Source organism: Streptomyces sp. NPDC086989, assembly GCF_044745505.1.
Classification (GTDB): domain Bacteria; phylum Actinomycetota; class Actinomycetes; order Streptomycetales; family Streptomycetaceae; genus Streptomyces.
On record NZ_JBIVAL010000009.1, the window covers coordinates 1 to 42158 of the forward strand.

41 protein-coding genes and 1 pseudogene are annotated in these 42158 nt (G+C 72.2%); 18 read left to right on the forward strand and 24 right to left on the reverse strand.

Annotation, left to right across the window (positions count from 1 at the left end):
* The 4 genes and pseudogenes from ACIPK4_RS22385 to ACIPK4_RS22400 all read left to right on the forward strand — a co-directional run.
* Window positions 1–196: pseudogene (locus ACIPK4_RS22385) on the forward strand (sulfate ABC transporter substrate-binding protein); the annotation flags it as partial.
* A gap of 77 nt (window positions 197–273) precedes the next feature.
* A complete protein-coding gene (locus tag ACIPK4_RS22390; RefSeq protein WP_402315218.1) occupies window positions 274–900 on the forward strand; it encodes a hypothetical protein in 627 nt (208 codons plus the stop codon).
* Between the two features lie 86 nt (window positions 901–986).
* A complete protein-coding gene (locus ACIPK4_RS22395; protein WP_402315220.1) occupies window positions 987–2315 on the forward strand; it encodes a hypothetical protein in 1329 nt (442 codons plus the stop codon).
* Window positions 2312–2986, forward strand: a complete 675-nt coding sequence (locus ACIPK4_RS22400) for a hypothetical protein (protein WP_402315222.1) — start codon at window positions 2312–2314, stop codon at window positions 2984–2986. The genes ACIPK4_RS22395 and ACIPK4_RS22400 overlap by 4 nt, the downstream gene beginning before the upstream one ends.
* Before the next feature lie 127 nt (window positions 2987–3113).
* On the opposite strand, the gene ACIPK4_RS22405 is transcribed toward ACIPK4_RS22400, so the two are convergent.
* From ACIPK4_RS22405 to ACIPK4_RS22435, 7 genes are all read right to left on the reverse strand, one after another.
* Entirely contained in the window at window positions 3114–4661 is a 1548-nt protein-coding gene (locus tag ACIPK4_RS22405) for an AMP-binding protein (RefSeq protein WP_402315223.1), read from the reverse strand.
* 195 nt (window positions 4662–4856) lie between these two features.
* Window positions 4857–5606, reverse strand: a complete 750-nt coding sequence (locus ACIPK4_RS22410) for a restriction endonuclease (protein ID WP_402315225.1) — start codon at window positions 5604–5606, stop codon at window positions 4857–4859.
* Window positions 5607–5787: 181 nt separating this feature from the next.
* Window positions 5788–6702, reverse strand: a complete 915-nt coding sequence (locus ACIPK4_RS22415) for a helix-turn-helix domain-containing protein (protein ID WP_402315227.1) — start codon at window positions 6700–6702, stop codon at window positions 5788–5790.
* 196 nt (window positions 6703–6898) lie between these two features.
* The gene (locus ACIPK4_RS22420) at window positions 6899–7246 is read right to left on the reverse strand and encodes a hypothetical protein (protein ID WP_402315229.1); all 348 of its coding nucleotides are present in this window, start codon (window positions 7244–7246) and stop codon (window positions 6899–6901) included.
* A gap of 51 nt (window positions 7247–7297) precedes the next feature.
* Window positions 7298–7552 carry a hypothetical protein gene (locus ACIPK4_RS22425; RefSeq protein ID WP_402315231.1) on the reverse strand — a complete coding sequence of 85 codons (255 nt, stop codon included), beginning with the start codon at window positions 7550–7552 and terminating at the stop codon, window positions 7298–7300.
* A 372-nt stretch (window positions 7553–7924) separates the two neighbouring features.
* The gene (locus ACIPK4_RS22430; RefSeq protein ID WP_402315233.1) at window positions 7925–8860 is read right to left on the reverse strand and encodes a DUF2637 domain-containing protein; all 936 of its coding nucleotides are present in this window, start codon (window positions 8858–8860) and stop codon (window positions 7925–7927) included.
* Window positions 8853–9137, reverse strand: a complete 285-nt coding sequence (locus tag ACIPK4_RS22435; RefSeq protein WP_402315234.1) for a hypothetical protein — start codon at window positions 9135–9137, stop codon at window positions 8853–8855. Before ACIPK4_RS22435 ends, ACIPK4_RS22430 begins: the two co-directional genes overlap by 8 nt.
* Before the next feature lie 533 nt (window positions 9138–9670).
* Here ACIPK4_RS22435 and ACIPK4_RS22440 point away from each other — a divergent pair.
* From ACIPK4_RS22440 to ACIPK4_RS22460, 5 genes are all read left to right on the forward strand, one after another.
* Window positions 9671–9961 carry a hypothetical protein gene (locus tag ACIPK4_RS22440; RefSeq protein ID WP_402315236.1) on the forward strand — a complete coding sequence of 97 codons (291 nt, stop codon included), beginning with the start codon at window positions 9671–9673 and terminating at the stop codon, window positions 9959–9961.
* Window positions 9962–10029: 68 nt separating this feature from the next.
* Window positions 10030–10794: a TetR/AcrR family transcriptional regulator C-terminal domain-containing protein gene (locus tag ACIPK4_RS22445; RefSeq protein ID WP_402315238.1), complete on the forward strand. Its 765-nt coding sequence runs from the start codon at window positions 10030–10032 to the stop codon at window positions 10792–10794.
* Window positions 10795–10940: 146 nt separating this feature from the next.
* Window positions 10941–11255, forward strand: a complete 315-nt coding sequence (locus ACIPK4_RS22450) for a hypothetical protein (protein WP_402315239.1) — start codon at window positions 10941–10943, stop codon at window positions 11253–11255.
* Between the two features lie 14 nt (window positions 11256–11269).
* The gene (locus ACIPK4_RS22455) at window positions 11270–12343 is read left to right on the forward strand and encodes a M14 family metallopeptidase (RefSeq protein ID WP_402315241.1); all 1074 of its coding nucleotides are present in this window, start codon (window positions 11270–11272) and stop codon (window positions 12341–12343) included.
* A gap of 77 nt (window positions 12344–12420) precedes the next feature.
* Window positions 12421–13419 carry an endonuclease/exonuclease/phosphatase family protein gene (locus ACIPK4_RS22460; RefSeq protein WP_402315243.1) on the forward strand — a complete coding sequence of 333 codons (999 nt, stop codon included), beginning with the start codon at window positions 12421–12423 and terminating at the stop codon, window positions 13417–13419.
* 43 nt (window positions 13420–13462) lie between these two features.
* Here ACIPK4_RS22460 and ACIPK4_RS22465 read toward each other — a convergent pair whose 3' ends face one another.
* A complete protein-coding gene (locus ACIPK4_RS22465) occupies window positions 13463–13969 on the reverse strand; it encodes a hypothetical protein (RefSeq protein ID WP_402315244.1) in 507 nt (168 codons plus the stop codon).
* 84 nt (window positions 13970–14053) lie between these two features.
* On the opposite strand from ACIPK4_RS22465, the gene ACIPK4_RS22470 reads away from it, so the two are divergent.
* Window positions 14054–14539 carry a DUF2809 domain-containing protein gene (locus tag ACIPK4_RS22470; RefSeq protein ID WP_402315246.1) on the forward strand — a complete coding sequence of 162 codons (486 nt, stop codon included), beginning with the start codon at window positions 14054–14056 and terminating at the stop codon, window positions 14537–14539.
* A gap of 24 nt (window positions 14540–14563) precedes the next feature.
* On the opposite strand, the gene ACIPK4_RS22475 is transcribed toward ACIPK4_RS22470, so the two are convergent.
* Window positions 14564–15202, reverse strand: coding sequence for a TetR/AcrR family transcriptional regulator (locus ACIPK4_RS22475; RefSeq protein WP_402315247.1), 639 nt, complete (start codon window positions 15200–15202; stop codon window positions 14564–14566).
* A gap of 148 nt (window positions 15203–15350) precedes the next feature.
* Between ACIPK4_RS22475 and ACIPK4_RS22480 the strand changes: the two genes are divergently transcribed.
* Together ACIPK4_RS22480 and ACIPK4_RS22485 are read left to right on the forward strand one after the other, a co-directional pair.
* Entirely contained in the window at window positions 15351–15995 is a 645-nt protein-coding gene (locus tag ACIPK4_RS22480; protein WP_402315248.1) for a DsbA family oxidoreductase, read from the forward strand.
* Window positions 15996–16067: 72 nt separating this feature from the next.
* Window positions 16068–17003: an NADP-dependent oxidoreductase gene (locus ACIPK4_RS22485; protein WP_402315250.1), complete on the forward strand. Its 936-nt coding sequence runs from the start codon at window positions 16068–16070 to the stop codon at window positions 17001–17003.
* A gap of 127 nt (window positions 17004–17130) precedes the next feature.
* Here ACIPK4_RS22485 and ACIPK4_RS22490 read toward each other — a convergent pair whose 3' ends face one another.
* The 3 genes from ACIPK4_RS22490 to ACIPK4_RS22500 form a co-directional block, all read right to left on the reverse strand.
* A complete protein-coding gene (locus ACIPK4_RS22490; RefSeq protein ID WP_402315252.1) occupies window positions 17131–17394 on the reverse strand; it encodes a helix-turn-helix domain-containing protein in 264 nt (87 codons plus the stop codon).
* Window positions 17394–17885: a DUF2975 domain-containing protein gene (locus tag ACIPK4_RS22495; RefSeq protein ID WP_402315253.1), complete on the reverse strand. Its 492-nt coding sequence runs from the start codon at window positions 17883–17885 to the stop codon at window positions 17394–17396. Before ACIPK4_RS22495 ends, ACIPK4_RS22490 begins: the two co-directional genes overlap by 1 nt.
* A gap of 109 nt (window positions 17886–17994) precedes the next feature.
* Window positions 17995–20412 carry an Orn/Lys/Arg decarboxylase N-terminal domain-containing protein gene (locus ACIPK4_RS22500; RefSeq protein ID WP_402315255.1) on the reverse strand — a complete coding sequence of 806 codons (2418 nt, stop codon included), beginning with the start codon at window positions 20410–20412 and terminating at the stop codon, window positions 17995–17997.
* A 228-nt stretch (window positions 20413–20640) separates the two neighbouring features.
* On the opposite strand from ACIPK4_RS22500, the gene ACIPK4_RS22505 reads away from it, so the two are divergent.
* Complete coding sequence (locus ACIPK4_RS22505; protein ID WP_402315257.1) at window positions 20641–21186, forward strand: hypothetical protein; 546 nt, start codon at window positions 20641–20643, stop codon at window positions 21184–21186.
* A gap of 28 nt (window positions 21187–21214) precedes the next feature.
* On the opposite strand, the gene ACIPK4_RS22510 is transcribed toward ACIPK4_RS22505, so the two are convergent.
* On the reverse strand, window positions 21215–22003 hold the full coding sequence (locus tag ACIPK4_RS22510) for an amidohydrolase family protein (RefSeq protein WP_402315259.1): 789 nt from the start codon (window positions 22001–22003) through the stop codon (window positions 21215–21217).
* Between the two features lie 61 nt (window positions 22004–22064).
* On the opposite strand from ACIPK4_RS22510, the gene ACIPK4_RS22515 reads away from it, so the two are divergent.
* A complete protein-coding gene (locus ACIPK4_RS22515; protein WP_402315261.1) occupies window positions 22065–22421 on the forward strand; it encodes a MerR family transcriptional regulator in 357 nt (118 codons plus the stop codon).
* 256 nt (window positions 22422–22677) lie between these two features.
* On the opposite strand, the gene ACIPK4_RS22520 is transcribed toward ACIPK4_RS22515, so the two are convergent.
* Genes ACIPK4_RS22520 through ACIPK4_RS22545 form a run of 6 tightly spaced genes read right to left on the reverse strand, consistent with a single transcriptional unit; the run spans window position 22678 to window position 31877 of the window.
* Window positions 22678–23391, reverse strand: a complete 714-nt coding sequence (locus ACIPK4_RS22520) for a formyltransferase family protein (protein WP_402315263.1) — start codon at window positions 23389–23391, stop codon at window positions 22678–22680.
* On the reverse strand, window positions 23388–26798 hold the full coding sequence (locus tag ACIPK4_RS22525; RefSeq protein WP_402315265.1) for an amino acid adenylation domain-containing protein: 3411 nt from the start codon (window positions 26796–26798) through the stop codon (window positions 23388–23390). Before ACIPK4_RS22525 ends, ACIPK4_RS22520 begins: the two co-directional genes overlap by 4 nt.
* Window positions 26795–27946 (reverse strand): NAD-dependent epimerase/dehydratase family protein, encoded by a 1152-nt coding sequence (locus tag ACIPK4_RS22530; protein WP_402315267.1) that lies wholly within the window; start codon window positions 27944–27946, stop codon window positions 26795–26797. The genes ACIPK4_RS22525 and ACIPK4_RS22530 overlap by 4 nt, the downstream gene beginning before the upstream one ends.
* Window positions 27943–29862, reverse strand: a complete 1920-nt coding sequence (locus ACIPK4_RS22535) for a fatty acid CoA ligase family protein (protein ID WP_402315269.1) — start codon at window positions 29860–29862, stop codon at window positions 27943–27945. The genes ACIPK4_RS22530 and ACIPK4_RS22535 overlap by 4 nt, the downstream gene beginning before the upstream one ends.
* 5 nt (window positions 29863–29867) lie before the next feature.
* On the reverse strand, window positions 29868–30815 hold the full coding sequence (locus tag ACIPK4_RS22540) for a hypothetical protein (protein WP_402315270.1): 948 nt from the start codon (window positions 30813–30815) through the stop codon (window positions 29868–29870).
* A gap of 3 nt (window positions 30816–30818) precedes the next feature.
* A complete protein-coding gene (locus ACIPK4_RS22545; protein WP_402315272.1) occupies window positions 30819–31877 on the reverse strand; it encodes a 3-oxoacyl-ACP synthase III family protein in 1059 nt (352 codons plus the stop codon).
* A 556-nt stretch (window positions 31878–32433) separates the two neighbouring features.
* On the opposite strand from ACIPK4_RS22545, the gene ACIPK4_RS22550 reads away from it, so the two are divergent.
* The 3 genes from ACIPK4_RS22550 (at window position 32434) to ACIPK4_RS22560 (ending at window position 34436) form a co-directional block, all read left to right on the forward strand.
* Window positions 32434–32772 carry a hypothetical protein gene (locus ACIPK4_RS22550; RefSeq protein WP_402315274.1) on the forward strand — a complete coding sequence of 113 codons (339 nt, stop codon included), beginning with the start codon at window positions 32434–32436 and terminating at the stop codon, window positions 32770–32772.
* Window positions 32773–33266: 494 nt separating this feature from the next.
* On the forward strand, window positions 33267–33827 hold the full coding sequence (locus tag ACIPK4_RS22555; RefSeq protein WP_402315276.1) for an SUKH-4 family immunity protein: 561 nt from the start codon (window positions 33267–33269) through the stop codon (window positions 33825–33827).
* 72 nt (window positions 33828–33899) lie between these two features.
* Window positions 33900–34436: an NUDIX hydrolase family protein gene (locus tag ACIPK4_RS22560; RefSeq protein ID WP_402315278.1), complete on the forward strand. Its 537-nt coding sequence runs from the start codon at window positions 33900–33902 to the stop codon at window positions 34434–34436.
* Between the two features lie 93 nt (window positions 34437–34529).
* Here ACIPK4_RS22560 and ACIPK4_RS22565 read toward each other — a convergent pair whose 3' ends face one another.
* The 3 genes from ACIPK4_RS22565 to ACIPK4_RS22575 form a co-directional block, all read right to left on the reverse strand.
* A complete protein-coding gene (locus ACIPK4_RS22565) occupies window positions 34530–35870 on the reverse strand; it encodes a phosphatase PAP2 family protein (protein WP_402315280.1) in 1341 nt (446 codons plus the stop codon).
* 448 nt (window positions 35871–36318) lie between these two features.
* Window positions 36319–36480, reverse strand: coding sequence for a hypothetical protein (locus tag ACIPK4_RS22570; protein WP_054221111.1), 162 nt, complete (start codon window positions 36478–36480; stop codon window positions 36319–36321).
* A gap of 230 nt (window positions 36481–36710) precedes the next feature.
* Entirely contained in the window at window positions 36711–37079 is a 369-nt protein-coding gene (locus tag ACIPK4_RS22575) for a hypothetical protein (protein ID WP_402315281.1), read from the reverse strand.
* A gap of 316 nt (window positions 37080–37395) precedes the next feature.
* On the opposite strand from ACIPK4_RS22575, the gene ACIPK4_RS22580 reads away from it, so the two are divergent.
* Window positions 37396–39738 carry a collagenase gene (locus ACIPK4_RS22580; RefSeq protein WP_402315283.1) on the forward strand — a complete coding sequence of 781 codons (2343 nt, stop codon included), beginning with the start codon at window positions 37396–37398 and terminating at the stop codon, window positions 39736–39738.
* A 64-nt stretch (window positions 39739–39802) separates the two neighbouring features.
* Here the strand turns inward: ACIPK4_RS22580 and ACIPK4_RS22585 are convergent, their stop codons facing one another.
* Together ACIPK4_RS22585 and ACIPK4_RS22590 are read right to left on the reverse strand one after the other, a co-directional pair.
* Window positions 39803–40786, reverse strand: coding sequence for a hypothetical protein (locus tag ACIPK4_RS22585; protein ID WP_402315285.1), 984 nt, complete (start codon window positions 40784–40786; stop codon window positions 39803–39805).
* On the reverse strand, window positions 40783–41976 hold the full coding sequence (locus ACIPK4_RS22590) for an MFS transporter (RefSeq protein WP_402315287.1): 1194 nt from the start codon (window positions 41974–41976) through the stop codon (window positions 40783–40785). The genes ACIPK4_RS22585 and ACIPK4_RS22590 overlap by 4 nt, the downstream gene beginning before the upstream one ends.
* Between the last annotated feature and the right edge of the window lie 182 nt (window positions 41977–42158).

Sequence of the window (42158 nt, forward strand, 5' to 3'; positions counted from 1 at the left end):
CCCCGCCTGGAAGAGCATCCTCGTCACCGACGACCCCCTCGCCACCACCCTGAAGACCGAATCCGACTGGGCGGTCAAGGCCAAGCTCATCGAACAGCCCGACCTCACCGGCATCTACGACCTCACCCTCCTCAACAAGGTCCTCAAGGCAGCCGGCAAGCCCGAAGTCACCGACGCCGGCCTCGGCGCCAAGTAAGCCCGTACGGCGCCCGGGTGGGCACCCACCCGGGCGCGGGCTTCACCCGGCGGCAGGCCCGAACTAGTCTGTAGATCATGGCCATGCGACCTGACGAGTTCTACGACCACGCCCTCACCGCCGCGGACGGGGAGCGCCGGCTCCCCCTCGCGCGCATGACGGGCTGGGACATCAGCCCGTTCGAACCGGACGGCCTGCGCGTCGCGTCGCTGCGTCCACCGGTCCTGCCCGAACCTCCGCGACACGGCGAGGACCCATCGGACTGCCAGGAGTGCCGCGAACGAGACAACGGGATCTGGCTGAACGACAGTTGGCGACTCTCCCGGATCACGGGAGTCGGTGTGCCGCTGGTGCTCATGCTGCATCCGCGTGACCACTACGACATGGCCGACCTGCCCGATGAACTGGCGGCCGAGCTGGGCGTCCTGTCCACACACATCGTCCGCCACGTGCAGGCCCTGCCCCACATCTCGCGAGCCCACGTCTACCGCATCGGAGACGGCGGCGCACACCTGCACATCTGGTTCTTCGCCCGACCCGAAGGACAGGCCCAGCTGTACGGGTCGTGGCTGCCCGTCTGGGACGACCTGTTGCCGGAATACCCGGCGGACGTTGCGCAGGCGGACGCAGAGACGGTGGCGGACGCATTGGTCGCCTCCCTCGGGGGCCGGCGCCCGGCCGCCGGTGAATCGCCGCACGTCTGATCCGTCCGCCGGCGGGCGGGGTGCATCGGGCGGCGCAGGCGGGTCGGCGGTGGCCGGGGGACAATGGAGGCAGCTCACGGAGGGCCATGCTTCCCTTTGCCCCATGGGCGGTCCGCTCGCTGATCGCGGTGCTGTTGAGCACGGCGTTCGCGTGGGGCGCGCCCCCTTCCGCCCCTGCTGCGACCTCGCCGGTCCGGGCCGCGGTGGCGCGGTCCCTCACGCTCGATCCGTCGCAGGGCCCGCCGGGCAGCAGGGTGGGGGTCCACGGCCACGGGTTCTTCCGTTGTACGACCGACGGCCTGCCGGCCGAGATCGACATCACCGGGAACGGCGGAGACAGCCTCGGCGTCGTCACGGCCGACGCGGACGGCGAGTTCGCGACCGACGTCACGGTTCCGTCCGGTGCGACCGCGGGCGGCTACGGCGTCACCGCGCTCTGCAGGGCCAACTCCAAGGTCAGGGCGACCGCCGACTTCCAGGTGGTGCCCGCTCCCGTGCCCACGGCCCTGGCCCTGGACCCGGCCGAGGGTGCCGTGGGGGCCTCGGTCGCCGTGACCGGATCCGGGTTCGACGGCTGTACCGCGGACGAGGGCCGGGCCGGTACGGTCGCACTGACGTGGGACGGCAGCCCGCTCCCCGGCGTCACGCCGGCGGAGGTCACGGTGGACGGCGGCTCGTTCACGGCCCGGTTCGCCGTTCCCTCCGACGCGGACGCCTCGGACCACACGGTCACCGCAACCTGCGTCGGGCACGAGCAGGTTTCCGCCGGGCAGCGGTTCACGGTGACCGATGCCCCCGAGCCGCAGCCGGAGGTGACGCTCGATCCCCCCGCGCTGGCGCCGGGCGGCACCGTGGCCGTGTCCGGTTCGGGCTTCGACTGCCCCGAGGTGGCCCTGACATGGGAGGGGAAGCAGTGGACGACGGTGGCTCCCGCAGCGGACGGCACCTTCCACACCGCCTTCGACGTGGCGCCCGACACGGCCGAGGCCGCGTACACCGTACGGGCCGCATGCACCGACGACACGGGGGTGGGTGCCGAGGCGGCGTTCACGGTGACCGGCGGTGCTCCGGTCCCGCCCACGCCCACGCCCACGCCTCCCACGCCGACGCCTCCGGCTCCGCCCACGCCGACCCCGACGCCGGTCCCCACCGACGGCCCGGTCCCCGTCGGTCTGGTCGTCGGTTCGAGCCTGCTCGGAGCGGCCCTGCTCGCCCTCGCCGGATCCGCGTTCCTCAGCCACCGCCACCGCCACCGCGGTCCGCGGTGGGTCGACGACCACCTCGGTTCCCGGCTGCGCCCGGCCCCCGCGGTGACGGAGGTGGCCGAGCCTTCCGAGACCGGCCCGCCGACCCGCTCCGTACGGCTGGAACCACACCCGGACCCGGGTGACCAGACCCTGGAGGAGGACCCATGACCACGGCCCCTGTCGCCGAGCCACTCACCGTCCGGGACCTGCTGCTCGGTCCCGGGGAGCGGGCCGCCGAAGCACTAGCCGACGCGCTGCAGGCCCATGATGCGGTGACGGGCCTCCTCCCGGGCGTGCACGGCCTGACCAGCGCAGCCGACCGGGCCGTGGGGCGTGAGCTGGCGACCGTCGTCAACGGCTTCCTCGACCTCGACCTCGTCTCCCTGGTGGCTTCCGGCTGGACCAAGTACAAGGCCCTCAAGGAGGCGGCGCGGCGCACGCGCGGGTCCCCCGGCAGCGAGGAGGTCGTCGCCCTGGCCACCCACACCATCAGCTCCGCGCACCACCCGTCGGTGGACCTCCTCGTGGACGGGGCCCGGGCCGCCACCGTGGACGTGCACCTCACCGTGCTCTTCCGGATCAGCGCGCTCGTCGGGGTCGTCCGCGACGGCCTGCTCGTCGCCGCCCACAGCGGGCACTGCACGGTGGAGGCCGGGCTCGCGGTACGGGATGCCGTGGTGGCCTCGCGCGAGGGGCGGCTGGACCTCCCCGCCATGCTGCGCCTGCGCGAGCCGATCGATCTGCTGCCCCTCGGGCCGCCGATGCCGCACGGGCCGCCTCCCCCGCCGCCCGGCCCACCCCAACCGCCGCTGCCGCCGGTCCGGTGGGGCCGCGGATAGGCATCGGGAAGACGGTCTCAGGCGCCGGCCACAGCCGGCCGGATCTGCGGCTCGCGCTCGCCGTCGCCGACGAGTTCGCAGGACTGCAGCACACCGACCGCCGCCGTGCGGCCCGGCTGGACGACCGTTACGGGCGCGGGGTCGGGGCCATGGCGGCGGCCCTGGCGCGCAGCAGCTTCTTGTCCGGCTTGCCCACGTCGGTCAGGGGCAGCGCGTCCACGAACTCGATGCTGGCGGGCTCGTACATGGCCCCCTTCCTGTCCCGCACCATGGCGCGCAGTTCGTCCTCGCCGACCTCGGCGTCCGGCGTGCGGACGACGACCGCGTGGACCCGCTCCATGAGGCTGGCGTCGGGGACTCCCAGCACTGCGCTCTGCAGGACCTGCGGGTGCGAGTTGAGCACGTCTTCCAGTTCCACCGTGTACACGTGGCCTCCCACGACCACGATCATGTCCTTCAGCCGGTCCACGATCGTGACGTAGCCGTCCGTGTCGACGAAGCCGATGTCACCGGTGTGCAGCCAGCCGTCCCGCAGTACCTCCGCGGTGAGCTCGGGCTGCTTCCAGTAGCCCTTCATCACCTGCGGGGACCGTACGCAGATCTCGCCGTGCTCGCCTGCGGGCAGGTGCCGTCCGTCGGAGTCGCGGACGGAGACCTCGACGCCGTCCATGATCTTCCCGGCGGTCCGCAGCAGCTCAGGACGTCGCGGATCGTGGTCCTGGGGGGAGAGCACGCTGATACCGCCCGCTTCGTTCTGTCCGTAGAACTGGTTCAGTACGGGGCCGAAGCGCCGGACCGCCGCCGCGAGGCGGGCCGGGGAGGACGCGCAGCCCCCGTAGGTGAGCATGCGCAGGGTGGAGGTGTCGGCGCGGTCGATCCCCGGGTGGTCCATCAACTGGTAGAGGAGCGGCGGCAGCAGGAACGTGTGGGTGATGCGCTCGCGCTCGATCGCGTCGAGCACGGCGCCGGGTTCGAACTCGTCCAGCAGGACGACGGTGCCGCCGCGGTGCAGCGTGGTGTCCGCCATGATGCCCGCCGCGTGGGCGAGGGTGGTGCACACGAGGGCCCTGGCCTGCCCCTGCTCCCACCAGTCCGGCCCGACCGACACCCACTGCTCGAACGTGGTGCAGATGGCCTTGGGATGACCGGTGGTCCCCCCGGTGTGACGGATGGTGCAGATGTCCTCCGGTTGTGCCTCGCCCGCGAAGACCTCCGTGGACTGCCCGGCGGCGAGCTGCACCAGGTCCGGATCCCGGCCCGCACCCCCGCCGAGGAGCAGCACCTGTTCCAAGGGCACCCGCTGGGCCAGATCGGCGGCGCGTTCGCGGTAGGCGGGGTCGACTATCAGCGCGCGGGTCTCGACGTCGCGGAGGATGTCGGCGTGGACATCGGCCGAAAGGCCGCCGTAGAGGTGGTTCACGGCGCAGCCGAGCAGCCCGGCGGCGTAGCGCGCCGCGATCGTCTCGGGAAGGTTGCCGGCCAGGAGGGTGACGGTCTGGCCGCGCTTCACACCCCGCGCCTGCAGCGCCCGGGCCATGCCGTGGGCGAGGCCGCGTAACTCGCCCGCGCTCACCCGCCGGGCCCCGTGTACCAGGGCCTCACGGCCCGGTTCCCTCCCCAGGGCGTCAAGGATCTCCTCCACGTGGCTGTGGAAGTGTTCGGTGGTGTCGTGCATGCCGGTCCCTATTGGTTGACTTGAGCAACTAGCAGGAGGGTAGCGATCGGTGATCCACACGCTCAAACCGAACGCCGACTTCCGGCCAGCCCGCGCGCTCGTCCGCCGCTCCCGCCGGCCGTCCAGTGGGGCGCCACCCGGCCGGCCAACCACCGCTCGGAGGCCGGTACGGCTGTCAGACCGCCGTCGTGAAGGTCATGACGATGCGCCCCGGGTCGGGGCGGACGGGCTCGGTGCGGGCCGACGCGCGCTCTCCTCCCACGGCGCAGGCACCTCCTGCTCGGTCCACGCGGCCAGGGCCTCGCCGTCGACGCAGAGGATCCCGCAGGTTTCGGCGTACTCGGCCGCGGGCGCCGTGAGGGAACCGGTCGTGACGAGGACCGCGACATCGGCCCCGTGGACGGCGAAGCAGGTGCCGCCGAACCGCTGGAGGTCCTGGGAGCCGACCCGGTTGTCCTCGGAGTAGTGCTTGCACTGGAGCACCACCCGCCGCCCGTCCGCCGTCGTCGCCAGGACGTCGGCGCCCAGGTCGCCCGCGCCCCCGACCACCTCCACCGAGGTGCATCCGTCCCGTGCGCACAGGGCGGCCACCGTGTGCTCGAAGCCGTCCGCGTCGACCGCGGCGTGGTCGAGGGCCTCACTCCCCACATCGGGGACGCCCGGCGAGGGCGCTGCACGGCCGGCCGGCGGCACCGCAGGACGCGGTGGCCGGGCGCGGAGCCGGCCGGGAGCGATGCTCCACTTCGCCAGTACCCCGCCGAGCAGCAAGACGGCCAGAGCGGCGATCGGCGGCAGCGGAAGCCCGGCCCAGCTCGCCGGAGCGGCCTTCACGAAGGCCGTCAGGCCGCCGATGCCGATGCCCAACAGCCCGACGGCCAGCACCACGTCGCGCCCCAGCCCGGTGCCCCGCACGGACGCGGGCGCTTCCTCGTCAGGTGTGGTCATACGAGGTTCCCTCCCCCTGTGCGCGCCAAGGCCCGCGACCCGCGTCGGATCGGGAACTCGGCGGACGCCGAACACTGTTCGACGCCCGTATCGCCGCGATCCCGGGTCTCAAACCGCCTCATCGCAGGAGGGCCGGTCGCGGCGGGTTCGGCCCGCTTCCGCCCGGCGGTCGCACCCCCGCTCAGACTCCCGCCATGGAAGCCGCTCGCTCCGCGGGCGGTCTGACACGGGAGGGCGGAGCGGCCCGGGTGTACGTCTTGATCATGTCTTCGATCACGTACCGGGAGTCGATGGGGTTCAGGGCTTGTGCCTGGAGGTGGTCGTACATGATGTGGTAGATGCGCCGGTCGGCGTTTTTCTCCACGTAAAGATCGCCGGTGAAACGCTCCAGATAGACGACACCCGCATCGCCGTCGGGGAACGTCAGGGTGGAGAACTGTCCCGTGACCCCCGGGTGTGCTCCGGCGCTGTGGGGAAGGACCTGCACGGTGATGTGCGGCTGGGCACCGAGGGCGTTCAGGTGCTCCAGCTGTTCACGCATGACCTCTCGGTTGCCGATGATGCGGTGCAGTACGGATTCGTCCAGGATCGTCCATAAGCGGAGTGGGCGGGCGGGGTGATGTGCGCGGTGCTGACGCCTCAGCCGCACGTCGAGGCGGACCGCGGCCTGTTCCACCGGCGGGCAGGGGATCGATTCCGCGATGATCGCGGCCGCGTAGGCCCTGGTCTGCAGCAGACCGGGGACCACCAGCGGCTCGTAGGAGTGGATGGCGGCCGCCTCCGTCTCCAGCCCGATGTACACGCCGTAGGGGACGTCCCCGCAGGCCACCCACCACCCCTGACGGGCCGACTCCTTCGCCATGCGCATCAGCGAATCGACGACCCCCGGTTCGCTGACTCCGTAGAGCCGGCACAGATCGCGCACGTCACGCGGATTGATCGGGCGCCGCCCCGTCTCGATGAGACTGATCTTGGGTTGCGACACGAGCAGGTGCTTCGCCACCTGCATGGAGGTCATTCCCGCCGCCCGCCGAAGGCTGCGGAGCTCCGCGCCGAGGCGGCGCCTTCTGACCGTGGGACTTCCGTTCGCCGACACCGGCGGTGCACCTCCAGCTCAAGGACCTCTCGCAGGCCCCCCTCGCCCCACGGCCGACTCCGGCAAACGCATTCTGCATACCCGCTCCGGCAGCCGACGCATTCGCACGAGGAGCACCACCTGTTCGGACTAACACGGCGCGGCGACGGAGGCGTTGTACGGCAGGCTGTGCTGTGCGGCGTGTGCCGGGCCCCGGTCAGTGGGCGCCGCAGATCCAGCGTCGGATCGCCGCGTTCGTGGCGTCGTCGATCATGGAGAGCACTTCGATGGCGTGGAGGTCGCCGGCGTGCGGCGGTACGCCGGCCGCGGTGAGGCACGCCTGGAGCTCGAGTCGTCTGCGGTCCTCGGGACTCGGGACGCCCGGAGCCGGGTCGCGCGGGGGGCGGTCGCCCGGAGGGCTGTCACCCGCGGGCGGAGGGGCTTGCGGGCAACCGGAGCTCGGCTGCCCGGTGTCCGCCCAGCCCCGTATGCCCGGGAACCGGTAGGGGTCGAACGTCCTTCTGGGGACCTTCGGGTCGTGGGGGGAAGGCTGCCGCTCATGCATTCAAGAACCTCCGCGGGTCGGTCACTTGTGGCGACCAGGTCGGCCGGTGGGCTATCCGTTCTGCAGGACGTCCGCGCCGGCTGCGACGATCTCGGCGAGTCGGTTCGCGACGTCGGTGCTGCAGCCTCCGAGCCGGACCAGACCACGGCAGCCCACCGGCCCGTCGTTGCTGAGTGAGGGAAGGACCAGGCCTGCGAGGGCCAGTGCGGCCCGGAGTTTGACGACGGCCTCCTCACCGGCTTGGTACGCGGCGTCCTGGAGCCGCTCGTACCGGATGCGCTCGGCGCGGTCGAGGTCGTGAAGCATGCTGATGTCCTCTCGGAGACGGGGGGTCCCCGCCCGCGCTCGGCGTCGGGGCAGGGTTCCACGTGGGCAGGGTTGCTCGTGCAGGGGTCCCGGTGCACGATGGCCGGCCTGGGATGGGCGCGCCGGTTCGGCCGACTTTGTGCCGGTTGGGCGCGGTTCGGACCTCGACGGCCTGACCTCGGCCGTCCGCTGCGGCAGACCCGTAGGGCTGAGACCGGGCACCGCCCGTGACCTATCGGTTTGGATCTTCGTTCCTGAGATGAAAGTGATCACGCTCCCGGGAACCGGGGAAGGAGCCAGTTGTCCGACACCTCAAAGACGTCCGGCTGCCGGGCGCCGCGTTCCTGTGGCGCCGGTCTGCGCGGGGCCCTCTTACGCCCCGTAGCGAATTCTGTAGCCGGGAGCGGAATGCCCGCCGGCTTTGTGGTCCGGCATGAGGTAGTTGGGAACGGGCGTGACCGGGGTGCTCGGTGCGGGGGTGGGCCGCAGCGGCGGGGTGTTCCGGTTGCGGTGGCGCGGGACGGGATGGCGGGGTGGTCGGGTGAGCGTGATCTGGCGGACGAGTTGCTGGAAGCAGGCCAGTGCCGCGACGGGTGGAAGGGTGGCTGCCGCCTGCGCGGCGAACGTCCTGGGTGCCTGAGCCACACACAACAGGGTGGCGAGGGTGGAGAACAGGAGAACGATGGCCCAGGAGTGGACGGCCCGGCGTTGGTGTAGGGCGGCCCGGAGAATGGACAGGGAGGCGACCACCCAGGGCCCGTAGATCAACAGGGGCCACCAGCTCACGACGTCGTGCGTGGTGTGGGGCCCGGCGCTGTGGCGCAGGGCGTCGGCGACGGCCAGACCGCTGAAGAGGCTCACCACGGCGGCGATGACCGCGACCAGCAAGGCGGAGAAGAGGCTGCCCGTTCGGAAGAGGGTCAGCATCGCCTCCTTGGGCGGAACCCGGCGGTGTCCGTGGGGGGTCTCCGAGCGCGGCCCCTCGTGGGTGTTCCGGTGCAGGCCCGTGGCGCTGCCGGCGACATGGACCGTCTTGCCGCCGTCCTCTGGGATCCAGTCGAACGGATCCGCCTGGGCAGGGGTTCCGGCTTCCTGGAGGAGCTGGGCCAGCTCTTCCGCCGGATCCCAGGCACAGTTCACTTCGCGCTGCCCGAAGAGCTGTTGCCCCAGAAGCGGCTGACCGACGAGTGGTGGCTGCCCGTCCTGGACTGCCTGTTGCCCGGGATCCGCCCCCGGCCCCGGCCAGAAGCCGGGGACGTCCGGCTGCATGGGAAAACCGCTGACGTCGTGATGGCCGTACTCATACATGGGAGTTCCGCCCGGATCGCTCGTCGACGGACGGCTCGGCCGGAGCCGCTCCCTGGAACCGCCGGGTGAAGTCGTACTCGATCGCGCTCATCGCGTCGAGGAAATCCTCGAAGACCGTGGACGAGTAGTGCAGGTCGATGTCCCGCCCCTCGTGGCACAGCACACCGTTTTCGTCGACCGCCCACGGCGTCGAGGCCGGCGTGTAGGTCCAGTTCCCCAACCTTGCGGCCCCGGCGCGGGCGCTGCCGCCCTCGTCCTTCATGCCCTGCGAAAACATTGCCGAGTTGTTTGCTGTTGTCATAGTCCAACCAACGCTTCGGGCGCCGGGGAGGGTGTGCTCCAAGCAGGTGAGGGTGGCGGATCGGGCACGGGTTGACCGGTGTCTTTTATCGGTTCTGCACATGCGCAGAACACATCGGGTCCGCCGCCCCACACTGCGCGAGCTGCAGTTCCGTCCGGGACGGCCGGTGGCGCCGTAGCGATCTGGTGCACCTCGGGATCCTCCGCCTGCTGTGTGTGCCCTCCCACCCGGCCGGCCGACAACGCGCACTCGCCCGGTCGCGCGGCGCTCACGCTCCGGCGCGCGCCCCCATCCGGCGGAGGGGCGCACATGACTGCAATCGGCTGACGCTGCGCAACTCGTCATATGCCGCTGCGTTATGTCGTGGTGTCGCCGGAGGTCCGGCCACAGACCCCTCACCTCATCCCGGGAAAGGAACCGTTGTGCCGAACGCCCTTATGTGGATCGTGCTGGCCTGCGCCGTATTGGGTACCGCAATCACCGCTTGGACGTCATCGGGGGTGGGGGGCATGCACCACATGGACAGCCGGGAGCTGCAACGCGCGGAGCTCTTCAAGGACGTCCTGTCCCGCCATGTGGAAGCGATGCACCCCGGGCGTGGGGGCGCGGCCGTGGCCCCGAGGGAGACGGCCGTCATCCCGGTCGGCGGGCCGGCCTGTGCGGCGTGCGCCCTCGTCCGGCACGAGTCGGCGGCGTCCCCCGTCGCCTCGCCGGCTGCCATGACCGCGGCGGGCCCCCTGGCGGAGAGCGCGTTCGAGGGGGGCGCGGATGTCCACTATCAGGATGCATACGCTGTTTAGTGCAATAATGGATTACTTTACTAAGTATCCGTACGCCCGCAGGGCGGCATCCGTCGGCAGGTCGGAATATGGACGAGCCGGGCACCAGGGAGAAGCGCGAACGGCTGAACCGCCCGCGGGTGCTCGCCGCGGCCGTCGCCCTCGTGGACCGGGAGGGGCTCGCGGCGCTGACCATGCGCCGGCTGGCCACCGACCTGGGCGTCGAGCCCATGGCGATCTACCGGTACACCGCCAGCAAGGAAGCCCTGCTCGACGGCCTGGTCGAGGCCTTCTTCACCGAGGTCAACCAGCGGCTGCGGGCCACGGCCGACCCCTGCGGCGGCCCTTCCGGCCCTGCCCCCGCCGCCTCCCGCGACTCCTGTGGCATTCCCGCCTGGCGCGCCGAGCTGCGCCGGATCGCCCGCGCCTTCGCGGCGTCCGTGCACGCCCACCGCGAGCTCCTGCCCGTCGTGGCCACCCGCCCGCTCGCCGTACCGGTGGCCCGGAGACCGGCGCCGGCCCTCGAACTGACCGAGCACATCCTGGCCGTACTCGCGCGGGCGGGATTCGACGACGCCACCGCGCTCACGGTCTACCGCGCCTTCGTGGCCTGGAACCTCGGCTGCCTGCTGGTGGACAAGCGCCAGGTGGTCGACGATCCGCAGGAACCGGACTTCCTGCTGCGCCTGGGCCTGCACCGGCTGCCCGCCGCCGAGTACCCCCGCCTGCGCGCGCTGGTCCCGCAGCTCGCCGAGTACGACGACGAGCAGGAGCTGATCGCCGGCCTCGACAGCCTCCTGAGCGGGATGCCCGAGCCGCCTCTTGACTCGTTCTATGAGGGGAGCGCACGCTGAGGATACGAGGTACACATCGGACGTAAGCGTACACAGCCCATCCGGAATGCGTCCTCGCCGCTCGTCCGCCCGTCGTGAACGCGCCGTCCCGCGGCCGGGCCGGCGTGGCCGGTCCGAGGCCCGGCGGCGCCCGAGAGGGGCCCGTCATGTCCAGCGAGTACACCGTCCTGCGTGTCCGTGTCACGGCCGAGGACGCGGAAACCCTGCGCGACCTGTTGCGCGACCACCGTCCCGACATCGGCGGCCGCGTCCGCCAGAACGCGGACGGCAGCCTGACCTTCGATGCCTACGTGTCACCCGAACAGCGCGAGGCCCTGGCCCGCGACCGCGTGTCGCTCGAAACCGTCGAGGACGCCACCGCCACCGGACGGGCCCGCCAGGCCGAGGTGGGCGAAGGCGACCGGTTCGCCCCCGAGGACGCGGTTCCGCAGGGGCTCGCACTCAAGGTGCGGGACATCTAGGAGGTAGGGCCGCCATGCCGTACCTGAACACCACCGAGGTCGAATCCGGCGTGACCAGCCTGGCCGCCGCGTTCCCGACGGCCGATCTCATCGAACTGCCCGAGCCGACCTTCGAAGGCCGGACCTGCCACGCCCTGCGCATCGGCACGCACCACCAGCAGCCGAAGCCCGCCGTCGTCCTGGTCGGAGGCGTGCACGCCCGCGAATGGGGCAGCTGCGAGATCCTGGTCAACCTCGCCGCCGACCTGCTGCACGCACACGCCGGCGGTACGGGACTCGCCTACGGCGGTACGAGCTTCACCTCCGCCCAGGTGCGCACGATCCTGGAGGAACTCGACGTCGTCGTCTTCCCGCTCGCCAACCCGGACGGCCGGCACTACAGCCAGACCGTCGACCCGATGTGGCGGCGCAACCGCAATCCGGCACAGTCCGGTGGCGATCCGGCCGCGGTCGGCGTCGACCTCAACCGCAACTACGACCACCTCTTCGACTTCCGGACCGCCTTCCATCCGCTGGCCCCGGTCCACGTCTCGGACGACCCCGCGGACATCAACCAGGTCTACCAGGGACCCGAGCCCTTCTCGGAGGTGGAGACCCGCAACGTCCGGCGGTTGCTGGACCACTTCGTCCGCACCCACTGGTTCATCGACGTGCACAGCTACACCCAGAAGATGCTGTTCGTATGGGGCGACGACCAGAACCAGTCCGTCGACCCGGCCAAGAACTTCCGCAACCCCCTCTTCGACGGCAAACGCGGGCTGAAGGACGGCCTGGTCTACGCCGAGTTCATCGACGAGGACGACGCCGACGACTCCGCGGTCCTCGCCGCACGGTTCTGCGAGGCCCTGAAGGGCGTACGCGGCACCGAATACACCCCCCAGTCGGCGTTCGACCTGTACCCGACGTGCGGTACCAGCGACGACTACGCCTACGCCCGCCACATCCTCTCGGGCCGGGACGAGGAGAAGATCCTCGCCTTCACGGTCGAATGGGGAATGGCCTTCCAACCGCCGTGGACGGAGATGAAGAAGATCGTCCTCGATGTCGACGCCGGTCTCGTGGAGTTCTGCCTGGCCGCTGCCACCTAGCCGACGACGTGCCTGTCTCCCGCGGTGTGACTGCCCACAGACCCGAACCGCTTCCTCCACACGTCCTGGGAGCACCCATGACACAGATCCGGATTTCCACGTTCAACCTGGAAAACTTCGACGAGACCGCGCCGGGCACGCGCCCGACCCTGGCCGAGCGCATCACGCTGATGAAACCGCAGATCAAGCGACTGCGCGCTGACATCGCCTGCTTCCAGGAAGTCCACGGCCAAGAGCGCCCCGGGCAACCGCGTGCACTGCTGGCCCTCGAGGAACTGCTCGACGGGACCAACCTCGACGGGGCCGTGCTGGTCAGCACGAAACCCGACGACGACGCCGTCTTCGATTTCCGCAACCTGGTCATCGCCACCCACCTGCCGGTCATCAAGCACGAACAGCTGAAGAACGACCTCGTCGCCGAGCCCCGCTACCAGCGGCTCACCGCGATACCCCCCGACCCGCAGCCGATCCCCATCGGAGTCGAACGTCCGATCCTGCACGCTCAGATCGACATCGACCACGCGGCACCCGGCAGCCTGCTGCACGTCATCACCGTGCACCTGAAGTCGAAGATCCCCAGCGAGATCCCCGGTCAGGTGATCGACCCGAAGAAGGGCAACTGGCGCAGCGCCGACGCCTGGGCCGAGGGCAGCTTCCTGTCGTCCATGAAGCGCATGAGCCAGGCCCTGGAAGTACGGCGCCTCGTAGACCAGATCCTCAAGGACGACCCCGACGCGCGGATCGTGGTCACCGGTGACTTCAACGCCGAGCCGGAGGAGGTTCCGGTCCTGGCGATCTGCGGCAACGTCGAAGACACCAACAACGGCGATCTCGCCCCGCACGTCCTCGTTCCCATCGAACGCACCGTCCCGGGCGACGCCCGCTACACCCTCTTCCACCACGGCCAGGGCCAGATGCTCGACCACATGCTCGTCACCCGCAACATCCTGGCCCACTACCGCGGCTCGGAGATCCACAACGAGATCCTCCACGACGACTCGCTCGCCTTCGCCACCGACGACAAATTCCCGGAGTCCGACCACGCCCCTGTCGTCGCCACGTTCGAATTCGACTGAGCCGCCCGGCCGGAGTGGACGGCCGCGGGTCCTGAACCGGGGATCACATCGCCCGGACGGGTGCCCAGAGGCTGATGCTCCACACGTCCCCGTGCCCTGCGTGGTAGCCCCTCTCGTCGTCCTCGTCGTCCACGACGAGGACGGAGACGCACGACGCCTCGGCCCGGTACTCGACGAAGCCGCCCTGATCGGTGACGGTGAACTCCGGGGCGGGAGGGACCTCCGACAGCGCCTCCCGTACGTCCGCCCAGGCGGTGTACCGGGTGAACTCGACGCCCGTGCCTGCGGCCCAGGGCGCCGCGGACTCGGGGGCGTTCGCGAGGCGGTGGAGCTCGATGGAGCCGCCGGACATCACCCACTCCTCCCCCGGATTGAAGTAGAGCTCGACGAACCCGTAGTCGCGGCGCAGGGAGAGGCCGTCCTCGCCGACGACATCGACGCAGCGGTGCTGCAGGACACGGTCGGCCTCACCGAGGGTGGAGCCGATGCCGATGCCGTGGTGCAGGCGCCCGGTCTTGATGAAGGAGGCGAGGAATTCGAGGCCCGTCACGGCGAGTTCTCCTGTTCGTCGAAAGGCCTCCGTCTCCGGGGGACGGTTCTGAGAGGTGCCCGGTCGTGATTATCGTATGGCCCTGTGACCCTCCCGCTCGGAACCCTTGAGCGTGCCGCCGTCGACCCGGCTCGCACCCGTCTGACAGCAGCGGCCGCTGCGGCGGTCACCGTCGGACTGGGCCTGGGGCTCAGGGCCTTGGCGACCGGGAGCGTGGCCAAGTACGGCGGCGACGCGCTGTACACCGTCCTGCTGCTCGCCCTGGTCGTGTCGGTGGCTCCACGAATCACGCCCTTCAGGGCCGCCGGAAGCGCGCTGGCCGCCAGCTGCCTCGTCGAGTTCCTCCAGCTGACCCCGGTGCCGGCGGAGCTCTCCCGGCACAGCACCGTCGCCCGCCTCGTCCTCGGTTCGACCTTCAACCCGCCCGACCTGTTCTGGTACGCGGTCGGCGGCGCGTCCGGTTGGCTCGTGCACACCGCACTGAGGAGCGCCGGCCCAGGCCGTCCCCACGTACGCCGAGGCCGGCCGAGCAAGCCGTGGGGGCAGCGCCGCCACGGCTCCGGGCGGTGACGGACCCGCTCCGCCGGGCCCCGCTTACGGCGCCGTTGCGGCCATGACCGGGCCGTCGCCGGGTGCCCCGGCGGTGTCGGACGGGCGCTGCAAGAGGGCGAAGGTGGAGTCCAGGCAGTCGGCGGCGCGGGCCGGGTCGGGGTCCACCTTGCGCATGATCTGCAGGCCCTGCACCAGGTTGAGCAGTAGCCGAGCGCCTTGCTGCGGGGTGACGGCAGGAGCGAGCTCCCCGTCCCGCGCGGCCCGCTCCAGCTGCGCGGTGAAGGCCTCTTCGGCGTAACGGAGGTTCCGCCGGGCCAGCTGGGCGACCTCCTCGTCGTGCGGCAGCAGCTCCGCGATGCTGTTGACGCTGAAGCACCCGGCGTTGCCGGAGGCCGCGTCGGCGGCGAGGAGCCGGCCCAGGACGTCGCGCAGCTGGGGCAGCGCCGGCCGCCTGTCGTCGAGCGCGGTGCCGAGCAGCCGGGTCTGGTGGTCCAGGTAGCGGCCGAGGGCCCGGATGAACAGCTGGTGCTTGTCCCCGAACGCCGCATAGATCGATCCGCGGCCCAGCCCGAGCTCCTCCACGAGGTCGCTCATCGCGGTCGCCTCGTAGCCCTTGCGCCAGAACAGGATCATCGCCCGGTCCAGGACCGCTTCTTCGTCGAACGTGCGTGGTCTCGCCATGCACCCCACGGTAGCGAAGGTCAGCGGCCGGGGCAGCACGTATTTGACCGCTCGTTCCAGAATCGGCTACGTTATGGAACGAGCGGTCCGGAACTTCCGGAGCGGAGCCGCACCCACCCGTGGGACAGACCCGTCAGGAGCGAGCGTCGTGAAGGTCGAGATCTATTCGGACCTGGTGTGTCCGTGGTGCTACATCGGCAAGCGCCGCTTCGAGAAGGCCCTGGCCGCCTTCCCGGACGCGGCGGGCGTCGACGTCGTGTACCGGCCGTTCCAGCTCAACCCCGCGGCGCCCGAGGCGCCGGAGCCGTCCGCCGACGTCTACGAGCGCAAGTTCGGCCGCCCCGCCGCGACCATCTTCGGCCCGCTGACCGGCGCTGCGGCTGCCGAAGGGCTCACGTTCCGGATGGACGACGCCCTGGCCACCAACACGTTCCAGGCGCACCGCCTGCTCTGGTTCGCCCGGCGGCACGGACGTCAGGCCGAGGTGAAGGAACGCCTGTTGGCGCATTACTTCACCGACGGCGGGAACCTCGGCGACCGCGAGGCCCTCGCGAGGCTCGCCGAGGCGGCCGGCCTCGACCGCGCCGACGCCCTGGCCTTCCTCGCCTCCTCCGAGGGAGTCGGCGAAGTCCACGCCGAGCTCGGCGAAGCCGCCGCGCTCGGCGTCACGGCGGTCCCCACCTTCGTGATCGACGGCACGTTCGTACTCCAGGGCGCCCAGAGCCCCGAGGTCCTGCTCGACGCCCTGGAGAGGGCCGCAGCGGCCGGGCGCAGCTCCGCCGCCACCGCCTGATCCCCCTCCCCCTCCCCCAGCCCCACCCTCACCCTCACCCTCACCCCGACAGACTTGATCAAGGAGATCGCCATGAAGGCAGCAGTCATCGACACATACGGCCAGGTCCGCGACGTCGTCCGGGTCACCGACGTGCCCGTCCCCGCCGTCGGCCCCGGCGATGTGCTCATCGAGGTCCGCGCAGCCGGGGTCAATCCGGTGGACCACCTGATCGTCAAGGGCTTCCTGAGCGCCGGGGAACCGACCGGACCGCTGGTCATCGGCAACGAGCTCGCCGGCGTGGTGACCGAGGTCGGCGGCGAGGTCACCCGCTTCGCGGTGGGCGACGAGGTGTTCTCCCGCGTCGATCCCCGCGTGGGCGGCGCCTTCGCCGAGTACGTCGCCGTGGACCAGTCCCTGGTCGCCGCCAAGCCGTCCGGCCTGACGTTCGAGGAGGCCGCCTCGCTGCCCCTGGTCGCGCTCACCGCCCTCCAGGCCCTGACCGAGCAGGCCGACGTACGGGCCGGGACGCGCGTGCTCATCCACGGCGCCGCCGGTGGCGTGGGCTCCGCCGCCGTCCAGATCGCCAAGCAGCTCGGCGCCGAGGTCGTCGCCACCGCCGGCGGGGCGAGCGTGGAGCTGGTCCGCGAGCTCGGCGCCGACCGGGTGATCGACTACCGGACCGAGAAGTTCGACGAGATCGTCTCCGACGTCGACGTCGTCCTCGACACCATCGGCGGCGAGACCCAGGAGCGGTCCTTCGGCGTGCTCAAGCCCGGCGGCACGCTGGTCTCGATCGTGCCCGTGGCGGACGCCGAGGCCAGGCAGGCCCAGTGGAACGTCCGGGCCCGCAGCTTCTTCATGCGCCCGCACGGCGAGCAGCTGGCCCACCTCGCCGGCCTGGTGGAGGCCGGGCGGCTCCGGCCGATCGTCGAGACGGTCTTCCCCCTCGACGAGGCCTCCGAGGCCCTGCAGAAGGTCGAGCGGGGCGGCGCCCGCGGCAAGACCGTCATCGGTGTCCGCGCCTGACCGCATCCCCGCTCCAGGAGGCCGCCGCCCACCCCACGGCGACGGCCCCCGCGTTCCCCTGCGCGCCCGACGACGAACCCTCGCCCTTCCGAGATGGAAGGACGGGGGTTCGCGGCGGCGCGCCATGTCACGGGGCGGTGCCGGGCGATGCCACTTCGGCGCCGAGCAGGTCGTCCGCCGCGGCGTCCTCGGCCTCCCAGCGCAGCAGGTCGCCCGGCTGGCATTCGAGGACCTCGCAGAGCGCGGCGAGCGTGGCGAAGCGCACCGCCTTGGCCCGGCCGTTCTTGAGCACCGCCAGGTTGGCGGGCGTGATGCCCACGCGGTCCGCCAGCTCACCCACGGACATCTTCCGCCGCGCCAGCATCACGTCGATGTCGACGGCGATCGGCATCAGATCACCTCGTCCAGCTCGGCCTGCATCTGCGACGCCTCCACGTCTCGCGCGACGGCCTGGGCCAGCAGCATCCGCAGCACGAGCACGATGAGCGCGACCCCCAGGACGGCCAGGCCGATCCCGCCCATGATGACGGTGACGCCCGGGTCCTCCCGCTGGCCCGGCGCATTGAGGGCCGTGACCGTGAACCACAGGAGGGCCACCGCCACGATCGCGCCGATGACCGCGTCCACGTACCGGAAGGCGGCATGGGAGAACACGGTCCCGCGTCGCACCATCGCCACCAGCCGCCATACGGAGACCAGGGCGACCTGCGCCGACACCATGCCCAGCACGACGATCACCCGGAACGCGGTCAGCGGAAGCGACCCGTCCTCCGGGTCGGCGCCCGACGCCAACGTCCACACCATCAACGCCTGTACGGCCACGGTGCCGGCGAGCACCACCACGAGCACGGCGCGCAGCGCCCCCACTGTCAACTTCCCCACGACCCATCCTCCCATCGACTTACGATTGGAATCTATCGAAAATCGATAGACGAAACAAGGGCTGGGGTGGGTGGCGCCGCGGCCTGTCCGCGCACGGACCGGAGAGGTGTCAGCGGCCGGCCGGCTCCTCCGGCCGGCGCAGGCACTCGATGAGGTAGTCGCCCGTCTCGGAGTCGATCGTCACGCCATGGGCCTCGCTGTGGAAACCAGGGAAGGCCCGGTCGAACGCCTCCAGGGCGCGCAGGTAGCGCAGCAGCGGCCCATCGGTGGCGCCCGTGGACTCGCCGGGCATGAGGACCGGGATGCCCGGCGGGGTGACGGTCACCATGGCGGCCGCCACCCGCCCGGCCGCGTCGGCCAGCCGCAGCCGCTCGGTACCGCCCCGGATCAGCTGCCGGTAGCAGTGCTGGGGCGGGTGCACGGGCAGCGGGAGCTGCTGGAAGGCGGTGTCGAGAGAGCTGATGAAGTCGGCCCGGGTGAGGTGCTCGTGCATCTGCAGGCACAGGGCGCGCAGGCTCGTGCGGGCGTAGCGACGCGGGAACTGCTCCACCAGCTCCGGCAGGACGCCGTCGAGCGGGGCGTCGGAGTCGTAGAGGTTCTTGAAGTCCATCAGGGCGTCCATGAGGGTGCCCCACTTGCCCTTGGTGATGCCCATGGAGAAGAGGACGAGCGTGCTGTAGCTGTCGGTCTTCTCGACGACGATGCCGCGGGTGGCGAGGTAGGCGGTCAGCACGCGCGCCGGGATGCCCCACTCCTGGGTGGCGCCGGTGGCCGTCACACCGGGGCAGGTCAGCGTCACCTTGACCGGATCGAGCAGACAGTGGCCGTCGGCGAGGTCGCGGAACCCGTGCCACGGCGCGCCCGGTGCGAGCTGCCAGCAGCCGGGGTCGCGGGCGAGCAGGGCGGTGGGGGCCTCCGCGAAGGGCATCGTGGCCCCGGTGGCGGGGTCGGTGACGGTGTCGGGCTGCCATGCGCCGAAGAACCAGTCGGGCCTGTCCCCGGCGGCGGCGATGCGACGGCCGGTGCGTACGACGGCCTGCCGGAACCGGATGGCCTCGGTCACCGCCTCGTCGATCAGCCACTGCCCCTGCGCCCCGTCCATCATCGCGGTCGCGACGTCGAGTGAGGCGATCGCCGGATAGAGCGGCGAGGTGGTGCCGTGCATCATGAACGCCTCGTTGAACCGTTCGTGCTCGACGGGCGCCCGCGGCGCGGGCCGGACGTGGACCATCGCGCACTGCGACAGCGCGGCCAGCAGTTTGTGCGTCGACTGGGTGGCGAAGACCGTGGGCCGGTCCGGCCCCTCGAAGGTGTCCGGGCCGACGGCCATGCCGTAGCGGCCGGCGTAGAGGGGGTGGAAACGGGCGTACGCGAACCACGCCTCGTCGAAGTGCAGCCGCGGGGTGCTGGGCGCGAGGGCTTGGGCTGCGGCGACGGTGTCGTAACACAGGCCGTCGTACGTCGAGTTCGTCACGACCGCGTACTGCGGGTCGGCGGAGACCGCCCCCGGCGTCAGCGGGTTCGCGGCGATCCGGGCGGCCACCCCGGACGGGGCGATCTCGGCGGGTGGGAGGGGGCCGGCGAGCCCGTAGCCGTTGCGGGTGGGGACGAGGTAGACGGGACGGGCGCCGGAGATCACCAGGCCGTGCAGCACCGACTTGTGGCAGTTGCGGTCGACGAGCGCGATCTCGTCCGCGGTGACGCTGTAGTGGCCCACCATCCGGTCGGCGGTGGAGTCGCCGTGCAGGACGAAGTACGTGCGCTCGGCTCCGAAGACGCGGGCGGCGTTGCGCTCGGCCTCTCCGATGGGGCCGTTGTGTTCGAACAGGGAGCCCAGCTCGCCGACGGAGATGGACAGGTCGCTGCGGAAGAGGCGCTCGCCGTAGTAGTCGAAGAAGGCCCGGCCGGCCGGGGACTTGAGGAAGGCCACGCCGCCGGAGTGCGCAGGGGTGTGCCAGGAGTACTCGTGCGCGTCGTCGAAGCGGCGCAGGGCCCGGAAGAAGGGCGGCAGGATTTCCTTGTGGTAGGTGCGGGCGGCGGTGGCCACACGGCCCGCGATGAAGGCGGGGGTGTCCTCCAGCGGCCAGATGTAACCGACGACGGCCTCGGACACCCACAGGGGCAGCCGGTCGAGGTCGTGCTCGGAGTCATCGGTCATGACGAGGAAGACGGGCAGGTCCTTGAACCGGCGCCGGATGTGCGCGAGGACGTCGGCGCCGCCGGCAGCGCTCCGGTCGTCGCCCGCCTCACCCGCCCGAGCGGCGGCTTCGCCGGAGCCGTCGTCCGCTCCCGTGCCCCGGGATCCGCCGCCGCGGACGCGTCCGGCCGGCAGGTCCCAGGCAACCACCGCCGCCGCGATGCCCACCTCGGTCTGCAGGGTGGCCCGGGCGTCCCGGGCGTCGGCCGCCCAGCGCAGCTCCAGGCCGTGCCTCTCCAACTCCTTTCCGATGCGGCGCAGTTGTTCCGCGCTCACGCCTCCGCCGAGCGGGTTCTCCCGCAGTGCCAGCATGACCGTTCCGTTCGCCATCGCCGTCCGTCCGCCTTACGTCGTCACCGGGCCGACCGCTCACGGCTGCCGGTGTCAGATGGTGTGCGCGGGCCAGTGTGGTCCGGCGGGGCCCCTGGGCGGGGATCTTTCACAGCGGGTTCACCCGCAGGTGGAGCACCCGGCCCGGGATCTCCGCGAGCCGTGCGCCGGCGCCGGCCGGCGTCCGCGCCGTGCCGGGCCCGGCGTCGTACCCGGTACTGTCGGCTCGTGCACGATCAGCGAAACCACGGCCAGGGCGTCGACGGCGGGGCCGGAGGGGGCGACGCGGTGGTGTTCGTGTGCGGGGCGTGCGGCGTGCCGCTGACGGGGCCGCTCACCAGGCTGCCCGCGGTTCCCGAGGCTCCGCACTACGCGTGGTGGGAGGCCGATGAGCCGGGACCGTCCCCGGCGACCGTGCCGGCGGGCTGCTATGCGATCGAGACGGAACCGTACGGTGCGCCGCTGGTCGTCGCCGACGTGCCCGGGCCGGTCATGCCGCGCCACGGAGAGCACTCGGACGTGGAGGGGAGGCCATTGGTTTCGCAGGGGCCACGGGGCAACATCGTCATCAATCCGGACGACGCCCGCGGCCTGCGGCTGCGGCACGCGTCGCCCGCCTGCTGCGGGGCGACCCCGGACGGCGGAATGAACCAGCTGTGCGCCTGCGGGACCCTCGTCGCGACCCTGTGTTCCGACTGCTGCCTGCCGTACGAGCTCCATCTCTCCGCCGACCGCGTCCGCGCCGTGCGCCCTGCGGACCGGCCGGCCCCGTAGGCCCGGCGGCTCCCCTCCCGGTGAGCGGTCAGCCGCCGGTCAGGAGGCGGGCCGCGTTGCTGCCGAGGACCAGGTCGCGGACCGCCGGATCGGTGACGGCGGCCTCGACCGTGTGCCGCGCGGCGACCACGTCTCCGTAGGGGGTGTTCGACCCGAACAGACACCGCTCGGGCAGCTCGCGGACCGCGGCGCGCACGGCGAACACCTGCAGGGCGCTGGAGAGGTCGATGTGGAGGTTCGGCGTGTCCAGGGCCAGATCGACCAGCTCCGGCCAGTTGAATCCGCCGAGTGCACCGACGACGACCGGGACCGTGCGGTAGCGCGCGGCCAGCGAGGCGTACGTCCGCAGATCGTCGGCGGTGTTCGGCGCGAAGCCGTGGAGCAGTACCGGCACTCCGCCGTGGTCGGCGCTGACGGCGAGCGCGGGCTCAATGAGGTGCGCCCGGCCGGGAGCGGGGGTCAGTTCGCCGATGCCGACGAAGCCGGGGCGGGCGAGCAGGTCGTCCAGCCGGGCCCGCGTCCGGTCGGCGGGCGTGTCCAGGCGTACGGGCGCCAGCGCGACGCTCTCGCCCGGATGGGCCTCGACGGCATCGCGGAGTTCGTCCACCGCGGCCTCGAACTCGTCCTCGTGACCGGCCTCACCGCCGACTACCGCGAGCAGCCGGGCGAACTCCGCCCGCAGCCCGTCGAGGGTCGTCGGCGCTTCGGGATGGATGCGGGTCGACTGCAGAACCGTACGGCCGACACCGGCCTGCCGTGCTCGGGCCAACTGGGCCGGAACGTCGACCGTGACGTGCGCGTGAAAGTCGATGATCATGGGTGCACGCTAGACTTTGACACCGGTGTCAAGGTCAAGTCCGGGCGCGAGGGGGATGGTTGTGCGGGTCAGCGAGCTCGCTGAGCGGACCGGGGCCAGCACTCGGGTGCTGCGGTACTACGACGCGAACGGGCTCCTGCCCTCCCAGCGCCTGGCGAACGGCTACCGCGACTTCCCCGGGCAGGCGGTCGAACGGGTCCGCCGCATCAGACTGCTGCTCGGGATCGGACTGAACCTCGAGGACGTCGCGCAGCTGCTCCCCTGCTTCGCCGAGGACGGCAACCTCACCCCGTGCGACCGGGCCCGGGATCGGCTCCTCGGCCAGATCGCGGACATCGACGCCCGGGTGTCGGCCCTGCTGGAGACCCGGCGGATGCTGGTCGACGAAGTGCGGCGGTGGGATCGGGCCCCGCACTGAGCGGGCGTGGCGGTGTCACCGCAGCGCTCGCCTCCCGAGGCCGGTCCTGCTCCCTTCCGGGTGAAAAGTTCGGGGAGAGGCCGCCGCACCGGGGGAGCACGACGCGGGTGTGCGGGCCCGTGAAGGTCGAAGTCCGCGTGCACGCCCGCGCTGACGGCGCCGCCTGGAGCGGCTGGTCTCCCGCGTCCACGAAGCAGTGCCAGACCTGAACGCGGCCCCCGCTCCCCCGGCGCGACTCGTCCCCGCCCTGAGACCGTCAGGACGAGTGGGGCGGTCGTGGTGGCGGGTGCACCGGCGGCCGTAATGCCCGGGCGAGCTCCTGGGCGTGGCCGGTGAAGGGGCCCAGGTCGGTGGCCCGGGCGTAGGCGGGGTGGTCACGGTGGGCCGCGAGCCGCTCCAGGGCCCGCAGACCGTAATAGGCGGACGGGCCCGCCCCCGCACCGGGCGCGGGGGCGGCCGTACCGGCGGCGACGGACGGGAGGATCTGCTCGAACAGCGTCTGGCAGGCGCGGATGCCACGGAGCATGACCTGGTGGTGGCGGTCCTCGGGGCCGAGGGGGAAGCGGAGTTCGGCCAGGACGGGGCCGGTGTCGATGCCGGCGTCGACCTCGTGTGCGGTGGCACCGTACTCGGTGTCGCCGTGCAGCAGGGCGAACAGGACGGCCACGGACGGCAGGCCGCGGTGCCGGGGCAGCAGCCCGTTGTGGATGTTGATGATGCGCAGGTCCCCCGTCCGCAGCAGTGGCTCCCGGAAGATCTGCCGGTTGTTGAGCGACCAGACGATGCCGTCGGTGCCGGCTCGGGCCAGCGTTGCGGCGTGCGCGTTGATGTCCGCCGCCGCGAGGTGGGGCGCGTCGGCGGCAGCGGCGTCGAGTGGATCGGCGGAGCAGACCAGGTCGACCGGGTGACCACGGGTGGCGGCGTGGGTGACGGCGCGGCGCAGCAGGGCTCCTTCTCCGACGAAGATCACGCGGTGGCCTCCTCGCGGACGAGGGTCAGGTGGGCGCAGACCTGTGCGAGCGTCAGGTCCCGCACCATGCAGTCCAGGCGGCCCGTGAACCGCCGGGCCTGGTGGGGGGTCAGCAGGTCCGAGGAGACGGCGGTGAGCATCTCGACGAGGGCCAGGGAGTCTCCGCCGAGGGCGTGGAAGTCGGAGTCCGCCGACAGCCGTGCGCCGTCGACGCCGAGGATCTCCGCCCAGTGGTGCCGGACGCGCGCCTCCAGAGTGGCGGGCGCGGATTCGTGCGGGGCGGGTGCGCCCGGCACGGCGCGGGCGAAGGGGTCGGGGAGGGCGTCGAGATCGGTCTTCCCGCTGACGGTGCTCGGCAACGCGTCGACCACGACGACGTGTGCGGGGACGAGGTGGGGAGGGAGCGTGCGGGCGAGACCGGCCCGCAGGGCGTCGGCCAGGTCTGCGGCCCCGCCGGGGTGGTCGGGGTGCGGCACGGCGTACGCGCACAACACGGCCGACGTCGAGTGCGGGCGACGGCGGGGCACGACGAGGGCCCGGTGGACGGCGGTGTGGGCCTCCAGGGCGGCGACCACTTCGGCGGGTTCGACGCGGTGTCCGGCGATCTTGACCTGGTCGTCGATGCGCCCGGCGAACTCGATCGCGCCGTCGGCCAGTCGGCGGCCGAGGTCCCCGGTGCGATAGGCGCGGATACCGTCGGGGCCGGTGGTGAAGGGGGAGGGCCGGCCGTCGGAGGGGCCGTCGGCCTCGCCGAGGTAGCCGCGGGCCACCTGGACCCCGCGTACGACGATCTCACCGGTGCGGCCCGTGTCCCCCGGGCTGCTGCCGATGATCTCGCCGTCGTCCCCGACGAGGTCCACCCGGGCGTACGGTCCGGGGAGGCCGATCGGGACGGTTGCGCCGCTCTCGGTGCCGTCCACGGTGTGGGCGAGCACGGCGACGGTCGCCTCGGTGGGCCCGTACGCGTTGACGACCCGGCATCCGGCCCCGAACGCGGTGCGCGCGGACCGTACGGCGGCGGGGGTGAGGGGCTCCCCTCCCAGCAGCAGGGTGGTCAGCGAACGTGCGGGCTGACTGGCCGCGGGCCCGAGGAGGGCGAGGTGGGAGGGGGTGAGCGCGAGGGTGTCCGCCCGGTGTTCGGTGACGAGCTCGCGCAGCGCGGCGGGCGAGGGCGTGCCGGGCGCGAGCACGGTCGTACCGCCGGCCAGCAGCGGCAGGAAGAGCGGGAAGCAGGAGATGTCGAAGGCGTAGGAGGAGGCGAAGCCGAAGCGGGTGCGCTCGGTGACGCGGACGATGTCGGTCATCCACCGGACGAAGCCCATGAGGCTGCGGTGCTCGATCTGCACGCCCTTGGGGCGGCCCGTGGAACCGGAGGTGTGGATCACGTAGGCGAGGTCCGAGGGGGTGGGCCGCATGGCCGCCGAGGTGGTGGGTCCGGCGGGACCGGCCGCGTCGGCGTCCGCGGCACCCGCTGCATCCGCGTCGGCCACGCCGGCGGCGTCGGCCGCGTCGGCCGCGTGGGAACCGTCGAGGAGGTCGTCGACGGCCAGCAGGATCGCCCCGGACACGAAGGGGGCGAGCTCGTCGGCCAGGTGCCGTCGGGTCAGGCACAGCGCGGCGGCGCAGCCCTGGAGGATCTCCCCGATCCGCGCGCCGGGATGGGCCGGGTCGAGCGGCACGTAGGCGGCGCCCGCCTTGAGGACGCCCCACAGGGCGCACACTCCGGCGGGCGTGCGGTCGACGACCAGTGCGACCAGGTCCCCGCGTCCGATGCCACGCCGCCCGAGCGCGGCCGCGACCGCTTCGGAGCGCCGGTCGAGTTCGGCGTACGTGACCACGCCCTCGGGCCCGTCGAGGGCGGGTGCACCGGGGGTGCGGGCGGCCCGGGCCCGGAAGACGTCCACGACGGTGGGCTCGGGGGCGGCCGGTTCCGGCTGCGGTTCGGGCTCCGGTTCGCGTGCCGGTTCTGGTTCCTGCTGCGGTTCTGGTTCTGGGTCCCGTTCCGGTTGCGGTTGGGGTTCCGGCTGCGGTTGCGCGGGTGTCGGGGCGGGGCGCCGGGCCTCGACGTCCAGCCGGTCCCGGTGGACCGCCGCCGGGTCGGCGAGGGCGGCCAGTGTCCTGTCCAGCAGGTCCGCTGCACGGGCGGCGAGGTCCGGGCCGGCGCCGCGGACGCCGAGCGTGATCTCGGTCGTCCTTGCGGTCTCGGCGGCGACGAACGAGAGCGGCACCAGCGGGGCGTGCACCGGCAGCGCGAACGCCGCGGACGCCGTGAAACCACCGCCGGAGAACTCGTCGAGGTCCAGGCGGCCCAGGTGCGAGACCACCGCCGAGGCGAGGTGCCGGTCGGTGCGGAGCGTCAGGGCCTGGGCGGTACGCAGCACGCCGGCGGTCACGGCCGACGGCAGCCGCGACAGGTTCGTCTCGAACCCGGCGGCGAGCTCCCGGCCCTCGGCGAGGGCGGTCAGGAGGTGGGAGTGCGCGGCCGTCCAGTCGGCCCCGGGGCGCAGGTCCAGGAACAGCGGCAGGCTCAGGTTGCCCGTCGCCGCGATCCCGGGGCGGTGGCGGCGCAGGTCGACCGGGACCATGACGCGGGTGTCGAGCCGCGCGGCGTCCGTCAGCGCCTGGGCGAGGCGGGCGGTGAGCGCGGCATGGCGCCCGGGCAGGGAGCGGCGCAGCCACAGCGTCCGGGCCGGGGCGCCGCCGCCCGCCGTTCCGAGCGGGGAACGCCGGGCGGGCCCCGGCGTGGGACGCGGACCGGTGCGGCCCAGTCGGCGCAGCAGCTCGGCGTCGGTGTCCGCGTCGAGCGCGGGTTGGGGGGCCTCGCCCCTCAGCGCGCGGAAGACTTCCCGCACCCAGGTCAGGGCGCCGTGACCGTCCATCACGGCGTGCGAGGCGCTGAACACGACGGTGGTCGGTGTCCCGTCCGCGCCCGAGCCGGAGCCGGCTCCGGGCACGACGAGTACCTCGCAGCCGGGCGGCTCCGCTCCCTGCAAGGACCTGGTGGACCTGGTGGACCGGATGGGCCGGGTGGGCCGGGTGGACCGGATGGGACGGGTGGGCCGGGTGGACCGGATGGGACGGGTGGGCTCGGGCAGCACGATCGTCCCGTGCACCGCGTCGGCGGGTGCGCCGGCACGCGGTTCGGCGTACCGCACCCGCGGCGGCGGCCCTTCGGCGCTCCACATCGAGCCGGCGCGCACGAGCGAGGACCCCGGGCATGCCGTGGCGGCCCGTGCCAGCGCTGCCTGGAAGCGTCCGCGGTCGGGTGTGCCCTCCCCCTCGACGACGATGCGCAGGGCCATGGCTCCGCGCGCGTCCCCGGCGGCGAGGTAGAGGCGCTCCGTGGGGGAGACCGGCCGCCGGTAGGGCGCGGCGACGACCGCGTCTGCGGCCTGACGGAATGTCATGACGGGGAGTTCCCTTGTCCGGTGGGGTCGGGTGCGGTGCGCGTCGCGGGTGGGCGGGCCGCCGCGGGGGAGGCGGTGGAGGCCGCCGAAGGGGCGGTCCAGGCCGTGACGCCGCCCTGCGCCGTCACCCACTCGTGCAGCGCCCGCAGTCCTTCCACCTGGCTGCGCGGAGCCGTGTAGCCGAGGTCGTACCGGGCGGCGGTGGCGTCGTACGTTGCCGAACGGGTCAGCAGCGCCAGCATGTAGCGGCTCATCGGCGGCCCCGACTCGGGGCCTCGGCCCCTGCTCGCGCCCGTGGCCCGGCGGCGCAGGTGCCAGCCCGTCTCGACCGACGCGGCGATGGCGCGGCCGAGGCCGAGCGGAATGCGCGGGGCGGGCGGGCGGCAGCCGAACAGGGCGCCCACCTTGGCCAGGAAGGGCCACAGGTCGGTCTCCTCGCGGTCCACGACGAAGTAGGCCCGGCCGCCGACCCGCCCGGCGGGGGCTTCCGCGGCGCGCAGGCAGGCGTCCACCGCGTTGTCGACGTGGCACAGCGACACCAGGACCCGCTTGCCGCCCGACAGGTCGGGCAGCCGGCCGCGGCGCATGGCGTCGACCGTGCGCGGCAGGAAGCCGGCGCGGTCACGCGGCCCCCAGATGGCGCGCGGGCGCACCGCACAGGTGGTGAACTCCGGTCCGTCGGCCGCCCGTACGTACTGTTCGGCGATCGCCTTCGTCTCGCAGTAGTGGTTGAACCACCGCTGTGGGTACGGGGTGCTCTCGTCGATGCCGAGGCGGTCGCCCTCCCGCACCCGCATCAGCGCGCTCGGGCTGGAGACAAACACGAACCGCCGCGTCCCAGCCGACCGCGCGGCCGCCAGCAGCCGCAGCGTGCCGGTGACGTTGGCCGCCTCGAACTGAGCGCGGCTGCCGTGGTCGACGGCCCGTGCCGCGCTGTGCAGCACCGCTTCGCAGCCTTCCGCCGCACGGCCCAGTGAGCCGCCGTCGGTGAGATCGCCGGTGACGACCTCGACGCCGGGCAGGGAGCGCAGCCGTACGGCATCGCTGCCGGGCCGTACGAGGGCGCGGACCTGATGGCCTTGGCGCAGAGCGCCGTCGACCAGGTGCCCGCCCAGGAATCCGGACGCGCCGGTGACCAGGATCTTCACAGCGTCCGCCCCCGGGTGCCGGGCCTCGGACGGGAGAACAGCGGGGCGGGCCGGTTCTGTCGACGCTCGGCCCAGCGGGCCAGCTCCTCGCGGCCGATCTTGGCGTTGTGCCGGATGTCCACGGGGAAGCCGGGGTGGCGTACGAACTCCCGGAGACCGGTCGTCGCGGCGTGCGCGTCGGCCATCGCGCGCAGCTCTGCCACCAGCCGCCGCCACCCGCTGTCGTCGAGGGCCGCGCCCTGCGCCGCGGTCTCGACCTCCACGCAGACGACGGGCCGTTGTGCGCCGGGCCGCCCGATGCCGACCAGGGCGGTGCGCCGGACCAGGGGATGGGCGTTGAAGACTCCCTCGCAGCGCACGGTGTGGAGGTCCCGGAACTCGGTGCGCACGCGCTGCGCGGCGCGGCCGCAGAACCACAGCCGTCCTTCGTCGTCGAGGCGGCCGAGGTCACCGGTGCGGTGCCACAGGCGCGGGGCTTCGCCCCCGGGTCGATCCTCGGTCGCCTTGTGCAGGGCGTCGCAGTGCGGTGCGTTGTGGTAGCGCCCGCTGACGGAGTCACCCTGGACCAGGATCTCGCCGATGTGCCCGGCCGGCAGGGTGCGGGCGGGGTCCAGGCGGGCGAGCGGCCCGTCGGTGACGGGGGCGATGGTCACACGGGTGCCGGGGACGGGCCGGCCGACGCACGTCCCCTCGCCCGCCGCGGACCGGGCCGCGGTACCGCCGCGTACGCGGCCGGAGTCGCCGTCGCCGTCGCGGTCGCGGTCGCGGTCGCGGTCGCGGTCGCCGAGGATTTCGGCCGCCTCGATGGAGGTGATCGGCAGCACCTCCGTGGCGCCGTACGTCACGTGGATCCGCGCCTTCTCGTCGAGTACCCGGCGCAGCGTGGCGACGACCGCATCGGGTACCGGGGCCCCGCCGGACACCACGCAGCGCAGGTCGGGCAGCGGGTGTCTGCCCCGGGCGGCGCCGGTGAGGTGCCCGGCCAGGTTCCGCAGCAGGGCGGGCGAGGCGAACACGGTGGTGACGCGGAACCTTTCCAGCGCGTCCACGAGCAGCACCGGGTCCGCCTGCGCGACCCGGGCGGGAGCCAGGGGCGCGAGCACGAGGGTGGAGCCGTAGACCAGGTCGAGCACCCCGTAGAAGGGTTGCGTGATCAGCGAGACGTCGTCGCGGGTGCGGCCGTGGACGGCCTCTATCTGGCGGGCGATGGACAGGGCCATCCGATGGGTGTACTCGACTCCCTTGGCCGGGCCCGTACTTCCGGTGGTGAAGCCGATCATCAGCAGGTCGTCACCGTCCGTCGGTGCCGTCCCGTCCGGGCACGAGGTACTCGCGGCTCCGGTTCCGCGCCCGGCTGCGGGCGCGGCGCGCAGTGCGGCCAGGGTGTGACCGCGGCCGAGGCGGCGGCGCCCCAGGGTGATGGGAACCCGCACTCCGGCGAAGGTACGGCGGCCCAGGACGCGCACGAGCTGGGCGAGGGGCGGCCCGATGAACGCCTCGGCTCCCACGGCCCGGTAGCAGTCCAGCATGCGCCGCACCCCCATGCCGGGATCCACGACGACGGGCACGGCCCCGACCCGGAACAGCGCGAAGACGAGCGCGAACAGCTCCGGTCCGGGCGGGGCCATCAGCACCGTCTTGGTGCCCCGGGTGATCCCGGCGTACTCGAATCCGCGGGCCAGTTGCTCGACCGTCGCCTGCAACTGCCCGTAGGTGACCGTGCCGTACGCGGAGCCGCGGCCGAGGGGGTGGATCACGGCCGGCTTGTCGGGAAAGGCACGGGCGTTGCGCTCCAGCCACCCGGGCACGCTGCCCGTGGCGCCGCCGGTCTCGTGTCCCCCGGGCAGCTCCGCGGGCTGGCCGCTCGGCTCCTCCCCCGTGTCGTTCCGTCCGGTGGCCGGGCTCGTACGACGCACCGCGCTCACCATCCCTCGGGCCGGTAGGCGGCACATGCCGCGCTGGGTCCGGCGCCGGCGGACACGAACAGGAACCGGTCGTAGTCGTCGCGGCGTGCGCCGTCCATCGCCCGGAGGTAGCCGAGGACGGGCGCGGCGGTGTGCGGCTCTCCCCCGGCCCCGGACCTGACCCCGGGAGCGTCCCCGGTCCAGGTCCCGGCCCGGGCCCCGGTGCCGGCCGTGCTCGCGGCAGTGCCGGCGGACGGGCCGATCACCAGGGTCCGTTCGAGGTCGAGGCCGAACTCCTGCGCGTACTCGGTGACGGCGCGCGCCGCCAGCTCGGTCAGCCGCGCCCGGTGGCCCGGTTCGCGCCTGACGGTGATCGTGGTCCGCCCGCGGGTGCCCATGGTGCCGGTGTCGAGGTAGCCCTCCACGTCGGTGGGCCGGTCTGCCGTGTAGTGGCGCACCGGCCCGAATCCGGCTCCGGGTTCGGCGCTGCGCTCCAGCAGGAAGGCACCGGCCAGGTCCGCGTACGGGTAGCCGGTGTCGCGGTCCGCGTCACCGGCCGGGTGGACGTCGGCCGCCGTGATCAGCAGGCGCTCGGTGCTTCCCGTCTCCAGCAGCGCCTGCCCCACCTGGACCGCGTTGAGTACGCCGCAGGCTCCGTTCATCAGGTCGAACGAGAATCCCGCCGCCGGCTCGGGGTCGGCGATGTAGTCGAGGTTGATGCCGATCTCCTTCTGCACCAGGGCCGCCATGGCAGGTTCGAAGGTGTTGTGCTCGCGGTAGACGCCGACGTTGACGAGCACGCCGACCGACGAGGCCGGCACTCCCGCACGGGCCAGGCAGGCTCGGGCGGCCCGGCCGGCGAGGTGCACGGCGGATGCCGGTGCCCGGGTGGGGCTTTGCGGCGCGGTGGCGGGGGCGGCCGAGGCGGGGACAGCGGTTTCGGCGGCGGTGATGATCATGCCCATGACTCACACCCCCACGTTCGTGAGGGTCGCGGACAGGGCACCGGTGACCACGCCGGAGGCCGCCGGCACCAGCAGGAACGTGGCCCCGCGGCGGGCGGTCCCCGCCCGGAGGTGTTCGCGCAGCGTCAGGAAGTGCGAGGTCGTGGCGGTGTTTCCGTAGCGTTCCACCACGGAGAGGGAGGTGGGCATGGGGGTGGCGAACTCGTCCTCGGCCATCGCGTTGGCGTAGTCGATGAAACGGGTGCCGACCTGATGCTGGATCACGTAGTCGAACCCCTCCCCGGCGAACGACCGCCCGCCCTTGGCCAGCAGGTCTCCGTGGAAGCGCGGCCACAGCCTGAGCCGGTCGCGGTTGTGCATCTTCTTGTTGTCCGTGTAGAGGGCGATGCCCCGGGTGCGGTCGCTCGGCATGCCCATGCACAGGTGGGAGTACTCGGAGCAGGTCATCAGCTCGACGTAGTGGATGCGGTCCCCCGGATCGGTGGACACGTCCATGACGACCGCGGCGGCCGAGTCCCCGACGGAGAGCGAGGCGAACTGCGGGTCGTAGGAATCCGTCATCTCCCGTGCGGCGGTCTGCGCGACGCGGGTGGCCTGCTCGCCGCTGACGACCAGACCGCGCCGCACCGCACCGGAGCGGATCATCCGGTCGAGCAGCCAGACCCCCGTCATCATTCCGGCGCAGGCGTTGGAGACGTCGAAATGGATGGCGGAGCGGGCGCCCAGCTCACTCGCCAGCATGGCGGCGAAGGACGGCTCGAACGTGAAGCGATCGCCCTGTGTGAAGCGGGTGATCGAGGCGGAGATGACGATGTCGAGGTCGGCGGCCTGGTAGCGGGAGGACGCCAGCGCGTCCCGGGCGGCGGCCAGGGCCATCCCGAACGAGTCCTCGCCGGCGGCCGGATCGGGGTCGCACACCCGCCGCTCGGCGATCCCGGTGATCTTCTCGATGTCCGCGTCGCCCAGCCCCGGGACCAGGGCGGCGAGTTGGGGGGTGGTCTGGACTGTTGCGGGAAGCCGGGTGCCTAAGGAGGCTATTCGGCTGTATGCGGTCGTGCTCATGTGTGTCGTTCTCCGTGGCGATCCGCCCGGTGGGCATGGGGGTGCCGGGGCGGTGGATGACAGAGGGGCGCAGGGTGCGTCCGGGAATGACGGACAGCGAAGTTACCGTAACGTACGGATATCTCACCGGACGCCCAGAGCTCCCCATATGCGGAAGATACGGTCGGATACCGGCCACCCGACCCCGCTGCGACACCGGGTCGCGGCAAGGCCTGCGCGCCTCCCCACACGACGCACGCGCTCGAAAACCTGTCCGGAAGCATTTGGTCCGCTCACGCGGCCAAGGCCGCGGTTTGGAGACCTCCGCCCGGCGGGCCATCCAGGCTTCGGCCGCGGCGCGGTCGAGCCGAGGTTGCGCCGGTGGCGATGACCGCCCCGGCGGCAGGAACGGCCACGGCGGCCTCCGGCCAGCCGATGGCCGGATCGCCGCTCAGGCCGACACCGCAAGAAGCAAGGCGAGGGAAAGTGCTTCTGCGGATGCGGCGTTCGGAGGCTGCGCCTTCCCCGTGGAGCACGGCCTGGCCTTCACCCGGTTCGCCCCGTTGACGGCGCCACCGTGACCGTCGTCGTCCGGATCGTGGAGGTCACCTGGCCCGCCTGCGTCGACGCCGCACGCTTCCACGCGCCGGCGGACGCCGACCTGATGGTGCTCCACATCCCGGGCCACGAGGCGCCGGGCGTCGCACAGGCGCCCATACCGGACTGCTGGGTCGCGCCCCTCCCGACCGCGTCCCCGGCACGACGGTGGAACACCTCGCCACCGAGGCCCGCGAGCATCTGCCGGCCGCCGGAGCCGACCGGCCGGGGCACCCGCGCTGCCGCACCGGGCGCCCGGTGCGGCAGGGGCGACGGGACGTCGTGGCGGCCGCCGAAGGTGCCGAGCTGCTCGTCCTAGCGCGGGACGGCGGCCGCACCCCCGTGGGGCCGCACAGCCTCGGACGCGCCGGCCGGTTGATCGTCGACCACACCCCGTGTCCCGTCCTGCTGGTCCGGCCGAGACCGCGCCCGCCGCCACCACCGCTCGCCGCACCACCACTCACCACACGGACAGCTCTGGGCCGGACGCCCCCAGTCCCTCGCCGTTCAGCGCCCCATCGACCCCACCGCCCCGCGCAGGTCCGTCAGGAAGGCCGTGGCCGCCGGGGACGGGGTGGTGCCGTGTTGCGGTGGCGGCGTAGACCTTGCGGTGGGGCGGGTCCGCCGGGTCCACCGGGACCAGGGCGATGGCCGCCCGGGCGGCCCCGGCTGCGAGCGCCGGCAGGACCGTGACGCCGAGGCCCGCCGCGACGAACCCCAGCCTGGCCGGCAGCCCTTAGGATCCGGACGATATCGAGGGTGAGCCGTACGTGCACCGGAGTTCGTGCACGGATATGCAAGGGGTGGTGACCGATGCTGGTCCAGGTTGACTGGGGCGTGATCACGGCGGGGGCGGTACCGGGCGATCTGCTGAGATTCCGGCCCGAGACGGCGGCCCGGATATGGCCCGACGGAGACGGCGCGCGTTTCGCGACGGAAATCGGGATCCCGCATTCAGGAGGGCTCTTCCGGATTCTGGAGGAGCTGGTGGACCGGGATCCGGAAAATCCGGACAGGGCCTTTGCCGAAGGGCTGGATCCCGAGCCGGTGGACACCCCGCACGGCAGATTGCAGCCGCTGGGGAAACTCTTTCAGGGGGACGTGTTCGTCCGCCTCGGCGACGGGACGATCTGGGTCTGCGACCCGGATTCGGAGATCGAGTACGAGCTGATCCACCGGGACGTCTCCTCGCTCAGCTACCTCGTCTACAAGTTCGCCGTGGAGAAGCCCGGTCCCGAGGAGCGCCCGGACCCCTACGACTGGGCCGCCGTCGAGGAGATCGTCCGTGAGGGCATGTCCCGGTGGGACCCTCTGCCGTTCGAGAGCGGTGCGCAGTTCTGGGAGTCGTTCCTCGACTCCTACCCCATGCTGTGACGGCGCAGCCGACGAACGTGACGGAAGACGTGTGATCTGGGCTGCGGCCCCGCCGGACCGTATGATCAAGCGATGTCTGACATGACCGAAACTACGCCCGGCTGGCTGACCAGTGATGAGCTGGACATGGCGCGGGCACGGATGCCAATCCTGTACGTCGAGGCGGTCCCCGTACGCGTGGACGACACCGGCGAAGTCACCAGCATCGGGCTGCTCCTGCGGATCGGGACGGACGGAACGATCAGCCGCACCCTGGTGTCCGGCCGTGTCATGCACCATGAACGGGTCCGTGACGCGCTGCTGCGCCACTTGGAGAAGGACCTGGGCCCGGTGGCCCTGCCCCGCGTCCCCACCTCGCTGCAGCCCTTCACGGTCGCCGAGTACTTCCCGACGGCGGGCGTCACCGCCTACCACGATCCGCGCCAGCACGCGGTGTCGCTCGCCTACGTCGTGCCGGTGACGGGTGACTGCCGTCCCCGGCAGGACGCCTTGGACCTCGTCTGGTTCAGCCCCCAGGAAGCGGCTTCGCCGGCCGTGCAGAACGAGATGCCCGGCGGCCACGCGGTGCTGCTGAAGCAGGCCCTCGCGCATGTGGGACACACGTACTGAAGTCGTAGCCCACCCGGTCCGCCGAAAACACCGTGCGGGCATGCCGAGAGGTTCGGCATGCCCGCACGGTGCGTGGCCGGTGCGCCCGACCGGTCACACCAGTTCGGGCTCCCGTTCGCGGCGGGGACGCGGCAGCTCCACCGGCGCGGCGGTCCGCTCCCACTGCCTGGTGGTCCGTACGTAGCCGTAGACCACCGAGGCCACCGACAGGATCAGCAGCGGCCCGAAGACCCACGGGTACGTGGCCATCTCCACCGACAGGTAGCGGTACGACGTCAAGAGCGCGGCGAAGACCACGGCGCCGTGGACGACCAGCCGGATTCCCGGCCGGTCCCAGCCGCGGTCGTACGCGCGCAGCGCCGTCTCGATCGTGACGGTGAACACGATCCCGGCGATGATGTCCGCGCCGTAGTGGTAGCCGAAGCCCAGCGTGGCGCCGAGCGTGGCGATGAGCCAGAGCACGCCGGCGATGCGCAGGGCCCACGGGCCCTTGCGGGAATGGATGAAGATCGCGGTGGCCCACGCGGTGTGCAGGCTGGGCATGCAATTGCGCGGGGTGACCTCGTCGAAGAGCATCGGCTGCGGGGTGCCGACCTGCGTCGGCGTGTGCGGCCACAGGTCGGCCACGGCCCAGTGGCCCCCGTCGCCACCGAAGGCGAAGATCGGTCCCACGACCGGGAAGAGCATGTAGATGCCCGGCCCGAGCAGCCCGATGGCCAGGAAGGTGCGCACCAGGTGGTGCCTCGGGAAGCGGCGCTCGGCCGCCACGTTGCGCAGCTGGTAGAGCGCGACGACGACCGCCATCACGGCGAGCTGGATGTAGACGAACTCGAGGACCCGGAAGCCGACCGTGCCGGTGGCCTCGACGATCCGGCCCGCCACCCATGACGGGTTGCCGAGCGCGTGGTCCGCGGTCGCCACGTACTGGTCGAGCACCATCGGGCGCGTCTTCGACGTGATCAGCAGCCAGGTGTAGCCGGTCTTGCGACCGGCCACCAGCAGCAGGGCCAGACTGACGCCTTTCAGGAGCAGGGCACGGTCCCGGCCGGTGCGGCGCGTGACGGCGATGACGGCACAGGCCAAGGTCACCAGCAGCGCGCCGTTGCCGTACATCATCTCGGCGCCGACGGCCCACCGCACGAGCCAGAAGACGAGGTCGATGCCGATCGCGGCGCCGACGGCGATGAACCGCTGCCGCCAGCCGAGTACCACCATCACCAGCGCCATGCCGGCGTACAGCACCGTCCCCGAGCGCGGCGCGAAGACCACCTCGCGCGCCTGGTCGGTGATCGGTCCGGGTACGCCGTAGCGGCGGGCGGCGATCTCCAGTGCGACGAGGAACCCGAGGGCCAGCACACTGGTCGCAACCCACAGCACGACCCGTGGTTGACGCCACGCGGCGGGCTTGTCGCCGCCGCCTATCCTTGAGATCACTCGCGATGCCCTAGATGCCACTTCTTCAACCGATATTCATATTTACGCTCGATCAGTATGAGAACGAACATGGTAGATGAGCGGGCGCGCGCCGTCGGCCGCGGGTACCTCCCCGGACGGTCGGGGTCCGGGGCGCTCCGTTGCGGGGGCCGTGCGATGCCTCCGCAGCGGCACGCCCCGGGGCGCGGGCGACCGCGGAGACGCGACCGGGCCGGGGCCGGGGCCGGGGCCGGGGCATAGAACCGGTAGCGCGTCCGGCCCGCGCGAAACGGCTCGCCGGAATTCCCGAGGACGGGAAATCGGGGCCGCCCCGTATTCCTTTGGACGAGCCGTTCGTCGCGCCCCCGATATCCGTCTCCACCCGCTCACGGACCGTGGACGCATGAAGGGCCGGCCACCCGTCGCGGGCGGCCGGCCCTTCCTGTGCGGCGCGCCTCAGGGCCGCCGTCTACCAGCGATACCAGCGTCCGCCACCGGTTTTCGGTCGCGCCACGAAACCGAGCAGCCATAGGACCAGGATCGCAATGGCAACCCACCACAGGATTTTCAGCGCGAAACCCGCACCGGCGAGAAGCACGATCAGCAGAAGAACGAGCAGCAGGGGAACCATGACGACCAACCTCCGAGGAGTCGAATGCCCTCGTCGAATGCCCTCGACTTCGCGGACTACACGCCCGACTCTTCGGAAGATCCCGGCGCCCGGAGTGGCCCGGCTCGCGGTGTGACGGCCCCGTCACCCGTTGCACGGCCGCAGCCACTCGGCCCCGCGGGTGCGCGGAAGGAAGGCGAGCCCGGCAGGGGTGCCGGGCACTGAAGCCGGGCCCCCGTTCCCGACCGGCGTCAGGAGACGCGCTTGAGGGTCCAGGCGTTGTTGTTGAAACCGGAGTTCGGCCAGGCGACGCAGCTGCTGCTGTAGTACGAGGCGGTCTGCACCCAGCCCGCGGGGTAGTAGGTGGAGCCACAGGCCTGGACGACGGTGCCCACGGGCAGGCCGGTCAGCTGCTTGATCTGCTTGATGTTCGGGTTGAAGTTCTGGGTGCCGCAGCTCGCGCTGTAGCCCCAGCTGACGTCGACGTACCCGGCGGGCGTGGCGGTGTTCGCGCAGGTCGTGGTCACATCACCCGGGGCCGCCTGGGCGGGGGCGGCCGTGAGCGCGAACATCGCCGCAGCACCGGCGAAGGCCATGGTGGCGGTACGCAAACGGGTCATAGGGGTCTCCTTGGATCCGAAAACTACATGTCGGGAACGGCAGCTCATTCCTATGGCTTGATCGAGATCCACGACAGCGGGTTTCCGGACGGGAAGATCACGCCACGCCGCGGGCAGGGCGGCATGTCCGCGCCTGTCACCCGCAGGCCTCCACGGGCGAGGCTGCGGACGGCAGTTGACAACGTTTCAGTTGCGGGAGGCGGCAGTCCGGCCAGAAGCCTTCCGCAGCGGTGCGACATGTGAAATTTTACATGTCACACATCAGCTGCCCGCGTGTCCCCGCACGCGGCCACAACGGCCCCGGAGGCCCCCACAGATGCGTCCCTTCCGGATATCGAGGGTCAGCGCGCGCAGACTTCCTGCGCTCGGCGCAGCCGTCTTCCTCACGCTCGGCCTGTTCGCACCGCAGAGCCAGGCCGCCACCGTCGGCGCCACGGCCCGGGCCGGTGCGGACACCCGGGGAACCGCGGCTCCGGCGCCGCGGTCGATCCCCGTCCCCAAGTCGCCCCACGCGATGGACAACAGCTCCCGCTTCCGGATCTCCTCGCAGGACGGTGCCGAGGAGTCCGCCCCGGCTCCCGCCCCCACCGCCAAGCCCCTCAGGGCCGACCAGGCCGACAGGACCGGCAAGCAGTCACCGGCCGCCGCCGGGGACGGGTGCGGCGACCTCTCCGGCGTGATCAACGCCACCGGCGCCGGGTTGGTCCGGGAGCTCACGGCCCTCCCCCGGATCACCTGCACCTACCCGCTGTTCAACCTCACCGGGAACGACGCCCGCAAGGCCTTCCGCGAACCCCAGATGGTGACCGTCGCCGACGCCCTGCGCGACGCGTCCGCCGGCTACACGGGCGACAACCGCGCCGCCATCGGGCAGTTGGTGCTGTTCCTGCGCGCCGGATACTACGTACAGGACAACCACGCCGACGTCGTCGGCGACTACGGCACGGCGCTGAACGGCGCGGCGCTCAACGCACTGGACGCCTTCTTCGCCTCCCCGCACGGCAAGGACGTCACCGACGCCAACGGCGAGATCTTCAACGAGGTCGTCACGCTGATCGACAGCACCCACGCGGCCGGCCGGTACGCCGGCGTCGTCAAGTGGATGCTCGCCGGCTACGACGGCACCTGGCCCGGCCAGATGAACCTCGCCATGCAACACGTCGAGTGGGTCGTCGAGAACGGCTTCAAGGCCAAGGACGACGGCCGCGGCTGGCGGGCCGCCCTCAAGGCCGACCCCGCCATCCTCGACACCTGGGCCGGCTTCATCACGCGCAACGGTGCCCAGCTGAACCGCCTGGACGTCGTCAGCAACGTCGGACGCTACCTCGGCTACGCCCTCGACGTCCCCGAACTCAAGGAGCGGGTCCGGCCGCTGCTGAAGGACCTGATCAACCGCTACCCGAACGTCGGTCCCACCGCGCCGATCACCATGAACCTGGGCTGGTACACGCGCGAGTACGACAAGAACAACTGCGCGGCCTACGCCATCTGCGACCTGGGGGCCCGTGTGCTCCCGGCGGTCCTGCCGATCCAGCACACGTGCAGCCCGGGCCTGAAGATCCGCGCCCAGGACATGTCCCCCGGCCAGCTGGCCTCCACCTGTACCAGCCTCGTCAACGAGGACGCCTACTTCCACCGGGTCATCGGCGACGAGGGCGCGATCCCCGGTGACCTGAACACCGACCTGGAGGTCGTCGTCTTCGACGACTACACCCAGTACTCGCTGTACGCGTGGGCCATCTACGACATCGATGTCAACAACGGCGGCATGTACGAGGAGGGCAACCCGGCCGCCGCCGGCAACCAGGCCCGCTTCATCGCCCACGAGGCCGACTGGCTCCGTCCGGCCTTCCAGATCTGGAACCTCAACCACGAGTACACCCACTACCTCGACGGCCGCTACGACATGGCCGGGGACTTCGAGGCCGGCATGACCACGCCGACCGTCTGGTGGGTCGAGGGAATCGCCGAGAACATCTCCTACGGCTACCGGGGCGAGCGCAACGCCGACGCGATCCATGAGGCCGGCAAGCAGACCTACAAGCTCAGCGAGCTGTTCGACACGGTCTACGACCAGGACCCGGACCCCTCCGTCAACTCGAACCGAATCTACCGCTGGGGCTTCCTCGCGGTCCGCTACATGCTCCAGGCGCACCCCGCCGACGTCCGGACCGTGCTCGCCAAGTACCGCACCGGCGACTGGAACGGCGCCCGCACCTTCCTGAAGCAGACCATCGGCACCGGCTACGACGCCGGCTTCGCCACCTGGCTGACGACCACCTGCGCGACCGAAGACTGCGGCCCGCTGCCGCAGGCCGCGTCCATCCCGCTCTGCACCGGGGGCGACCCCCGCCAGTTCGACCGGAACTGCCGCCGGGACGGCCTCGCCGCCACCGCCGGCAACTACAGCTACCACTTCATGTACCTGCCGGCCGGCGTCAAACAGCTGACCATCACCAGCAGCGGCGGCACCGGCAACGCCGACCTGTACTACGGCGGCGGCAGTTGGGCCACCACCGGCAGCCATCTGGCGAAGTCCACGCACGCCGGCAACGGTGAGACCCTGACGATCGACAACCCGCCGTCCGGCTGGGTCTACTTCAGCCTCGCCGCCGCGCAGGACTTCAGCGGTGTGAGCGTCTCCACGCAGTACGCGTGAACCTGGTCCGCCGGGGCCGGCCGGCCCCGGCGGACGAGAACCCGCCGCACCCGGCCGGTTCCCGTCAGCTCACGGCGGCCGGGGAGGATCCGCCGGGGACCAGGAGGCGGGGTCCGCCCGTGCCGTCCGCCGGGACCGACCAGATGTCGGCGGCTCGCCCCTCGCGTCCCGGCAGGGCGTACCCGACGGTCCCTTCGTCCAGCCAGGCCGCCTGGTCGTCGACGCCGCGCGTCTCCGCGAGTGGGTGTTCCCGCAGGTCCGCCAGGTCCAGGACGTACAACCGCCAGGGATCCGCGGGGTCTTCGGATACCTTCTTCTTGAAGGCGACGCGGGTGTCGTCAGGTGACAGGGACGGGCATTCGACGTTCTCGCGCAGGGCCTTCGCCGACCAGTCGTGCAGGTTCCCCTCGACGAGGTGGGTGCGGCCCTTGGTCGACACCGTGGCGTAGAAGCGGTTGTCGTCCTTGGCGAAGGTCACTCCCCAGTAGTTGACGTCGGGGGCGTGGTATCGGGTCCCGTCGATGGTCAGCGGGATCTCCTCCATCGATTTGATCAGGTAGCCGGTGCGCAGGTCGAGGATGGAGGTCCGGGTGGAGAAGGCGGTCGTGGCGTAGGAGTCGCCGGTCGCGAAGACCGTCCAGGCCAGCACGTTTCCGGAGGCGGAGACACGGGCCCGGTTCGGAATGCCGGGTACGGTCACCCGCTGGACCTCCCGCAGTCGGCGGTCCAGTACGAGGGCCTGGGTGCGGGCCGGGATGCCGGGCAGCTTGCGCAGGCACAGGGCGCGCTCGCCCGCGGCGTGGAAACGCTCACAGGCGGGGCCTCCCGGGACGGGCGGCCCTCCGGTGCCGCTCCGACGGACGACCCGGCCGGTGGCCGAGTCCCGGTAGTAGAGCCCCGGTTCGGCCAGGCTGAAGGATCCCTCCGCGGCGGCCGTGGGCAGTTCGCGGTGCCTGGCGTGCAGTACGTAGCCCAGGGAGCCGCCCCCGAGGAGCATGACGGCGAACACGACGAGGGCGAGGCGGCGGAGCTGTGGCGGTCGGTTCACGGTGCCTCCGGGGAGTCGAGGGCGGGCACGGCGGCGGATGCGGATGCCGGTGCCGGTGCCGGTGCCGGTGCGGATGCGGATGCGGATGCGGATGCGGATGCGGATGCGGGCAGGATGCGCCAGGCGGCCGCGAGAGCGCCGGCGAGTGCGAGCGCCGCGGCCCACAGTGCGGGTCCCTGCCCCCAGAAGGTCCAGGCGGCCCCGAAGCCCGCGGCGCCCAGCAGCCGGGCCAGCGCCTGCCCGGTCTGGAGCACCGCGAGCCCGCCGGCCCGGCGGTGCCCGGGCAGTACGGGACCGGCCAGCGCCATCAGGACCCCGTCGGTGGAGGCGTAGAAGGCGCCGAGGAGTGCGGGCACGGCGGCCACGGCGAGCCGGCCGACGGGGAGCAGCAGGACGGCGTACGCACCGAGCAGCGCGGCGTGTCCGGCGAGGAACGGGAGCCGGCGCCCGGTGCGGTCGGCGATCCGGCCGACGGGGACGGCGAGCAGCAGGTATCCGGCGGCGGCGCCGAGCGGCAGCAGCGGGAAGAGGGCGGGCGGCAGGTCAAGGCGGCGCTGGAGGAGCAGGTAGAGGAAGGAGTCGCCGATGGTGGCGGCTCCGAGCAGGCAGGCGGCGTACAGGATCCGGCGGAAGACCGGATCGCGAAGTGCCCGGTACTGAAGCGGAGTTGACCGGACCGGTGGTGCGGCTGCCGCGGCAGGGACGTACAGGAGGAGCAGGAGCACGCCCAGCAGACCCGTACAGAAGCTGACGGCGAACACGGCGTCGTAGGCGTCGGCGGTGGCCCACAGTACGGCGAAGGCGGCGAGCGGGCCGAGGAGCGCGCCGGTGGTGTCCATGGCCCGGTGTACGCCGAACGCCCGGCCCAGTGTCTCGGGCGGTCCGCTGAGGGAGATCAGCGCGTCGCGCGGGGCGGTGCGCACGCCCTTGCCGAGGCGGTCGGCGGCGAGCGAGGCGGCGATGCCCGCGGTGGCGCCGCCGGCGAGGAGCAGCCCCAGCCGGGACAGCGCTGACAGCAGGTAGCCCGCGCCGGCGACGCGCTTGTGGCGGCCACCGCGGTCGGCGAGGCGGCCGCCGAGCAGGCGCACGAGTGCGGTGGCTCCGTTGAACATGCCGTCCAGGAAGCCGAATTGGAGCGGGGACAGGCCGAGACCCAGAACGAGGTAGAGCGGCAGCACGGCGGTGACCATCTCGGAGGAGACGTCCGTGACGAGACTTACCGCGCCCAGCGCGATGACGGTGGCGGGGACGCGGCGCCCGGGCCCCCCGGGGGGGGGGGGGGGGGCCCGGCGGGGGGGGGGGGGCCGGGAAATAAATGGGCGCGGGATTTAGGGGGGGGGTGCGTTGACGCGCCCGCGGCCGCGCCCGAGGG

Bases quoted from the DNA above. Each gene is read 5' to 3' on its own strand.
- ACIPK4_RS22390 (WP_402315218.1), top strand. From the start codon at position 274: ATGGCCATGCGACCTGACGAGTTCTACGACCACGCCCTCACCGCCGCG.
- ACIPK4_RS22395 (WP_402315220.1), top strand. From the start codon at position 987: ATGCTTCCCTTTGCCCCATGGGCGGTCCGCTCGCTGATCGCGGTGCTG.
- ACIPK4_RS22400 (WP_402315222.1), top strand. From the start codon at position 2,312: ATGACCACGGCCCCTGTCGCCGAGCCACTCACCGTCCGGGACCTGCTG.
- ACIPK4_RS22405 (WP_402315223.1), bottom strand. From the start codon at position 4,661: ATGCACGACACCACCGAACACTTCCACAGCCACGTGGAGGAGATCCTT.
- ACIPK4_RS22410 (WP_402315225.1), bottom strand. From the start codon at position 5,606: ATGACCACACCTGACGAGGAAGCGCCCGCGTCCGTGCGGGGCACCGGG.
- ACIPK4_RS22420 (WP_402315229.1), bottom strand. From the start codon at position 7,246: ATGCATGAGCGGCAGCCTTCCCCCCACGACCCGAAGGTCCCCAGAAGG.
- ACIPK4_RS22425 (WP_402315231.1), bottom strand. From the start codon at position 7,552: ATGCTTCACGACCTCGACCGCGCCGAGCGCATCCGGTACGAGCGGCTC.
- ACIPK4_RS22430 (WP_402315233.1), bottom strand. From the start codon at position 8,860: ATGTATGAGTACGGCCATCACGACGTCAGCGGTTTTCCCATGCAGCCG.
- ACIPK4_RS22435 (WP_402315234.1), bottom strand. From the start codon at position 9,137: ATGTTTTCGCAGGGCATGAAGGACGAGGGCGGCAGCGCCCGCGCCGGG.
- ACIPK4_RS22440 (WP_402315236.1), top strand. From the start codon at position 9,671: ATGCACCACATGGACAGCCGGGAGCTGCAACGCGCGGAGCTCTTCAAG.
- ACIPK4_RS22445 (WP_402315238.1), top strand. From the start codon at position 10,030: ATGGACGAGCCGGGCACCAGGGAGAAGCGCGAACGGCTGAACCGCCCG.
- ACIPK4_RS22450 (WP_402315239.1), top strand. From the start codon at position 10,941: ATGTCCAGCGAGTACACCGTCCTGCGTGTCCGTGTCACGGCCGAGGAC.
- ACIPK4_RS22455 (WP_402315241.1), top strand. From the start codon at position 11,270: ATGCCGTACCTGAACACCACCGAGGTCGAATCCGGCGTGACCAGCCTG.
- ACIPK4_RS22460 (WP_402315243.1), top strand. From the start codon at position 12,421: ATGACACAGATCCGGATTTCCACGTTCAACCTGGAAAACTTCGACGAG.
- ACIPK4_RS22475 (WP_402315247.1), bottom strand. From the start codon at position 15,202: ATGGCGAGACCACGCACGTTCGACGAAGAAGCGGTCCTGGACCGGGCG.
- ACIPK4_RS22485 (WP_402315250.1), top strand. From the start codon at position 16,068: ATGAAGGCAGCAGTCATCGACACATACGGCCAGGTCCGCGACGTCGTC.
- ACIPK4_RS22490 (WP_402315252.1), bottom strand. From the start codon at position 17,394: ATGCCGATCGCCGTCGACATCGACGTGATGCTGGCGCGGCGGAAGATG.
- ACIPK4_RS22500 (WP_402315255.1), bottom strand. From the start codon at position 20,412: ATGGCGAACGGAACGGTCATGCTGGCACTGCGGGAGAACCCGCTCGGC.
- ACIPK4_RS22510 (WP_402315259.1), bottom strand. From the start codon at position 22,003: ATGATCATCGACTTTCACGCGCACGTCACGGTCGACGTTCCGGCCCAG.
- ACIPK4_RS22525 (WP_402315265.1), bottom strand. From the start codon at position 26,798: ATGACATTCCGTCAGGCCGCAGACGCGGTCGTCGCCGCGCCCTACCGG.
- ACIPK4_RS22540 (WP_402315270.1), bottom strand. From the start codon at position 30,815: ATGGGCATGATCATCACCGCCGCCGAAACCGCTGTCCCCGCCTCGGCC.
- ACIPK4_RS22545 (WP_402315272.1), bottom strand. From the start codon at position 31,877: ATGAGCACGACCGCATACAGCCGAATAGCCTCCTTAGGCACCCGGCTT.
- ACIPK4_RS22555 (WP_402315276.1), top strand. From the start codon at position 33,267: ATGCTGGTCCAGGTTGACTGGGGCGTGATCACGGCGGGGGCGGTACCG.
- ACIPK4_RS22560 (WP_402315278.1), top strand. From the start codon at position 33,900: ATGTCTGACATGACCGAAACTACGCCCGGCTGGCTGACCAGTGATGAG.
- ACIPK4_RS22570 (WP_054221111.1), bottom strand. From the start codon at position 36,480: ATGGTTCCCCTGCTGCTCGTTCTTCTGCTGATCGTGCTTCTCGCCGGT.
- ACIPK4_RS22575 (WP_402315281.1), bottom strand. From the start codon at position 37,079: ATGACCCGTTTGCGTACCGCCACCATGGCCTTCGCCGGTGCTGCGGCG.
- ACIPK4_RS22580 (WP_402315283.1), top strand. From the start codon at position 37,396: ATGCGTCCCTTCCGGATATCGAGGGTCAGCGCGCGCAGACTTCCTGCG.
- ACIPK4_RS22590 (WP_402315287.1), bottom strand. From the start codon at position 41,976: ATGGTCACCGCCGTGCTGCCGCTCTACCTCGTTCTGGGTCTCGGCCTG.